This is a genomic window from Bifidobacterium psychraerophilum, assembly GCF_000741705.1.
Classification (GTDB): Bacteria; Actinomycetota; Actinomycetes; order Actinomycetales; family Bifidobacteriaceae; genus Bombiscardovia; species Bombiscardovia psychraerophila.
In genome coordinates, this window is the sequence record NZ_JGZI01000009.1 from 1 (window position 1) to 57,671 (window position 57,671).

Genomic DNA, 57,671 nt, shown 5'->3' on the forward strand with positions numbered 1-57,671 from the left:
AGCGTAGGTTCGGCCACTGACATTCGACTGCGGCCCGGAGGGCCTGTGCTCTTCGGCTGCCGCCCCACTACGCACCCAGTCGTCAACCTCGCTCGCTTGGAACTTCCAGAGGCGACCAGCCTTGCTCGTCGGCATGGCCTTCTCGGCGATCCACGTATACACGGTGTCCTTCGTGACACCCAGATGGGCGGCGATGTCGTCCGCGGACACCCAGGGTTCGGTCACGTCAATCCTTCTTCACGCAGCATGACCCAAGCATGGGCCAACACTCCGACTCTACCGGCATGAGCACCGGTTACGCCCGGTGTCTATGGGCATGTACGAACCGAGCCGGTTTGGCCAGATGTGTGGTGGTGTCAGCGTGTGCGAGTGTTGGTTTCGACCCAGTTGCGGAGGTGTTTGAGTGGGGTTGCCGCGCTGGTGCCGAGTTCGGTGAGTGCGTATTCGACGCGTACGGGGACTTCGGCGTAGACGGTGCGGGTGATGAGGTTCTCGTCTTCCAGGCGTTTGAGCGTGTGGGAGAGGACCTTGGAGCTGATGCCCTCGAGCTGGCGGCGCAGCTGGCCGAAGCGGCGCGGGCCTTGTTCGAGGGCTCCGATGGCCAGGGCGCTCCATTTGTTGGCGAGCAGGTCGAGCATGTCGCGGCATGGGCACATGGCCGCGTACACGTCGTTGCGGGCGCATTCCCCGGCCGGTGCGGTGTCGGATGCAGATGATCTAAGCATAACCAATAGTATAGCAGGTTTCCATTGGGAACTATATGCCCTTGATGGTAACTGTCTTCCGTTTGATACGGTGTGCGCATGACCTATCAAACTACAGCCATCGGCTATGAAAAGAACCTGCCCATCACCGACCCGTCGAGCCTGATCGAACGCACGATCCAGGTCCCCGCCCCCCTGGATCATGACCTGCTGGTCGAGGTCAGGGCGGTGTCCGTGAACCCGGTGGACGTGAAGCTGCGCGCGCACGCGTCGGCGAGGGGATTGCGCGTGCTCGGCTTCGACGCGGCCGGCGTCGTCCAATCGGTTGGGAGCGCCGTGACCCTGTTCAAGCCCGGGGATGAGGTGTACTACGCCGGGACGATCGACCGGCCGGGCACGAACCAGCATCTGCACCTGGTGGACGAGCGCATCGTGGGGCGCAAGCCGCGGTCCCTGTCGTTCGGCGCCGCGGCGGCGCTGCCCCTGACGTCGATCACCGCGTGGGAGACGCTCTTCGAACGGTTCGATCTCACCCTCGACAGTCACGGCACGCTGCTGGTCGTCGGTGCCACGGGCGGCGTGGGTTCCATCATGGTGCAGCTGGCCGAGGCGCTGCTGCCCGAGGTGACCGTGATCGCCACGGCGTCCGATCCCCAACGCGCCGCATGGATCAAGAGTCTGGGGGCGGAGCACACGGTGGACCATCACGGCGATCTGGCCGCCCAGGTGCTGGCCATCGCGCCACGGGGGGTGGACTGGCTGTTCACCGCACATTCGGCACGCCAGTTGTCCCTGTATGCGAGGATCGTCCGGCCGTTCGGCCAGATCACGGCCATTGATGACGGCCCGCGCAACGTGGAGCCGTTGAAGGCCAAGAGCATCGGCTGGCACTGGGAGTTCATGTTCACCCGGCCCGTCCAGCACACCCCCGACATGATCGGCCAGCACGAGCTGCTCGACCACGTCGCCGGCCTGGTCGACGAAGGACGAGTGCAGACGACCGCCACCCAAACGCTCACGCCGATGAACGCGGCCACGCTGCGCCGGGCTCACGAACTCGTCGAATCAGGCCGCACCCTCGGCAAAATCGTCGTCGAAGACCGATCATAGCCACCCCGCGACGGGAGCCCGTCATGCCCGGCCACCCAGCTGATCAACAGATCAAGCTTCTCGGCCGAGGGCGAGGCGGGGTCGGCGGCGTACGTGGAGATGAACAGACCGTCATCGCCGGCCACGCTGAGGGTCTCGTAGTTGAGTGTCAGGTCACCGACAAGATCGTGGTGGAACCGTTTGCGTCCGTACCCATGCTCAAACAGTCGGTACTCGGACCAGAAGCGGGAGAAGTCGGGTGACTTCACGGTAAGCTCGCCGACGAGTTCTTCGAGCATGGTGTCGCGTGAACCGGGATTCCAGGAACGGCGCAGTGCGGCGACCGTTCCGGCGGCCACAGATTCCCAGTCCGGGTATACGCGACGTGCCGACGGGTCAAGGAACAGCCAGCGGGCGATGTTGCGTTCTTTGACAGGCATCGCATCGAAGTCCGCGGTCAGGGCAGCCCCTATGCGGTTGATGGCGAGCACTTCCATGCGTGGGCCTTGCAGTATGGCGGGCACCGGGTCCATGAGCCGGACAAGCTCTGCCAGTGCGGGGCGTGCGATTCGCCGAAGTCGGGTTGAATGCGGGGTCGCGGTTGCCGTGGATCGCCTCGTCGCCCCAGCTGAATCGAGCAGCCGATGCAGATGATCGCGTTCGGTCCCGTCGAGATTGAGCGCCTTGGACACCGCATCGATCACCGCGTCGGAGACTTTGCCGACCCGGCCCTGCTCCAGCCTCGTGTAATAGTCGACGCTGACCCCTGCCAGCACGGCAACCTCCTCACGCCGCAGACCGGGGCGGCGACGCGGAACCGTGGAGACGGGCAGACCAGCCTCCCGCGGGTCGATCGCCCGCCGTCTGGAGGTCAGAAATTCACGGAGGCCGCCGAAATCAGGCATGTTTCACATTCTGTCACAACATGCGTATACGCGTCGCCTGCTATCTGGTCTTGGCAATCCTAGGTAACTCAAGACCAACCATCATCTTTCATGAATCGCTTTGACGGGATTGACTGAACGTGTATTGGCAAGATCGAGAAAGGAATGCCAAACCATGGTCGACAACTTACAGGGAACAGTGGCATTGATCACCGGGGCCTCCAGCGGCATCGGACAGGCAAGTGCGCGTCGCCTGGCCGCGGCGGGAGCGAGCGTGGCGATCGTCGCGCGTCGCACCGAACGGCTTGAGGAGCTTGCCGATGAACTTCGGGCTTCCGGCAGCACCGTGCTCACCGTTTCAGCGGATCTGACCGATGCCGACGCCGCGACGGACGCCGTGGAACGCACGGTATCCAAGCTCGGGCGCCTCGACACGGTGGTGAATGCAGCCGGGCTGATGCTCAACGGCCCCACCGCCGAACTCACTTTGGACGATTGGGATCGCATGATCGACATCAACCTGCGCGGACTGCTGCACGTCTCGAAGGTCGCGCTGCCGCATCTGCTCGCGGCCGCGCAACAAGAGCCCAGGAAGGTGGCTGACCTCGTCAACATCTCCTCCGTTGCAGGAAGATTCGCGGCTCCCGGAACAGCGGGATACAACGCAACGAAATTCGGCGTGACCGCGGTCTCTGAGGCATTGCGTCAGGAGTACGCCAAAGAGCATCTGCGCGTCTCGGTCGTCGAACCGGGACGGGTCGACACCGAACTGTTCGACCATCGCGAGGGGTCTGCCGAGGACTTCGAGGCCATGTTCGGGAAAATCGAACCCCTCCGAGCATCGGACATCGCCGAGGCAGTCGCCACCATCGTCACCAGCCCTCGACGCAGCGCAATCAACGAAATCGTCATCAGACCCACAGAACAATTCTGAACATCACCATCGTCACGCAACCCACGTTCATGCCTGATGACTGCAACAGAGGGAGATAATCCTATGAACCTAACAGGCAAGACAGTTCTTGTAACTGGCGGAGTCACCGGAGTCGGCGAGGCTACAGCCCGCATACTGGCCCGAGACGTTCGCCGGCTGTTCGTCCACGGCGTCCAGCCGCTCCACACAGTCTCGGATCTACTTGAAGAGCTGCGTGGGCCCGGGCAGGCCACAGTCGAATATTTCCAAGCCGATTTCACCCGCCTGTCAGAAGTATCGGATCTGGCACGGCGGGTGAGAGATGCAGGCGGAGCCGACATACTGATCAACAACGCCGTTGCCCCTGCAACCAATAAGCGCATTGTCACGTCGGACGGCATTGAAGAAACATTGCAGGTGAACTATCTTGCCATGGTCAAGCTGGTAACCGAGCTGCATGACGTGATTCGACATCGCATCGTTAATGTAGCATCGGAAACGCACCAATCGGCCGATCTCAATGTTGATGATCTCCAACTCGAACACGGTTACTCAGCTTTCGATGGCTACCGACGCTCAAAACTGGCCATCGTGACATTCAGTCAATGGGTTGCCGGGAAATTGGGCGAGACAGGATCCGGCATTGTCACTGTCTGTCCGGGACTAACCGAGACACCACTATTGCATGACATGTTCCCCGGACTCCACGGGCAATCGCCTGTGGAAGCGGCAAAAAACGTATTGGCTGGATTGGATGACGCACTTCCCAATGGCGCCTACCTTTCGAGTGGCCGCATCAAGGAACCAAATCCGATCGCTACTAATCCAGATACGCAAACCCGTTTGGTTGAAGCCACCAACGCGTTACTCGATCAGGATATTCGTGATCTGGTTGCGAAGTGGTAGTTCTGATGCCGCAGGAGGGAGGCTTTAGCTATTAGGCCCAAAGCCATACCGTCTGAACGCAATTATTTGATGTCAATATACTTATTGCGGTAAATATCAGCTCTGATGTGCAATCCATTCCCAATCATGTTTTCAGATTCTGATGGAAAGAGTTCCGGTAATCGGCATTGTTGTCAAACATTTAGGACACCAATTTATGTTGTGATTCGAGGGCTTCCATTGAGGTGTTATGGCCTCTTCGAACAGTCAACAAGGCCACATCAAATCATTCAGACTCTCAAAAATCTATGAGCTGTCAATGATAGTATCCGTGCGGAATCCGGGGGTCTTCCCGTGTCTGATGTTTTCCATATGAGATCGCAGCTCAATGCTGTCGAAGACATGGCTGGCAATATTCGAACGAGCCAGAGCATTGGATGCATGGGTCCAGTGATAGCTCGAACGGAGACAATTCGAAAAAGTCTAGAACCGGTGGCTTACGAATGCGCGAGACTGTTTGTTGTGCGAAAAGGTTCCGCAGTTCTGTCGAGTGAACTCGGGAAGCAGTCCGTACACGTTGGTGATGTGGTGCTATTAAGCACAAATACTGTATGCGGTATTGAGCCCGAAGATGGGGTCACGATAACTGAGATCTATATGGATACCAACTACGTGATTGATCAAATATTCTGGCGACACGTAAGATTTTTGAGTGATCGGTTTGATGCAAAAAAATTTATCTCAGACATATGCGTCGAGACTCCGCAGATTATCCATTTAGACTTGGATGAAAAACACGCTGAAATGTTGACGTCGTGGTTGGATGAACTTGGATTTCTCACCAAGAATGACGAGTATTTTTCGAATTTCAATCGCATACAAGCTCTGTGGTTCTTGGTTGCGGATGTGATAATGCCTTTTAAGACAGTTACACCTACACAGACGCATATTTCATATTGCCAGCAGTCAGCGCTGCCACGCCATTGTCAACTCAAGCCATTAAGAGAAGAAGCCCGGGAAGCTGCCAAGCTCTTGCGCATGCATCCGGCATGTCGATGGACATTGAGTGTCTTGGCGGCCAAGACTCATATGTCCGTCTCTCAGTTGGTTCGAATGTTTGTCCACTCTTACGGAAAGACACCATCAAAATATCTCACCATGGTCCGAGTCGAAAAATTGGCGACATTATTACGAGAAACAGATACTCCGATTAAGGCAGCAATGCGCCAGGTTGGTTGGCATAGTCGTGGTCATGCGTCTCAATTATTCAAAGAAATCTCGGGGTTAACTCCACTCGAATATCGTCGGTTGAGTTTGCAGGTACCTGGACGCTCCCAATCCGGTCATTGATGCTCCTGATTTGGGGATTCTCAGATATCACGGTTCCGTTGCTGACGTGTCTCGCGTAAACCAGTAAGGACTCGCCGGGTTCGTTGTGGATCCTGACGGTCTTGGTTGCATCCCGGGGCTTGCTCTTTGTCGTCTTCGTGACGGACCTGGCGTACCTCATAGCCGCATGACCGCCCGTGCTTTGGGTGGTCCCCGACGGAGGGAGGCCCTGATATGGCGACGGAAGAGGAGATGCGGGCCGCGCGCGAGGCGCGGCTCGAGGAACTACATGGGCGGTTGGCTGGTGCGGTCGAACGGCTTGTCACAGGCGAGGACTGGGTGCGGGCAGTGTCGTTTGCGGCCCGGTTTCGTTCGCGCAGCTTCAGCAACACGCTGCTGATTTGGACGCAGCACCAGGCGGCGTTCGGGCAGGGTCGTGTCGCCGAACCGTTTCCCACGTACGTGGCGGGCTATCGGCAGTGGCAGGGCCTGGAACGTCAGGTGGTCAAGGGCCAGGCCGGCTACATGATCTTCGCCCCTGTCACCGCCCGCTTCGCCACGGTCAACCCGTCGGACCCGACGTCGTGGCGGCGCCTGGCGCGCGGTGAGAAGTGCAAGACCAATGAGGTTGAGCGTTCGCGCATGGTGGGCGTCAAGCTCGCCTATGTGTGGGATGTGAGCCAGACCGACGGTAAACCGATCCCCGAACCGCCCGCGCCTAGGTTGCTGGAAGGCCAGGCGCCGGAGGGTTTGTGGGAGGGGCTGGCCGCGCAGGTGAAGGCGGCGGGGTTCGACCTGCTCCGAGTCCCTGATGCCTCGGTGATCCGTGAGGCGAACGGGATGACCGACTATGCGGCTAGGACGGTCGCTGTGCGTTCGGATATGTCGGATGCGGCGCGGGTGAAGACGCTGGCGCACGAATTGGCGCATGTGTTGATGCACGGGCCGGACAATCCGGAGACGCGCGCGCATCGGGGCATCGCCGAGGTGGAGGCCGAGTCGGTCGCCCTGATGGTGGGGGCGGCCCATGGCATGGACACCAGCGGCTACACGGTGCCGTACGTGTCGGGGTGGGCGTCCTCGGTGAAGGACACCAGCCCGGTCGAGGCCGTCAAGGCCACCGGTGAACGCGTGCGCAGGACCGCGCTCGGCGTGCTCGACCGGCTCGACACCCTCAAGGTGGGCGACGGCAACCCGCTCGGCCTCGACCGGGAACCCCCGAGTAACGCGGGGCCTCGGCTCGCATTCAGGGCGGCCTCTGTCGTCGAGAGCCAGCAGGTGAGGCTTGGTGAGCCGGTTCCTGCGGGACGGGGGCTGTGATGCATCCGCTTGTCTCCGTGTTCAGCGATCTCTCGCCACGTCCTGCTCTCGCCGCCGGCCGTCTGGCCGAGGCCGGTGTTCCGGTGTTTGCCTGCGTGCCGGGTGGCAAGCGTCCGTTGCCGGGCGGTCGTGGCTTCCTGGATGCCAGCACCGAGCTCGCGCGGGTCGAGTCGTGGTGGCGGCAAGTCCCCAAAGCGAACCTGGCGGTGCCCACCGGTCGAATGTCAGGGGTCGTGGCGGTGGATGTCGATGTGCATGGCACTAGCGGGTTTGACGCCTTCCGCCGTGCGCGCGACGTCGGATTGCTGCCGCGGCCCCTGGCGGTGGTGCGCACTCCGTCGGGCGGCATGCACCTCTACTATCCGGCCGACCCGGGCATGGAGCAGCGGTCGTGGCAGGCCGCACGGGCCGGAATCGACTTCCGTGGCGACGGCGGCTACATCGTCGCTCCGCCCTCCCGCGTGCGTATTGACGGCGTGCTGCGGGCGTATGAGGTCGTCGAGCTGCACGCCGACGCTGTCGAGTCGGTGGATGCGGCGCGGTTGCGGGGTTTCCTCGATCCGCAACCGGTCGCGTGGCGTAATGTGCTTCGGCCTGTGCTGTCTGATGCAGTGCGCGTGGGGCGGATTGCGTCGTGGGTGGGCACGCTGGTGGAGGGCGAGCGGAACCGGGGCCTGTTCTGGGCCGCCTGCCGCCTCGCCGAACACGGGCTCGCCCCAGCCGACGCGTTCGATGCGCTGCGCTCCCCGGCACAGGGCGTGGGCCTGTCGGAGCGGGAGGTCGCGGTGACGGTGCGCTCCGCCTACCGCACCACCCAGCCTGCACCCGCCAGCACAGCCGCGGCGTCTTCGGTTGGCTCTTTTGTGCGTCGGGACCCGCAGCACGCCTCGCCTGCAAGGAGGCTGCCATGACCAGGACCGCAAGCCGCCGGTGGGCGGCGCGAACCGCGATCGCCGGAACGTGCCTGATCGCGTTGGGCGCGTTCTGGCTGTCCTTCACCGCTCTGGCTGACCTGGCGGCGCGTTCGGGTATCGCGTCGGGTCAGGCGTGGGCGTGGCCGTTGATCGTGGATGGGATCATCGTGGTCGCCACCGTCTCGGTCGTCGCCCTAGGAGGGCAGAAGTCGGCGTGGTATCCGTGGATGCTGCTGGCCGGCGGCGCGTTGATCTCGGTGACCGCCAACGCCGTGCACGCCGTCGTCGCCGCCGACACCGATGTGCCCAGCCTCTTGGCGGCGGCGGTCGCCGCCGTCCCGCCCATCGTGCTGCTGGCCATCACGCATCTGACGGTCATCCTCACCCGCACACCCGACGCCACCCACACGAGCGAAGCATCGCCACAGACCCCGGCCATCACAGTGCGCCAGACATCCGCGCTGGATACCGGCTCGCTACTCACGTCTGCTGCGGTCGCGCCGGAACTTCTATCTGGTGAGCGGTCGCCGGAACTCGGCCAGGCATTCAGCGAGAACGGGACGACCACCGACGCGCCCCCTATTGAAGAGCCCGTCGGCAGCGATTCACCAGCCGACGAGTCGCCTGCGGACCGGCGCGAGCGGGCGCGGCAGTTGCGTGGGGCGGGTTGGTCGAACAAGCGGATCGCCCGGCATCTGGGCGTCCACCCTTCGACGGTGGGCCGCTGGTTCACGGTCGTGCACCCCACTACTGGAATCGAATCGGGTACGGCAGGAGATGAACCATGAACGAGCACACACAACCCATGAACAACCCCATCGAACCGCGGCAGATGACGGAGACTCCGCGCGACATCGACAATCAGAGATTGCACCTCGACGCGTTCGGGGTTGAGCCCCGCGCCGTCACGGCTGCCGCCGAGCAGATAGGAGGCATGGTGCAGGATGCGGTCAAGACGGATGCTTCCCGGCGGGCGTTGGAGGAGAAGCTAAGTTCGGTGCGTTCTCGTGGCGTCGAGTGGGTGCGTGCCTCTGATCTGATCGCGCGTGGCACGGGCCGGGTCGCCGGGGTGGGTATCCGCTTGCACCGGGCGGTCGGTACTCAGACGCGGCGTGGCCTGGCGTCCGGGGTCGGGGCGGTGTCGCGGCGGGTGCGGGAGTTGCCGCCGGTCTCGGCGTTCGGACGGCGTGGCACGTCGTCGATGGCGGCGGCCCGTCCTGAGGTGGGGATGCGGTGATGGCTTATGCGTACCGCCCGTTTGGCAAGCCCCCGCCGGTGCGGGGAGCGGGTGCCTACCTGCTGTGCAGGAGGTTCCCAGATGATGACCAGCACAATCCTGAATGCCGCTCCCGACGGGGGCGATGATTTCCGTACCGGCGAGGGTCTGCGCGCGATCCTGACCCGGCTGCACCGGGCCGGGCGGGGCGCGTGGCGGGCCGATCCAATCGTGGACGAGCTGATGGCGTTCACCGCCGAGAAGTACGCCGGCCTGGCGCGCAAGCACGGGTTGGACCCGTGGGAGGCGGCCGGGGCCGCGTTCGATGTGATGCGCACGCGGGCCGCCCGCAACGCCGCGGACCCGTGGGCGGTGATCACGCACGCGGTGCGGATCACCTGCATCGCCGAACAGCGCGCCCAAGGCCTGTTGTGCTCCACGCATCAGGCGCGCCGTCCCCAGGTCTCCCGATTCCATGATCCGGAGCGCTTCTCCGAACGCGAGAACCTCCTGCTCGACTACCATCCCGCGTTCCAAGTCCTCGACCCGAACGCCGACGAGCACGCCGAGCAGAAGGACACAGGATCGGTGATCGGCGTCATCGAGGACGCGGTCACCTTGTGCACGCTGCTTGGTCGGCCCCGGGGGACGGTGGAGGCGGCGGTCGGCCATGTGTGCGATGCGCTCGCCCGGCTCGGCAGCCGCGCCTCCACGTATGAGGCGTTGCGCCGGGACCGGCATGCCCGGGCGTTATTGGATGTGCCGGCCGCGTCGTGGACCGCATTGTTGCGCATCCTGCTGGGCAGCCCTGATGCCGCGTATGCGGCCACGAGCCGTGGCCAGGGCATCCTGCTGCGGCTCCTGACCGGTCAGAGCCTGGCCGATCTGCTCGCCGATGACGAACTGGTCGCGACGCTCGTGCTGGCCGCGCCCGGCGGGCTGGATGTGCGGGGTGCCTGATGGGTGCGGCGACGGGCTATATCGAATTGGACCGGGCGGTCTCCTCGATCCGGGTCGGCCAACGCCACCGCCAAGACCTGGGCGATCTGGACGCGTTGGTCGCCTCGATCGGCCGTGACGGCCTGTTGCAGCCCATCACCATCACCCCCGACGGGCTCTTGGTGTGCGGGGCCAGACGGCTCGCGGCGGTGCGCCGGTTGGGCTGGCAGACGGTGAACGTGTGGGTGCGTTCGGCGATCTCGGGCCGGCTCGCCCACCTGCTGGCCGAGCAGGACGACAACGTGCTGCACAAGGAGCTGACCCCCTTGGAGGCCGAGGCCCTGTACCGGGAGATCAAACTGCTGCTCGCCGAGGATGCCTCCCGCCGTCAGAGCGCCAGCCGGTTCAGCACCGCCCATCAGCCGGCCACCGGCGGTGCGCCAAAATTTGGCACACCGGCGCAGACGGTGGCGCGGGTCAGCAAGCAGGCGGCCGGCATGGTGCCCGGCGCCCCCTCGGACACGACCTTGGAGAAGATCGGCTACCTGAAGGACGCCGCCGACAACCCCGAGCTTTCCGACGGGCTGCGCCAACGGGCCCGCGACGGTCTTGCTCGGATCGAGGCGGGCGATCCGGTCCACCCGATCTACCAGGACGTGCGCGCAGGCGTGGACGCCGCCGACGTGGATCGTGACGCCCGCCTGCACCTGCTGGCCGACGAGGCGCTCGCCAGGGTCAAGGACGCGCCGAGCAAACCCAAGCCCGCACCTGCGGTGAAGGGGCCGGCCCGCTATGCGGTGCGCGCGTTCGTGCTGACCTGGGGCGAACTGCATGACTGGTGGGATCGCTACGACCTGGAGAGCCTGGCCCGGCAGTTGAGCGATGAGCAGGCCGAAGCGTTCTACGCCACCGCCGAGGGCACCGCCCAGGCTGCCCGGCGGCTGCGCGCCTTGCGCGACCAGCAGCCCCGCCTGCGCGCCGTCTGATCCTCGCCCGATCGGGGGCGGGGCGCATGGGTGCACCTGCCGGTCATGAAGACTTTTCCCGATTCTCGTTCGCGTGGCCGCCTCGTCGCCGCGCTTGCTGCCGCACTCGTACTGCTCGTCCTTGCCGGCGTGGGCGTGTACGGACTGCTCACCGGCCGCACGCAGCCCTCCGCCTCACCGTCCCCGGCGTCGAGCCCCTCGCAGGCCGGGCCTTCGGCCAGTGCCTCGCCGTCGGCCGCGAAGCCACCGACAGTTCAGAGGTCGACCGATCCTGACGTGTTCGCCCGCAATGTCGCCACCGCCCTGTTCGGCTGGGACACCGGCGTGGGGTTGTGGCCCGTGGACTACACATCGCCGATCCTGACGGTGGACGACCCGACGGGGGCCGAACAGGCCGGGCTGGCATCCGACGTGGCGGCATATCTTCCCTCACGCGAGCAGTGGATCCAACTGCGCAAACACGCCACCCGCCAATCCCTGACCATCACGCGCACGTACGTGCCCGCCGCCTGGGCGCAGGCCGTGCAGCAGGCCACGGCCGGCCAACTGCCGGACGGGGCGACCGCCATCACGATCGAGGGCACCCGCCACCGGGCCGGGACCTGGGACGGCCGGCCGGTACGCGAGGACTTCGCGGTCACGTTCACCGTATTCCTCGCCTGCCCGCCGAACGCGGACTCGTGCCATGTGCTGCGCCTGTCCCAACTCGACAACCCACTCAAGTAGAGGCGCTCATGTTGAGAAAGCTCGCCATCGCCGCCCTCGCCCTGATCCTGCTCGGCCCCTCCACGATGCTCATGGGCGTCGCGGTGCTGATGAACCCCGCCGCGAACGGCGCTTGCACCGCCACCGCCACCGGTCTGACGGTGGGCAGCGTGCCCGACTCCCTGAAGGCGACGGCCGGGGACGGCACCACGCTCACGCTGAACAAAGCGCAGCTCACCCACGCGGCCACCATCATCACCGTCGGCTCCCAGATCAACGGCGTCACCCGCGACGGCGTGCAGATCGCCCTCATGGCCGCCCTGACCGAATCCACACTGCGGATGCTCGCGAACACCAGCGCCTACCCGCAGTCCGCCGACTACCCCAACGACGGGGACGCGTCCGATCACGATTCGCTGGGCCTGTTCCAGATGCGCCCCCAATCCGGGTGGGGCAGCGTGAAGGACCTCATGGACCCGGCCTATCAGGTCAAGGCGTTCTTCGGCGGCCCCACCGGGCCGAACTACCCGTCCCCGCGCGGCCTCCTGGACATCCCCGGCTGGCAATCCATGGACAAGGGCCAGGCCGCCCAGGCCGTCGAGGTCAGCGCGTACCCCGACCGCTACCGCAACTACGAGCCCGTCGCCCAGACCATCATCGACACCCTCACCGCACCTACCGCAAGCAATTCAGGCGAGCCGAATGCGGCAATTCCTGAGACCTCGCGGATCGTGTTCCCCCTGCCGGAGGGCACCTGGGTGCTGACCTCGCCGTTCGGCTACCGGACTCACCCGATCACCGGGGCGCGCACCCTGCACGAGGGCACCGACTACGCCGCCCCCGACGGCAAGCCCATCTACGCAGTGGCCGACGGGATCGTCACGCTCGCCGAATACTCCGAGGCATGGGGCGGGCATCTCGTCATCGACCACACCGTCGACGGCAAGCCGGTCTCCACCGGCTACATCCACATGTGGAAGACCGGCATCCTCGTGGCCGTCGGCCAGAAGGTCACCGCCGGCCAGCACATCGGCGACGTCGGCAGCTCCGGCCAGTCCACCGGACCCCACCTGCACTTCGAGGTCAGGCCCGGCGGCGGGCAGGCCATCGACGGCGACAAGTGGCTCAAAGAGCACGGGGCCACCAGCCAGAACAACACGGTCGACATGGACACGAGCAGCGCATGCACGTCCGAACCACAAACCGAACAAACGACCCCGGCAACCGCGCCGGCGGCCGTCGACGTATCATGCGAAGCGAACTGAGGGAGGCGTGGATCATGAATGTGTTTCCTGACTTCGGCGGTCTGTCCGGGATCGACAGCCTGAAGGACGTGGTGGGCGCGCTGCTGACCATCACCCTGATCGCCGCGGTCGCCGCCCTGGTCGTCTCGGGGGTGGTGTGGGCGTTCGGCGTCTCGACCGGCAACTATCGGCTGGCCTCGCGCGGCCGGACCGCGGTGCTCGTCGCCCTCGGGGTCGCGGTCATGGCCGGTGGCGGCGTGGCGCTGTTGAACTGGCTGATCGGCGTCGGCGACCAACTCTGACCACAGTTTCTCTTGCTGTCCGTCCTCCTTCTGGGAGGGCGGGCTTTCTTCATGTTCGGGGCGTGGGCGCGCACCTGTCTGGGGACATATCGCTGTCGCCCGCACCCCCGTGGGCGGCCCTGATTCTGGGAGCACATCATGATCGACTTCGCTGTTTCGCTCGTTCCTGTCGCCGGCATCATGCTGGCGGACATCGACATCACCCCGAACACCAACGGCCTGCCCGGCATCGCCCAATTGCGCACGATCGTGGGCGCGGTCATGACCGTCGGTCTGATCCTGTCCGTGCTCGCGCTGATCGTCTCGGCGATCGTATGGGGGTTCGGGGCCAACAGTTCGAACCCGCACCTGGCGTCCCGGGGCAAGGTCGGCGTGCTCGTCTCCTGCGGGGCCGCCGTGATCTGCGGGGCCGCGGTCACGCTGATCAACTTCTTCTGGAACGTCGGGCAAGCCGTATGACCGCATCCACCAGACCGGGAGGAGGCTGCTGATGGGCGTGTGCGATGTCCCCGTCATCTCCAACGTGTGCGATGTGGCGGGCGAGGGTGCCGCCTCTCTGGTGGCGGCCCCGTTCGACTGGCTGGCTCAGGCCATGGGTGCCGCCGCGAGCTGGCTGTTCACCGCCGTCTGGTCGGTGTTCGACACGACGACATTAGTGGACGTGACCCGCCCCGAATACGTGAAGGTCTACAACCTGATCTTCGGCATCGGCGCCACCCTCATGCTCCTGTTCTTCCTCTTGCAGCTCATCACGGGCCTGCTCAAACGCGACCCCGGAGCGTTGTCGCGCGCCGCCCTAGGCTTGGCGCACAGCGTGCTGGGCAGCTTCCTGGTGATCACCCTGGTGGGCCTGGCGTTGCAGATCACCGACCAGCTGTCCACCGGCATCATCCAGGCCGCCGGGGAGACCACCCAATCCATGGGCGACAAGATCGCGGCACTGGTCGCGGGCCTGGCCGGTATCACGATGGCCTCGCCCGGCGTCGGGGCGATCCTGATCATCTTCCTGGCCGGACTCGCGATCGCCGCCGCCGCGATCGTCTGGCTGTCCCTCCTGGTGCGCAAGGCCCTGCTCCTGGTGGCGATCGTGCTCGCCCCGCTGGCGTTCTCCGGCTCCTCATGGGATGCGGCGAAGGGATGGATTAGTAAGTGGGCGATGTTCGTGCTCGCATTGATCCTGTCCAAGCTGGTGCTGGTGGTGATCTTCCTGGTCGCCATCACCCAGGTCTCCGCACCCATCTCCACGGACCTGACCTCGGTGTCGGACCCGCTGGCGGGCATCGTGCTCATGGCCCTGGCCGGCTTCTCCCCGTACATGGTCTACCGGTTCCTCTCGTTCGTGGGCGTGGACTTCTACAACCAGATGGGCGCCGAACAGGACACCAAGAGCGCGCTCAACCGGCCCCTGCCCATTCCCACCCAATCCTCGGGCGAGGGGCCAACCAAGATTCTCGACGGCAGCAGCAGCGGCAGTACCGGTGGCGGCGCGGGTGGCGGTGCGCCAAGCGGCCTGCCATCAAGCGGACCGACCTCCTCGACGGCTACCGCGGGTGCCAGTCAAGGAGCGGGGGCATCGGGCAGCGCAACGGCCACGTTCAGCGGTGCGGCCGCGGGCGGTGCCGCGGCTGCGGCACCGGTGGCCGGCGCGCTGATCGTGGCGAAAGAGGCCTCGACCGCCGGCCCCAAGGCGGCCACCAGGCTGGCCGGACAGGCCGAGCAGGCCGCCGACGCCGCGAACCAGACGACAACCAACCCATCGCCCGGCCCTCCGGCCTCGGCCACATCGTCGCCGCCGAGCGTGCCGTCGTCGGGTTCGCCGGGTGGGTCGCGTGGCAGCGAGCCGCCTCCGCCGCCCCCACCAGTGCCCAGGACCCCGTCGAGCAAGGAGTGAACCGATGAGCAGCAGTGACGACACGCCTTCGACGCAGTTGGTGCCAGTCAAGTTCTCCCGCCTCACCCGCCGCGGCATCCTGCTGGGGCTCTCTCTCGCCCAGCTCATCACCCTGGGTGTCGCGCTCGGCACCGTCGTGGTGGCAGTGTATGCGGGCGGTGGCATGCTCGTGGCCTACACCGCACCCATCTGGGCAGCCAGCATCGCGCTGACATGGATACCCATCGCGGGCCGGCCTCTGGTGGAGTGGCTGCCGGTCGGCTTCTGGTGGCTGTGGAGGAGCACCGGCGAGCAGGTCCTGTATCGCCGCCGGATCGTGCAGCCGCGCCCCGAGGGCACGCTCGCCCTGCCTGGCGACATGGCCCGGCTGCGCGAATACACCGACCCGGACACCGGGGCGTGCATGATCCACGACCCGCACGGCCAGACGTTGACGGCCATGTTGGAGGTGTCGCATCCCGCGTTCATCCTCCTGGACCCCAGCGAGCAGGAACGCCGCGTCACCAGCTGGGGCCGCGTCCTGGCCACCGCCTGCCGCTCCGGACACATCGCCACCCTCCAGATTCTGGAACGGACGTTGTCCGACTCGGGCACCGGGCTGGCCGAATGGTGGGATCGGCATGGCACGCATGATGATTCCTGGGCGTCGACCACGTACGGGGAGTTGATCGAGCGGGCCGGTCCGGCCGGGGAACGCCACGCCACCACCATCAGCCTCGCCCTGAACATGCGGACCGCTGCCCGGCAGATCAGGACCGCGGGCGGCGGCGTCAAGGGCGCCGCCAATGTGCTCCGCCAGGAAATGGGCACCCTGACCACCGCATTGCGCTCCGCCGATCTGCACCCCTCGGGCTGGCTGAAGGCCGGTGATATGGCGGTGATCCTGCGCTCCGCCTACGACCCGGCGGTCGCCGCCGCATTGGAACGCCATGGCTCCATTGGACGCGAGCTGGCCACGGCCGGCCCGGTCGCGGTCACCGAAACCTGGGGCGGCCTGCGCACCGACTCCGCCCACCACACCGTGCTGTGGATCAGCGAATGGCCCCGCTCCCTCGTCTATCCCGGGTTCCTCGCGCCCTTGGCGTTGTCCACCGGCATCCAACGCTCCCTCAGCCTGCTCTACACGCCCCTGCGCTCCGACATCGCGGCACGGGACATCAGGAAGAAGAAGGTCGAGTACATCTCCGACGCCACCCAAAGGGCCAGGATCGGCCAGATCGAGGACGCCGCCCAAGCGGCCGAATACCACGACGTGCTCCAACAGGAATCAGAGCTCACCGCCGGCCACGGCGTGCTCCGATACTCCGGCCTGATCTCGGTCAGCGCCCCATCCGAGCCGGAATTGGAGGCGGCGGTCGCGGCCATCGAGCAGGCCGCCATCCAGGCCTCCTGCGAGACCAGACGTCTGGTCGGCCAGCAGGCCCAGGCGTTCACCGCCGCCGCTTTGCCGCTCGCCCGCACCATCTAACCCACTGAGGAGACATCATGCCCATGTCCGACGAACCCACCCATGACAGGGAGCCGGGACGATGAGTGAGGAACGACTGCACACCGCCGTCCTCGTCTCGCCCGCCCACGAACGACGCCGCCTACGCCGGCAACGCCGGCAGGCCGCCGCGAAGCTTCAGCAGGAGCAGCACCGGGCCGAACGGGACGCCGCTCGGGAGCTTCGTGACGCGGAGCGGGCCGAACGGCAGGCCACCCGCTACCTGCCCAAGGCCGGGGAACCCGGGTCCGACGCCCTGCGCAGCCCGGGCCGCTTCCGCCTGCCGCGTCATCAGGACACCTCGGCCGTGCTGGCGGGCCAGTACCCGTTCCTGGCCGAAGGAGGCCTCGGGGCGAACGGCGTGTTCGTCGGCGCGGACCTCTACTCGGGCGGCAGCTTCGTGTACGACCCGTGGCAGCTGTACAAGCAGGGCGTCATCACCGCGCCCAACCTCATCGTCGCAGGCATCGTCGGCAGCGGCAAATCATCCCTCGCCAAATCCCTGTACACGCGGTCGCTGCCGTTCGGGCGCAGGGTCTACATTCCCTGCGACCCCAAAGGCGAACACACCCCAGTCGCCCAGGCCGTCGGCGGCCGGGCCATCATCCTCGGCCACGGCCTCGCCACCCGATTGAACCCGCTCGACGAGGGCCACCGGCCGGCGGGATTGTCGGACGCGGCGTGGGCGTCCACCGTCGCCTCCCGGCGCCGCGACCTGCTGGGCGCACTGGCCGAGACCGTGCTCGGCCGACCATTGACCCCCCTGGAGCACACCGCCCTCGACGCGGCGTTGACCGCCACCGTCAGGGAGAATGCGGTGCCGATCCTGCCCATGGTCGTCGACCGGCTCTTCACCCCCGACCCGGCAGGCGACGACGGCAGACTCGCCGACGACGGGCGTCTCGTCGCCCACGCGCTGCGCCGCCTCGTCGCCGGAGACCTCGCAGGACTCTTCGACGGGCCCAGCACCATCACCTTCGACCCGTCGCTACCCATGATCTCCCTGGATTTGTCGCGGGTGGCGGAGAATACCGCCCTGCTCTCCGTGCTCATGACCTGCGCGTCCGCATGGATGGAAGCCGCCCTCCTGGACCCCCAGGGTGGACAGCGCTGGATGATCTACGACGAAGCCTGGCGACTCATGAGCCACCCCGCACTGCTGCGCCGCATGGACGCCCAATGGCGGCTCGCCCGGCATTACGGGATCGCGAACATGCTCGTCTTCCACAAACTCACCGACCTGGACACCGTCGGCGATCAGGGCTCCGCCAACCGGGCCCTTGCCACCAGCCTCCTGGCCAACGCGGAGACGCGGATCATCTACCGGCAGGAATCCGACCAGCTCGGCATCACCGCCCAGACCCTGGGGCTGACCGGCACCGAACAGAAGCTCCTCCCCACCCTCTCAACAGGGCAGGGCCTGTGGCGGATCAAGGACCGCTCGTTCGTCGTCCAACACCAAATGCACCCCAACGAACTGGCCCTGTTCGACACCACCAGCCGAATGGGCTGAAGCGTCGGGAGCCGGGTGCGTACCTGACGGGCATGAAGACACCTCCTGCGTCATCCGCACCAGTCACGATTCCCCTCGTCGTCCTCACCGTCCACCGCAACGGCACGATCACCGTCACCAGGGACGGCACCGTCCTGCCGCCGCCCGCCCACACGACGTGGCGGCGCAGCTCGCTGCCCGAGATCATCGAACGGGCTTCCGAGCGGCGGACGGTGCCAGTGTGGGTGGAGGTGCACGAGACCGACGGCACCTCCTTCACCGACCTGTTCCCAGCCCAGCCCCAACCCCAGCATCACGAGGTGGAGGGGTCGAAGCCGCGGCACGCCGCACCCAGCCCCACGCTGGCCGAGATATGCGCTGACGGGTTCATTCCCGGCGAGGACATCGCCATCGCCCCGGTCATCGGGCATATTGACGCAGGCAAGGACGGGACGGCGCGGGCGTTCCTCGACCCGGCCGAGCACCCCGGCGTCTCCGAGGTGGTGCTCGTGGGCCGGGTGTCGGGCACGCTGGCGGTCAGGCGGCTTCCGTGAGCCAGCCGCAGCGTTCAGGGTCGATGGGCGACGAGCTGACCAACGCCGCCATGGTCTGTCTGCTCGCCCTGGTGGCGTTCACGCTCGTGCTGCGCGGGGCCGGCTCCGTCGCGGCGTGGCTCAGCGGGACCAATCAGCCGACGGGCGGGCCCGCGTCCGGCATCGGCGTGCTGCTCCACCCGAGTAATCCCGGCACCGCACTCGGCGCGGCGAATCTCAACCCGGTCATCTACTGGATGGTCACCGGGCTCATGCTCACGCTCATCGGCGCTGCGGCGATATTCGTGTGGCTGCGGGTGCGACGGTTTACCAGTGCGATGGAGGCCGATCCGCGGCGCATGGCCGGCACCGCCACCCGCCACGACATCGCGCAGACCGCCTCCACGAAGACCCTGCTGAAACGCGCCGCGAACCTGCGGCCGAGCCTGAAGTCTCCGAAGCCGGAGGACGTGGGCTACCTGCTGGGCAGGTCGAAGGGCGCAAGCGTCTGGGCGAGCGTGGAGGACTCGATCATGGTCATCGGCCCTCCTCGCTCCGGCAAAGGCCTGCACCTCGTGATCCCGGCGATATTGGATGCGCCGGGCACGGTCGTCTGCACGTCGACCCGGCCCGACAATCTGACCGCCACCATGCGCGCGAGAGCCAAGATCGGCCCGGTAGCGATCTTCGACCCCCAGCACTTGGCCGAGGGCCTGCCGTCGGGGCTGCGCTGGTCGCCCATCCGCGGCTGCGAGAGCCCACAGACCGCGATGATTCGCGCCACCGGGCTCGCCGCCGGCACCGGGCTCTCAGCCGGCGGCGTGGACTCCGGCGGCTTCTGGGAAGGCAAGACCCGAAGCGCCCTGCAAGCATTGCTGCACGCGGCAGCCATCGATCATAGGAGTCCTGCCGAACTGTTCCGCTGGACCCTGGACCCGGTGGCGGCCGCCGACGCCGTGGCCATACTGAACGCCGCGCCGGGCGCGGCGACGGGGTGGGCGGAGTCCTTGCAGGCCATGATCGACTCCGACCCGCGCACCCGCGACTCCATCTGGCAAGGCGTCTCCCTCGCCCTCGGCTCGCTCGCCGACCCGCGGGTCCTCGACGCCGTATCACCCGGACCGGGCGAGAGCTTCGACCCCGAGACCTTCATCCAAGAACGCGGCACCCTCTTCCTGCTGGCGACCGGCAGCGGGGCCGGAGCCTCAGCCGCCTTGGTGGCAGCGCTGGTGGAGGACCTGATCGAGACCGCGCGGCGCATGGCGGCGCGCTCGCCCGGCGCGCGGCTCGACCCGCCCCTGCTGCTCGCCCTGGACGAGATCGCCAACCTCAGCCCGCTGCCCTCCCTGCCCACATTGATGGCGGAGGGCGGCGGGTCGGGCATCACGACCATGCCCGTCCTGCAATCCCTATCCCAGGCGCGGGACCGGTGGAACGAGCACCAGGCCAGCGCGATCTGGGACGCGGCCATCGTCAATGTCATCCTGGGCGGGGCGTCCGGCTCCCGCGACCTCCAGGACATCTCGAACCTCATCGGGGAGCGCGACGAAACCACCGACTCCGTGACCCTGGGCGACCAAGGCAGCAGGTCGAACCAGCGGTCGATACGCCGGGTGCCGATCCTGCCGCCCGACCGCATCCGCCGCCTCCCGTTCGGCACCGGCATCGTGCTCCTGCGCTCCGCACCACCCATCATCACCGACCTGCGAGCCTGGCCCACACGTCCCGACGCGAAGCAACTCGCCGCCGACCGTGCCGGGATCGAAGCCCTGCTGCGATACGGCTGAGCATCCGGGTGGCATGCGCCCACCTGTCTGGCACAGCAGCCCGAACGACGGGCCGCCCCAGTCAGATCGGAGCACGGCTCATGGCCAGACAAGACGACACCACACCAGCACAAGCAACACCCCGCGTCGAACCAGGGGAAGGCCGCGCGGCGGATACGCCGGACCTTCGCGACAGCTTCTACGGGTTCGTGGCCTCCAACCCCCAGTTCACCCATCCCGAAGGCGGCACGCCCCGCCTCTACTTCAAGGCGGGACAGGAGCACTACCGGCCCGAGCCCGACGGCACGTTTACCAAGCTGGAGACCACGTTCCACGACGTGGTGGCCTTCCGAGCGGCAGCCGTGCGCGGCTTCGAGCGGCTGGCCAAACAGGACTACTTCGTCGCCCAAGGCCAGCTGGACACTTCCGTGGACAAGGACACCGGCGTCCAGCGGACCCGATTCATCGCTAGCCGGCTCGGCCACGACCTGGCGCGCACCCGCTACGAAGTCGACCGGACACCCAGACACACCAGCGTCGGTCAGGAGGCCCCGGCCCGTGACGCCGCCACCTTCCAGGCGTCCGAGCGCCCCAGCCAGGCGCGTTCCAACCCGGCCATCGGACTGTGAGCGGGCCATCATGAGCGACGACGACTACACGCCCGACACCGGACCCTCCGACGGGCAGGACTATGCGGACAATCCCGGACCCTCCACGTTCGACTCCCGGCCTGATCTGCCCGAGCCGCCGCACCCGATCAACTGGAACCTGCTGACGGCCACCGACCTGGAGGCCGAGCTGCTGGAGCTGAACCGGTGGGTGGACTGGCTGCGCCACACCTATGGGCTTCCGGCCAGCGTGATCCCGCCGATGTGGCACCGGCACCCCGAACTGCTCTGGGAGCTCTCCGCCCTGCACTTGAGCTGGCTGGCCGCCTACGACCCCGAACAGAACGCCGCCGCCCCCTTGGGCTGGCACCGCGACTTCGCCGACACGCGAACCCGTCTGCGCGAATGGGTCACCACTTCGGGTACCAGGTTGGACCGTGACCGGCCCACACGGCAGACCAGCTGGCCTGGCGAACGGCCCGCCCCACCCGTCGAGGAGACCCCCGTCACTAATCGAGACGAGGACTTCGTCAACTTCGTCATCGACGAGGTCAACAAGCGCCGGAAGGCCGAAGACGCCTTCTACGCCGGTGTGGACCCGAAGACGGGAGAAGCGCGATGACCCGGAAACGCAAGGAGCGGAAGGCTCCGCCACAGCGGTTGCGTGGCTACAGGATCGAGGCGCAGCAGCGCTCGGACCCGGACCTGCACAAGCTGGCTCAGGTGTTCATCGGCCTGGCCATGCAGCGGGCCCGAGCCGAGCGCGACACCCAGAAACCGGACCAGCCCGACGCTGGGCAGAGTCCGGATGATCCGGTAGAATAATGAATCATACAAGCCAGCAGCCGGGCCTTCGGGTGTGACTGTGGTGCTCAGTCCTTTTTGGCCTTCGAGGCTTACCTGGGGACGTTGCAACGCCAAGCGTTCCGGGTCGTGTTGATTTCTTACTGGCACCGTGCGAACGGCATCCGCCGTGCGCATTGGCCCCGCACCCGTCGGGGAAGGAACCACGACCATGACCACCACACAGAACGCAACTTCCGACGCACCCGCACGGGAGACCACCGCACTGGCCGTCTCCTATCTGCGTGTCTCGACCAAGGAACAAGCCGAGAAGGGCGGAACCGACGAGGGCTTCTCGATCCCCGCGCAGCGTGAAGCCAACCTGCGTAAGGCCCGAGAACTGGACGCGATCATCGTCGAGGAGTTCGTGGACGCCGGCGAGTCCGCGCGCAAGGCCGACCGGCCCGAACTGCTGCGCATGATCGAATACGTCAAGGCCAACGAGATCACGTACTGCATCGTGCACAAGATCGACCGGCTGGCCCGCAACCGGGCCGACGACGTGACCATCCACCTCGCCCTCAAACAGGCCGGGGTCACGCTCGTGTCCGTGACCGAGAACATCGACGAGACCCCATCGGGCATGCTCGTGCACGGCATCATGTCCTCCATCGCCGAGTTCTACAGCCGCAACCTCGCCACCGAGGTGTCCAAGGGCATGACCCAGAAGGCGATCACCGGCGGCACCCTCGGCAAGGCGCCCATCGGCTACCTCAATGCGCGTAAACGCGACGAGCTGGGGCGTGAGATACGCACGGTCGAACTCGACCCTCGGCGTGCCCCGCTGATCAAGTGGGCGTTCGAGGCGTACGCGACCGGACGCTACTCGACCATCACCCTGCGCGAGGAGCTCATCGACCGAGGCCTGACCACCGCGCCCACGCCCAAGCACCCGGCCCGGACGCCCGCCCTGTCATCGGTGCACCGCTTCCTGACCAACCCCTATTACAAAGGGCAGATCACCTTCCGGGGCGCGGCCTACGACGGCCTGCACGAGCCGTTGGTGTCCAAAGAAATCTGGTACCGGGTCCAAGCCGTGCTCAACGCGCACCAGGCGTCCGGGGAGAAGACCCAGGCCCACGACCACTATCTGAAGGGCAGCATCTACTGCGGGGAATGCGGCTCCCGGCTCATCCTGTCGAACGCGCGCGGCAGCCAGAACGTCATCTACCCCTACTTCCTGTGCTCCGGCCGGCACTCCAAGCGCACCGACTGCGAACGGCGCGCCATGTACGTGCCCGACATCGAGGCCGCAGTCGAGGAGTACTACCGAACCATCGAGATCCCCGAACACACCATCGCCTCCCTGCGCGGGCTGGTCATGGCCGAGTTCGACCAGCTGCGCGACATCGCCCGCAGGGAACAACACGCCTACCAGGCCGAACGAAGCGACCTGCTCGACGAGCGCGGCAAATTGCTCCAGGCCCACTACTCGGGAGCCATCCCCATCGACCTGCTCAAAACCGAACAGGAGCGCATCAGCAGGCGGCTCGCGTTCCTTGACGTGCAGATCGAGGCCGGTGACATGGAGTACGAGCGGGCCAAAGCCCATCTGGACGACTGCCTGACGCTGGCCGGCAACTGCCACCAGCTGTACATGAGCCTGGACGACTCGATGCGCCGCATCGCCAACCAGGCGTTCTTCGGCAAGCTCTGCGTCCAGGAGCACAACCGGATCGAGGGCCGGCCCGGTGAGCCCTTCGATATCCTCATGGACCCCGACATACAAAAACTCGCCCTCCGCTACAAATCGGAGAACGAAACGGGAAATCAAACTCAGTTCGTCGCAAGTTTGAACAACGAACAGCTGGTGCCCCCCCTCGGATTCGAACCGAGAACCCACGACTTAAAAGGACGCTGCTCTAACCATTGAGCCAGAGGGGCAACAGCATTTCATAATACAACTGAAATCGAGAAGACGCCACCTGCAGGGGTTACGGTGTGCCTTCGTGCATCCGGGCGTCTATCGGATCGCAGGTATACGGCCTTCGCCAATCCGAGAGCATCACCGCCCGAACAGCGTGACGGGGCGGCTATGCAACACCCTACGGCTCATGGGAGGGCCGAATCAGTCGAGACCCAGCTCGTAGGCGGCGTTGATGTCCTTGTCGGAGTAGGTTTTGAACGCCATCAAGGTTTGTGTGCTGAGCACGCCATCAACCTTCGCGATACCTCCGGGAATGACCGTCGTCAGATCGTCGAAGGCCTTGGTGGAGATAACGGCGACCAGGTCAATGTCGCCGGCGACCGAGTAGACGTCTTTGACGCCTTCGATTTCAACGATTGATTGTGCCGCTTCATTGATGCTGTTCGGCTCGGCGTTGATCAGCACTATCGCATCTACCATGAGTGTTCCTTTCGTGTGTGGGGCATCTGGGCGCACGCCATGCATAGGTGCGGCGTGCGGAATCACTGCCTGCTGACCAGTATAGATTCTTCGCCGCTGCCTGCTTCACCGCGGTTTACCGGACTGCGCCGCTTCGAAGCAGGCTTCCGGACCGTGGTGGGCAGACGGGAGCGCGCACCGTCGCACCCAATTAAAAGTCATGTCGACTATAAGTGGGGTACAATAACAGTCAGGCGAATGGAGAAACCCTGCGATTTCGCTTGAATCGGTCACATTATGCGGCATCGGCCAGGGGTGTGCAAAACAGTATACGAGGTGGATGAAGTGCCTTTCGGGAATGTCAGTGAGCGTTTGCAGCAGCCGCCCGACGTGGGGGTGTCTGTGGTGATACTCGCATTGGGAGCGCCCGAGAACGAAGAGTCCCGGGATGCTTCAGGCGACTCCAAGGATCGCACCGGTCGGCTATGGCTGCCATTGGTCAGGCGCGTCAGGCAACCCTTCCTCGGTGACTGGGCGCTTCCTGGTGGCGGTCTGCAATGTGGCATCTCCTTGGAGCAGGCAGCCTTCGCGGCCTTGGAGTCCACAACCGACATGCACCCCAGGTATCTTGAGCAGCTCTATACCTTTGGCGATCCGAAGCGTTCCAGCGGTGGTCTGCCGATGGTATCCATCGTGTACTGGGCTCTTGTGGGATCGGCCGAAATCAGGACCTGCACCGAGGGCGGGAACGTCCAGTGGTTCCCGGCCGACGAGTTGCCCGCCTTGGCCTTCGATCATCGCGGCATCATCGAGTACGCGCTCTGGCGGTTGCGCAACAAAATCGAATACTCCACCATAGCCGCCCGTTTCGTCGGGGAACGCTTCACTCTGGCCCAGTTGCGCAGCGTTCATGAAGCGGTTCTCGGGCGTTCCCTGGATCCGGCGAACTTCCGACGTCACATCCTGGGATCGGGTGAGCTGGAGGACACCGGGACCACGGTCATTCAAGGCCGGAGTCGTCCGGCATCGGTGTACCGCTACCGGCGTGCGGAAACGACATCATCGCTGTTCTCGCCCTCCGTGGATCTGGCGCATGCTCGCGCCGACGGCAGCAGAGTATCGCAATCCGCGATGACAAACGCTCATAACAAAGGAGTTTCATGATGACGGCAGTTGACGAAATCATAGCCCGCTTGGATGCGAAGGAAAGCTGCGATACCGGTCTGTCCTTGGACCCTTGGGTGTTCGACGATCCCCAGGTGGGCAACTCCTATGGCCCGGGTGCTTCGATCAACGATCGCATCCCGCGATTCGCCCCCCGACAGATGCCCCTTCCCGAGTCATACCGGCAGGCTTCCGAGGAGGAACTGCGCGATCGCATCGTGGATGCCAAAGCGAAACTCGGCAGCCGTGTGCTCATCCTTGGACATTTCTACCAGCGGGACGAAATCGTCGCGCATGCGGATTTCGTCGGTGACTCCTTTCAGTTGGCGAAGAATGCCACGGAGCGACCGGATGCCGAGCATATCGTTTTCTGCGGTGTGCACTTCATGGCGGAGACCGCGGATATCCTCTCCACACCGGAGCAGAGCGTCACGCTGCCGAATCTTTCCGCAGGGTGCTCGATGGCCGATATGGCCGACATCGGGCAGGTGGAGGAGTGCTGGGAACAGCTCAGCGAAATCTGCGCTTCGTCACAGGACGGCAGGGGATTGGCGCCCATCATCCCTGTCACCTATATGAACTCCTCAGCTGCGTTGAAGGCTTTCTGCGGTCGTCACGGCGGCATTGTGTGCACATCGTCCAACGCGAGGGCCGTGCTGGAATGGTCATTCGCGAGAGGCAAACGTGTCCTCTTTTTCCCGGACCAGCATCTTGGCCGTAATACCGCAGCCGCCATGGGCATGGACCTTCGTCGCATGCCGGTATGGAACCCCTTCCGTCCCCTGGGTGATAACAGTGCGGAGGATTACCGAGATGCACAGATGATCCTGTGGAAGGGATTCTGCTCCGTCCATCAGCGCTTCACGGTCGAGCAGATCGAGCGGGCTCGCGCAGCCTATCCCGGGGTCAAGGTCATCGTGCACCCCGAATGCTCCTTCGAAGTGGTCAATGCGGCCGATGGAACCGGTTCTACCGCATACATCGTCAACGAGATCGAAAACGCGCCTGCGGGATCCGCTGTCGCCGTAGGCACCGAGATCAATCTGGTCAATCGGCTCGCCGCCGACCATCCGGATAAAACCGTGTTCTGCCTCGATCCGGTGGTGTGCCCCTGCTCCACGATGTATCGCATTCACCCTGCGTATCTCGCCTGGTCTCTGGAACATCTGCTCGCAGGGGATGTGGTCAACCGCATCACAGTAGATGCCGACACCGCAGGTGAGGCCAAAATAGCCCTTGAGCGGATGCTGAGGGTGCATCCATGATCGTGATCGTCGGCTCAGGCATTGCCGGGCTTTCGGCCGCGCTAGCAGCGACGGGCGGTCTCGGACCCGAAGCGGATGCCGTTGGACATGATGCCGAAGTGCTGTTGGTGAGCAAAGGCTCCTTCCTTGAATCCAACACGCTGCATGCCCAGGGCGGTGTTGCGGCAGCACTATTCCATGACGACGACCCTTCGCTGCATGCACAGGACACACTTGCGGCAGGGGACGGCCTATGCGATCCCACCGCGGTGGATGTGCTGACCACGGCTGGGGTGCAACGTATGAATGAGCTGCTGGCTGAGGGCGTCCACTTCGACCGGGCCGATGACGGGAGCCTGCTGCGTGGCCTCGAAGCCGCACATTCCAAACCGAGGGTGGTGCATGCCGGCGGCGACGCCACGGGCAGGGTGTTGGAGCACGATGTGGCCGCTCTGGTGCTTGCGAATCCCCGAATCCATCTGCTGGAATACGCCTTTCTCACTGACCTTCGTATCAGTGACGGCAGGGTCTGCGGCATCACGGTGCTGCTTGATGTGGGAGCCGGGCATGACGGCGGTAAGGGAAACGATTCGTATACCGCAGGATTGATCGACCGTGCACGTCGAAGCCCTTCGCACCGTATCGATATTGATGCTGGAAGCGTCATCCTTGCGACAGGTGGTTCAGGTCAGCTCTATCCGTACACGACCAACCCCGAAATCGCCACCGGGGATGGGGTGGCGGCTGCTTGGCGCGCGGGGGCGCAGATCGCGGATTTGGAGTTCTACCAATTCCATCCCACGGCCTTGGCTGTCGGCGAGCATTTTCTGATTTCCGAGGCGGTGCGTGGGGAAGGCGCCCAGCTGCTTGATGAGCAGGGCGTAAGATTCATGCCCGGAGTGGACCGACGCGCGGAATTGGCTCCGCGCGACGTGGTGGCCCGCGCGAACTTCGCCGTGATGCAACGGCAATCAGGACGCCCTGTGCGCCTGGACCTGTCAACGGTGAAGGTTCCGGACGGCAAAGACGACACACTTGAGAGCTTCCTCCGCAGGCGGTTCCCGACGATTGATGCGTATACGCATTCCCTCGGTTTCCATTGGGAATCACAGACCATTCCGGTGACTCCTGCAGCGCACTATTCAATGGGGGGTATCTGCACGGATGTCTATGGGCGGAGCAGCATTCCCGGATTGTATGCGGCCGGCGAGTGCGCGCGAAGCGGGGTGCATGGGGCGAACAGGCTGGCCTCGAACTCGCTGCTCGAAGCCATGGTCTTTGGTCACCGTGCGGGCATCTCCGCACTGAGGGACGGCGAGGCGCTTGAGGGTAAGCATGCTCCTCTCGATCACACTTCGGATGAGGCGGCAGACGGTTATGCTCAGCGGCGGCCCCATGATCATTGGCAGGTAGCCTCACCACATGCGGTCAAGCAGCGTCTGACCGCAATCGAGATACCCGATTACGGAAACACGCGGAGCGATGACGGCGGTCAATCCGCGATCTGGGAACGGGATCGCATCCAACATGAGATGTGGACGCATGTCGGGGTGCTGCGGGAGCAATCGGGGCTGCAACAGGCGGTGTCCTCGCTCGGGGTGGCGCTTACCTGTGCTGACGGCTGCTGTCGGAAGCAGTCCACGCAGGAGCAGGCAATCAGCGATCGGGAAGCGGAGCATTCGTATGACGAGAATGTTCGTGCCTTGGAGAACCGCAATCTGCTGACGATAGGGTATCTGAGCGCCCGGGCGGCCTTGGAGCGCCGTGAATCGCGCGGGGCCCACGCCCGTACCGATTTCCCCGACACCGATGCTGAAGCCGTATCACGTCGATACGTGCTTGCTTCGGCGACAGCGGCAGCATCGACGACCGACCGAACCCTGCCTATTCCGGTTTTCTCCTCGACTACGTATACGGAAGCGTCATATGCGCAGTCGTCGCATGCGCAGTCGTCGTATATCCAGTCGACTCAGCGTCATGATCGGCCCGGAAGAGTTCAGGGAGCCGAAAACGAAGGGAATGGGAAGACATGCTGACCTCGCAGCTTATCCGCCAGGCGGTCTCGGCCGCTCTTATCGAGGATGCCCCGACAGGGGACATCAGTTGCGCCTATGCGATGGAGCCCACCGCGCTCGCAACGGTACGGCTGACGGCGCGCGAAGCGGGTGTGATGAGCGGCATGGAGGTATTCACGGCCGCCTTCACCTTGCAGGGGAGCGGGAATACGGTAACCCCGGCCATTGCCGATGGCGAGTCCTTCGGCGCTGGAGCCGTGCTGGCAGGTGTGACAGGCACCCTTCGCGACGTCCTGGGGGCCGAAAGAGTGGCTTTGAACTTCATCCAGCGTATGTGCGGCATAGCCACGATGACGGCAGACTTCGTCGCGGCCGTAGGCGACCGTCCCACACGTATCGTCGATACGCGCAAAACGACGCCCGGCCTGCGCGCTTTCGAGAAGTATGCGGTGACATGTGGCGGCGGAAGCAACCATCGGCAGGGTCTTTCCGACGCCGTCATGCTGAAGGACAACCATCTCGCGGCCTTTGAGAGCCAGGGCATCCCGATCGTGCGGGCCATCAGGGAGATCCGGGCCCATATAAGCCACACGACCCATATCGAGGTCGAAATAGATCGTCTTGATCAGCTTGACGCGGTGTTGGAGGGGCGACCGGACACTATTATGCTCGACAACTTCAAGCTCTCCGACCTGAACAGCGCCGTGCGCATCATCGACGGACGGACGCTTGTGGAGGCGAGTGGGAACATGACGCTTGACCGTATCGCGTCAGTGGCTGACAGCGGTGTCGATCTGATTTCCGTCGGGGCGTTGACTCACAGCGTCAGGAGTATCGATCTGGGCTTGGATTGGCTGGGATAGCGTGAGTGGCGCGGTCGCGGACGGCGGGGCAGCTGAGGAATTCGTGTATCTGGATGCTGCCGCGACGGAGGCCGCCGACCCTGAAGTCGTCAAAGCGATGTTGCCGTATATGATTCAGGAATTCGGCAATCCCTCAAGCGTGCACACCCAAGGCAAGGCCGCCGCCTCGGTCCTCCGCCGGGCGCGGGAGGAGGTGGCCTCTCGTCTGGGAGCCAGGGCGGGGGATGTGATCTTTACCTCCGGCGGCACTGAATCAGACAATCTGGCCATCAAGGGCATCGCCTTGGGCATAAGGGCCAGGCAAGCGGAACAACAGGGCATGCGTGATCGGCGCTTATCGCTTCCGGTCCCTGATGCCGCTCGCTCGGATGACGCACGGAGGCCAATCGGGGTGGCTGCGGACGATGGTCCCGCCCTACGCAGAGAGATCGTGATATCGGCGGTGGAGCATTCGGCCGTGAGGGAATCGGCGAGATGGCTTGAACGGAATGCGGGTTTCAGGGTTATCGAGATTCCCGTCGATGGACAGGGACATGTCGATGTCGGGTGTCTGAAGGATTGCGTCGGTCCTGAAACCGCTCTGGTCTCGGTCATGCTCGCCAGCAATGAGGTCGGAACGATTCAGCCGATATCCCGAATCGCTGAGATCGCCCATGCCCAGGGGGCCTTCATCCATACGGATGCCGTGCAGGCAGCCGGCCTGATTCCTGTGAGCATGCGCGATCTGGGCGTGGATGCGATCAGCCTTTCCGGTCATAAATTCGGCACGCCCAAAGGGATCGGGGCACTCATCATGCGCTCGACTGTGCCGTATGAGGATCTGATATCAGGCGGGGGGCAGGAGCATGGAATCCGTTCCGGAACCGAGAATGTGGCCGGTGCCGTGGCTTTGGCGGTGGCTTTGAACAAGGCCTTGGAGCACCTTCCGGATCGTTCGGCTGCTCTGAGCGCGACGGCGCGACGGCTGACCATGGCATTGTGCGATGCCGTTCCTGAAGTGATGGTGACGGGCGATCCCGTGCACCGGCTTCCAGGGCATGTCTCCTTGATTCTTCCCGGGGTTTCGGGTGAGGCGCTGCTGGTGGAATTGGACGCGCACGGAATCAGCTGCTCGAGCGGATCCGCATGCGCGGTCGGAAGGACGGAAGCCTCACCGACACTGCTGGCCATGGGATTTGATGCCGCTGCGGCCAAGGCTTCGCTGCGTATGACCTTCCGCTCTCCGATCAGTGACGCCACAATAGACAGGGTCGCCGTAATAGTGAAGGATGCCGCGTCGCGGCTGAATCCTCATGTGGAACACGTCGGCAGGAATTCGTGATCCCTCATCGGCGTCGGGCATTGTGGAGCATTGCCGGGAGTAGATCAGCGGAAGGGTGATCGGCGGAAGGACGATCGTTCGGTGGCTGGATCCATGCCCGGTGACTCAGCCCTCGCCGATGCCATCCTTCTCGGTGCTGTGTTCCGCAGAGGCGGCTTTGTCGTCTGTGCCCGCCGTCGTGCCGTCCTCGATATGCCCGTCTTCAACAGGGTCGACGGCATCGGATCGTTGCGCATCGGTGTCCGGTGCGGCCCGGTGTTCCGGCTTCCGCTGCTCCTTCGCCTTGTTCCGCTTGCCTTCGAAACGCAGCACCGGTTTCGATTCGAGACGCGAAAGGCCATTCCACGCGAGATTCACGATATACGCGGCGAGCTGCTCCTTGCTCGCTTTGCGCCGATCGGCCCAATACTGGCCGGTGAACACGGTCAGTCCCACCAGCATCTGGGCGTAATAGGGAACGGCTCGAGTGGAAAGCTTCTGGCGTTTGAATGACTCATCAAGTATCTCTTCGACCTTGAGACTCACATCGCCAAGCAGTGAGCTGAAGGAACTCGAGGGGTCGGTGCTGGGGGAATCCCGGACCAGGATCTGAAAGCCCTCGGTATGCTCCTCGATGAAGGTCAGCAGGGCGAGCGCCGTTCGTTCCACAATTCTCCGTGGATGATCGCTGCTCTCCTCCAAAGAGGCGTTGAGGGCAACGGTGAGGGACTGCATCGCACGGTCGACCACAACCGCATACAGGCCTTCCTTGCCGCCAAAGTGCTCGTACACGATGGGTTTGCTGACCTTGGCGCTCGAAGCGATCTCCTCCACGCTCACCGCTTCGAAGCCTTTGGTCGCGAATAGCGAGCGTCCAACCTCGATCAGCTGTTCGCGGCGCTGAAATGATGTCATTCGTGAAGATCCGCTCATGCTATACAGTTTCCCACAGTTTTCACCGCGGATGAGGTGGGCCGGGCATCGCCCTGCAGGGAAAGGAATCGCGCGCCTGCAAGGCGCAAAGCGGCCAAGGGTGTGGAGAACGCGCGGGGGTTCGGCTTTGCTGCGAGAGAATGCCGCCATAGCTGGCACAATGAGTGTCATGGTTTGGGCGATTTTCATATGGTTGGCCGTGGTCATTGCATTGGTCGTGGTTGTGCTGCGCCTCGCGCGAGGCGAGTCGCATCAGGGTGCCTCGTATGAGCCGGTCGACGACCTGTTGGATGCCGAGCAGCAATCACAGCAGGCGCGTAGCCCGCGCGTGGCAGGTACGGCACCTTCATTTCAGCCCACCGGACATCCCCGTCCCGAATACCGTGGTGATGACACACTCGACTCGACGATGGAGAATCCCGTGTATGTCAATAACGCTTCGGTCGTAGAGGTCAGGGCGCTGTTCAAATCGGGAGAGCGGCGTGATGACAAGCAAAGCGCGACGGAGCTCAAGGCCCCGTCTTCCGCAAACGACTCAGACGCCATCCATCCTCTGAAGCCTCTTGGCTGATTCTCCGATCCCAAAGCGGCGTAGGGCATGCCGCTCCTGTGCGTAACGCTGTCCCTCTCCGTTTTTAGTGTTGTGGTATGGATACAAAGCTGATTGTGGGCATTATCGTTGCCGCAGTAGTCATTTTGGCGATTATCGTTGCAGTCGTCAGCATCAGGCGTTATCACGAACAACGTTCCTCAGGCGAATCACCGCGCCCGACGGTGGATGCGCAGGCGAATCCGGATGCCCCGGGTGGGCGATCCGTGCAGGATGGTGTCACCAATCCGCGTCTGGAACCTGTGTCGGCACAGGTACTCGACCCGATCGTCGCCGCGGAGCCCGCCCCGCAAATCGACGGGACCGGAGAGATTGCCACTCGAATGGCGGATGCCGAGCGCAAACCCGAATCCTCGACATCGCGCCTGCTGCGCCTGCGCTCGCGTTTGGCAAAAAGCGCCAATCCCTTCGGCAAGGCCCTGTTCAACATACTGACCAAGGACGCCCTGACCGAAGCGGATTGGGAAGAGGTCGAAGACATCCTACTGATGGCGGATGTCGGCGCCGAGGCGAGCGCCCAGTTGATCGAGGAATTGCGTTCGGATGCACGCGTGACAGGGCAGAGGGATCCCTCCGCCATTCGTGAGCTGCTGCGCAGCAAACTGCTCGTGTTGCTGGACATCGACAAGGACCGTGCATTGAGGGCGAGCCGCGCTGATGCGCCGAAACCCTCGGTCATCATGATGGTCGGTGTGAACGGCACGGGTAAGACCACCACGGCCGGCAAACTCGCGCGTCTTTTCGTCGCGGAATCCAAAACGGTGGTCATGGGGGCGGCGGACACCTTCCGTGCGGCTGCCGCCGATCAGCTCGAAACCTGGGGCAACAAGGTCTCGGTTCCGGTGGTGCGCAGCGATCGCGATGGCGCCGACCCCGCCTCGGTGGCCTTCGAAGCGGCGAACCGGGCCGTTGAGGATCACGCCGACGTTCTGATCATCGATACGGCCGGACGGCTGCAGAACAAGGCGAACCTGATGGACGAACTCGGCAAGATCCGACGGGTGACCGAGAAAACCGTGACGGTGGACGAGGTGCTGCTGGTGCTCGATGCCACAACAGGACAGAACGGCATGGCACAGGCAAAGGTGTTCGCCCAGGCGATCGGCATCACCGGAATCGTGCTGAGCAAGATGGATGGCTCGGCCAAAGGTGGCATCGTGATCTCCGTGCAGAAGGAGCTCGGGGTCCCGGTGAAATTGGTCGGTCTGGGGGAAGGGCCGGATGATCTGGCACCCTTCGACGCCGAAGCCTTCGTGGATGGCATTCTGGCCCAGGGATAAGGTGATTGTCCCTGTATCACGGAGCGGTCGAATAGGCGCCGATACACCTCGTATAAACTGTTCAGCCACAATATGGTTGGCTAAGATGTCTTGTAGGAGTAGGGGATTTACATTCTCGTAACATACTGGAATGGTCACGGTAACCCTGCGGACGTTGTATTGCAGCTGTTGGTTTCCTAAAAGGAACACCAGTAGAGAAGTCTGCCGGATCCCCGCCGGTGGTATTGAGAAAGACCCGCGATGCCGACATGGATTGACGGGTCCATTTATGAACAGAGAGGGAGGTAGACATGGACACTGGCAATGCAGCATGGATGTTAACATCCGCGTCCTTTGTGTTCCTCATGACGCCTGGAGTGGCGTTTTTCTATGGAGGCATGGTCCGCGCTAAAGCAGTGCTGAACATGTTGATGTTGTCGGCAGCCGCGCTGGCCGTCACAGGTGTCGTCTGGACGCTCTGGGGTTGGTCCATCGCCTATGCGGGCACGGACATCGGTGGAATCTTTGGCGATCCCGCCACAGGCTTCCTGCTCAAAGACACGATGGTCGCCACTGATGGCGTATTCGGGTCGGTCGATGTCAAGGACGCGGCATACCCACACAGCATTGATGTGGCCTTCCAGGTCACTTTCGCCATGATTACCGTCGCTCTGATCTCGGGTGCGCTCGCGGAACGTATCAAGTTCAGCACCTGGATGATTTTCGTCGCCTTGTGGATCACCTTCGACTATGCGCCTATGGCTCACATGGTCTGGAATGGTGGCCTGCTTTCGGCCGATGGCGCCATCTCCCAGGCGGTCGGTGCAGCGGCCCACGACTTCGCAGGTGGCACGGTGGTCCATATCAACGCCGCAGTAGCCGCCCTGATCATCGTGCTCATCATTGGCAAGCGCAAAGGCTTCGGCAAAGAGCCTTTCCGCCCTCACAATGTTCCTTTCGTGATGCTCGGCGCATTCCTGCTCTGGTTCGGATGGTTCGGTTTCAACGCCGGTTCCGCATTCGGCGCCAACGGCACCGCCGGTTACGCTTGGGTCTCCACCACGGCTGCGACCTCCGCCGCGGTGCTTGGCTGGCTGTTCACTGAGAAGATCCGTTCCGGTCGTTACACGGCAATGGGCGCCGCATCGGGTATGGTCGCCGGACTCGTTGCGATCACCCCTGCGGCCGATGTGGTGTCCCCGTTCTGGGCAATGGTTCTCGGTCTTATCGCGGGTATCCTCTGCTGCCTCGCATGCGGTCTGAAGTTCAAGCTGGACTATGACGATTCGCTTGATGTCGTCGGCGTTCACGGCGTCGGTGGTCTCATCGGCACTGTGCTCATCGGCTTCTTCGGCGAGGGAACCGGTTTGTTCGCCGGTGGCGATGGCAAGCAGCTGCTGGTGCAGGTGCTTATCGCACTTGTCGCGATTGCCTTCTCCGCCGTGATCACCTTCATCATCGCCTTCGCACTTGAGAAGACGATTGGTTGGAGAGTGACCGAGGCCCAGGAGATCACCGGTATCGATCTCACCGACCAGGGCGAACGCGCATACGATTTCGCTGGTACGGCCAGCTCAATCATCAAGGAGGTGAAGTGAGATGAAGCTTATAACAGCAATCATTCAGCCACACAAGCTCGATGATGTCAAGGAGGCTTTGTCCGCCGCAGGAGTGCACGGTCTGACGGTTTCCGAGGCCAATGGCTATGGTCGTCAGCGCGGTCACACCGAGGTGTATCGCGGTGCCGAGTACACAGTCGATCTGATTCCGAAGATCCGTATCGAAGTCCTGGCGGATGACGCCGATGCCGCGACCCTGGTCGATGTCATCGTCAAGTCCTCCGCTACCGGAACGATCGGCGACGGCAAGGTTTGGGTGGCGCCTCTGGACACCGTTACGCGTGTCCGTACGGGTGAGACCGGTTCGGCGGCCATCTGATCCCGGGCGGTACACGGATCTGATGCCCATTCCAGGCATCACGCATTGAATCAGGAAGGCCCCGCACCACAGGTGTGCGGGGCCTTCCCATACCACAACAAGGGTGGGGGCATTCAGTTATGGGCCATGCAGTCGAGAAGCTGCACGATCGTTTGATGGAAATCAGCCGTGTCGATGATGATGGTGTCTACCGCTACGGTGCCGAGAAGAGGTCACAGAGGAGTGAACTCGTGAAGACATCCCTGAAGGCCTTGTGGCAGGAGGCTTCTGCGGAGGTGGACTTCGACCTTCCTGAATCAGGGGTAGGTCTTGCGGCGGTTGGCTCTCTCGCGAGAGGCCAGATGGGACCGAACTCCGACCTGGATCTGGTGTTGATGGTCGAGGATCGTGCCTTGAAGCAGGAGCAGCTCGCCCGCTTCGCGGACAGATTGTGGTATCCACTCTGGGATTCGGGGCTCGATCTCGATCATTCCGTCAGAACGCGCTCCCAGTGCGAATCGGTGACCGATCATGACCTGCCGGCGGCAATGGGTTGGCTCGATGTCACCGCGATTGCGGGGGACACCGCATTGATCGAGGGAACGGCATCTTCGATTCTGGAACGCTGGCGGAAAGCGGCCAGAAAACGCCTGCCCGAGCTTACCGAATCCGCGACGGCCAGACTCAGGCAGTTCGGCAGACTGCCCTATATCAACCAGCCCGACATCAAAGAGGCTCGGGGCGGGCTCCGCGATTCAACACTTATCGCCTCGCTCGCAGCCTCGTGGCTTTCCGATCGCCCGCACGGACAGTATGACGCGGCCTTGGAACGACTGTTGGATGTGCGCGACTGCATACATCTGGCCAGTAAGAAGGACACGAATCTGCTGCTGCCGCAGTACCAGCCACAGGTCGCCGGGATGCTCGGTCTGGCCGATCCTACCTTGCCGAAGGATGAGCGAGAGGCGTTGTCGATCGACGATTTGCAGACCCTGCTGGCCAGTCTGGGCAGACGCATCGCATTCGCCCTGGACTCCACCACGTCACGTGCGCAGCATTCTCTGACGCATGAACGTCCTCGTTTCGCATTCTTCCAAGGCAAGAGGGAGGCTCCGAGATTCGATGTGATAGCGCCGGGCATCGCCAAGCATGAACAGACGGTGGTGCTGGCTCCCGGCGTGAGCCCGGTGAGCGACCAGTACCTGCCTTTACGGGTTGCGGTGGCCGCGGCTGAATTCGGATTGCCGATCGCCAACTCGACGCTGATCAATCTCAGCAAATCGCCTATTCGTGATTCGGTCTGGGATGATTCGTCGAGACGCCTGTTCATCCGCTTGCTGGCGTGCAGCGAGGAGCTGACCCGTGTGTGGGAGGAGATCGACTATGTGGACATCCCAGGCAGATGGATACCCGAATGGCTGGGTGTCCGCAATCGTCCCAGCGCCTCCGCGGCGCATCGTTATACCATCGACCGCCATATGGTTGAGGTCACGTCACGTTTGGGGGAGCGTTCGCCGGGCGGGGTCCTGTATGACGAGGAGCATTACCAGGCTTTGCTGCTGGCAGGGATCCTCCATGACATCGGCAAACGCCCAGGCGTTGCTGACCATGCCGAGGAGGGCGCCCGCCATGTGCCGGTGATTCTGCGACGGATGGGATACGCCGATGCGGTGGTTGAAATGGCCACGGTCCTGGTCCGTGAGCATTTGACCTTGTCGGACTATGCTTCGGGAAAGGATCCTCATGATCCCGATGTCCTCGCTTCGCTCGCCGCCCATGTGCGTGGTGATACGACGCTGCTGGATATGCTTTTCGATCTGACGAAGGCTGACGGATCATCCTTGGGTGCCACCTCGACGGAAGCCATCACGAAACGCTATGGCTGGTCCAAGTGGCGAGAGAACCTGGTGTCGACGATGTATTCGGCGGCCAAGGCCTACATGCTCGATCGCTAGAGAATGCCATCCTGTGGATCGTACGCCGCGGGACTCAGACCTTGGCGATGGCCTGGTCGATCCAGGTGTCGCCACGTACGCGCAGACCGTTGCATAGCGCCCTGACGCCGATGAACACCACGCTTATCAGGCTCCAGAGCACGGTAATCCGCCAGAAGTCGTCCGGCCACTGCATCCTGGCCGCGCCCCACAGCGTGAGCATGTACACCAGAGCGGTGAGTGTGCAGGAATATGCGAGGAAGCGGTAATCCTCCGCGCCGATCAATATGCCGTCGAGGGCCCACATCCAGCCGGAAAGAGGCAGGAAGATCGCCTGTACGATCATCCCTGTGGTAATCAGCATCTGTATCGCAGGGGTCGGGCTGAACAGCGGTGCTGCCACCAGGCCAAGCAGGATCATGCCGATGCCGATGGCGATACCCGCGAGGAATCCGGCGCGCGATACCTCTTTCACCATTCGTCTGGCCTCGTCGCGTTTGCGCGCACCGATCGAGGTAGCCACCAGCGCCTGCCCGGCGATGCCGATCGCGTCAAGCATATTGAGCGCGAAGTTCCATGTTGAGTTGACGGCCTGGTAGGAGGCGAGCACCCGCTCGCCCATGTTGGCGGCCAGGACCACGGTCATCACCATCGAAGCGCGCAAAGCCAGGGTGCGGATAAAGAGTGGGAAGCCGTCGCCGGCACTGGAGACGATGCCCTCGACACGGGGTTTCCAGCTGGCCCCGTACTTCCTGGCCCAGATCAGTGCCGGCACGGTGAGCATGATTCCCATGAACCACTGGGCGATGAGTGTCGCCGTTCCTGAGCCGATGATGCCCCAGCGGAAGACCACCACGAAGAGTATCTCGAGCACGGTGTTCACCACTGCGCCCGTGACGGCGGCGATGAGTGTGATGCGGACCTTCTGAAGCCCCCTGAATATGCCGTTCGCCGCATAGACCAGCAGCATGCCCGGCAGTCCGAATACGATCGCCTGGAGATAGAGCTCGGCCTGCACCAGTACCTGTCCCCGTGCACCCATCAGGGCGCAAAGCTCACCGCCGAAGAAAAAGAGCAGCAATGACACCACCACTCCGATGATGAGCGCAAGCCACATGCCGTCAACGCCGGCTTCGATGCCTTCGCGTTTCTTTCCTGCGCCGATCAGCCCGGCAACCTGGGAGGTGGTGTTGTATGCGAGGAACACGCATAGCCCCACCGTGGTGAGAATGATGGTCGAGCCGATGGAAAGGCCGGCGAGCGAGGCGTCGCTGACATGCCCCACCACTGCGGTGTCGATCAGGATGAATGCTGGTTCCGCTATGAGCTGGCCGAATGTGGGAATCGCCAGGGAGATTATTGAACGTCTGATCGTTGCACTCTTGGTCATTACCCATCCCCCTCGTGATTCCGGCTTGCTCAGGCTATCAACAAGGGGCTGTGGAAGCTTTCGCCCGTTCGTGCTGCGGAAGGAATCACCATGTGCTGTGAGCGATGTCACGCTTGCGGCGCTGGTATGCGGCATGGTGGGGAGATGATGGGGATCGCGCTAGCACAGGAATCGCTTTTTGGAAAACGGAAGAGAAGAAAGGGAACTCTGTCCCCAAATTATGCACAGAGTTATACCCATCGTGTGGATAACTATGGGGATTATCCCCCAAAACACGCCTGCGATGTGGATAACTTATTTTTTCATCCACATAAGCACACCGCCATCAGCGTACCCAACTGACAAGGGGCGAACGTAGAATCAAAACCATGAATTCCGAGGATTTCCCTGATTTCTCGCGCTCCGACCGAGCAGGAGGCCGACAACAAGGTTCACGGCAAGGCCGATCACAGGATCGGAGCCAGGACCTGTCGCGCGATGCCCTATTCGACCGTGTTCCGCCGCATGACGATGAAGCCGAGATGGCTGTGCTCGGCGGCATGCTGATGAGCAAGGATGCGATTGGTGAGGTCAGCCAGCTGATCGATGTTTCCGATTTCTACCAACCGAAGCATCAGACCATCTACGAAGCGGTGATCACCCTGTTCTCCGCCTCCCAGCCCGTTGACGCCGTGCTGGTGGCGAATGTGCTGCTCAAAGACGGCGACCTGGATAAGGTCGGGGGCACTGATTACCTCCATTCGCTCGTGGCCTCAGTGCCGACCGCCGCCAACGCGACCTACTATGCCGATATCGTCCATCAGCGCGCGATTCTGCGCAACGTCATAGCCGCCGGGACGAAAATCGCCCAACTCGGCTATTCCGCGGAAGGCTCGCAGGCCGAGGATGTGGTCAACCTCGCCCAGGCGGAGGTTTATGAGGTCAGTGCGGGCAAGGTGAGACAGGATTATCAGGCCATCGGTCCCGTCGTGCATGATGCGCTCGACCAGCTTGACAAGCTTCAGAACGGTGATCTGGAGCGCGGTGTCCCAACCGGGTTCAAGGACATCGATGACGTGACCCAGGGTCTGCAACCGGGACAGATGATCGTGGTGGCGGGACGTCCGGCCATGGGCAAGTCCACGCTGGGTATTGATTTCGCGCGCTCCGCGGCCCTGCACCATCACCATTCGGCCGTCGTCTTCTCGTTGGAGATGAGCAAAACCGAGCTGGCACAGCGCATCATCTCGGCTGAGACGAATATTCCGCTGGTGGCGCTGCGCCGCGCCGATGACATCACGCCGGAGCGTTGGAACACCCTGAATAATTTCTGGAACAAACTGGACGACGCCCCCCTCTTCATCGATGATTCGCCGAATATGAGCCTGATGGAGATCAGGGCCAAATGCCGCAGGCTCAAGCAGACCGACGATCTGAAACTTGTGGTCATCGACTATCTGCAGCTGATGAGTTCGGGCAAGCAGGTTGAGTCCAGACAGCAGGAGGTCTCCGAATTCTCCCGCGCCCTCAAACTGCTGGCGAAAGAGCTGGAATTACCGGTGGTCGCCCTCAGTCAGCTGAACCGAGGGCCGGAGATGCGCAACGACCGCAAGCCGATGCTCTCCGATCTGCGAGAATCGGGATCGATCGAGCAGGACGCCGACGTGGTGTTCCTCGTCCATCGCCCGGATTTCTACGATAAGGAGGATCGCCCAGGCGAGGCGGACATCATCATGGCCAAGCACCGCAACGGTCCGACCGATACCTTCCATCTGGCATTCTTGGGAGCGACATCGAAGTTCAAAGACATGCCACAGGACTACCAGCAGGCGGGGGTGTGAGATGACGGGCGAACAGAGTGGAACGGCCGAGGTTCCCAGACCTTGGTACGCGTTTTCGATACCGCTGCTCGGCAAAGGCATACGCGCACTGTCCCGTCTCGCCAAGCATGGTGGGAGCGCCTTCCCGGGCAAGGTCATCGAGTCGCTCGATCCTGGATTCCTGGCACGGTCCCTGTCCCAACTGCCGCTTGGCGTGGTGCTGGTCTCCGGGACGAATGGCAAGACCACCACGACGCGTATGGTCTCCTCGATGCTTGGTGATCTTGGATTCCGCGTGTTCACCAACCCGACCGGATCGAATTTCACCCGGGGTGTGGTGTCCTCGCTGCTCGGATCGGTGAGTGCGGGCGGACGGTTGGATGCCGACATCGCCGTCCTCGAACTCGATGAGGCCTATGCCGTGCACTTCGTGAAACAGGTGAAGCCACGCTTCTCACTGCTGCTGAATGTGATGCGCGACCAACTCGACCGTTTTGGCGAGATCGACAACACCGCACGTCTGCTCAGCCATGTGGCGCAGGCCACAACCGGCACGGTGGTGCTCAACCGCGAGGATCGGCGTATCGCGAATCTTGCCGAATGCGTTCCCGAAGGCGCTTCGGTCAGATACTTTGGTCTGAGTGACGAGCTGAGAAGCGCCTTCCCCTCGGATGACGACATGCACTCCGATGCCGATGCCGATGCCGGAGACGGAGACAGAGACGAGACGGCGACGCATGATGGCGAAGCGTCCAGGCAGGGTGAAGGGTCTCCTGCCGCCGAGAGCCAGAGCGCGCCGCGCCCTGCCGGCGATGACGAGCAGGTGCAGGACGATCTGCTGCTTTCGCGCAGCAGGCCCATAGCCGATGTGACGCTGTCCTCGGTGGGCAAACAGTACGCCGAGTTCGAGATGGATGGCGTGGTGAGCGGAACCTCGGTCAAACTCGAAGGACTCTACAATCTCTTCAATGCCGCTGCCGCACTTACCGTCGTGCGGGCGGTGCAGCGTGTCTCCGGGACGCAGGGTGCCGCCGACGATGACAGCCTGCTGAAGTCGCTGTCAACCGTGACTCCGGCATTCGGTCGCGGCGAGGTCATCGACTACCACGGCATGCCGGTCGAACTGGTGCTGGTCAAGAACCCCATGGGCTTCAGGCTCTCACTGCAATCCTTCGACCCCAGCGGTTACGACACGATGATCGTCATCAACGACGACTTCGCCGATGGCAGGGATATGAGCTGGCTGTGGGATGTGGATTTCAGATCCCTGTCCCCGGAAGGTGTGGCTATGGTTTCCGGCGTGCGGGCCTGGGATATGGCCTTGCGTCTGGAATATGATCAGGTTCCCGTGACGGCGGTCGATACCGAGATCGCCCAGTCGCTTGATGCCTTGCTTGGGCGTCACGGTGAGGAGAACGGGCGTCCCAAGCGCATCTATTGCACATATACGGCGATGCTCAGGATCCGGTCCTGCATGTCGCATCTCACCAAGGTCGCCGATGCAGGGGTATGAGACACTGCCGCAGAATGTGGCGCTGATTGGACGGAACAGACATGACTGAGGAGGATGTGATGGACAGAAGCATCGACGTGCTGTCCCTGTATCCGAAGGATATGAATATCTACGGGGATTCGGGCAATGTGCTGTCTATTCGTCGTCGTCTCGAGCTCTACGGGTATGACGTGCATGTGCATGAATACAACCAGGGTGATGATTGGCCCGATCAGGTCGATCTCATTCTGGGCGGAGGAGGTCAGGACCAGGGGCAGCGCAAAATCATCCGAGATCTCTTCAAACGTGCCGAGCGCATCCGTGCGCTGGCCCATGACGGGACGCCGATGCTGATGATCTGCGGGATGTACCAGCTCTTCGGTGACTTCTTCGAAACCATCGAGGGGGACCGCCTGCCGGGAATCGGAGTGCTGGGACTGCACACCATCGGTCAGGAGGAACGTCTGATCGGGAACCTGGTGGAGCATTCCGAGCAGTTCGGGGACATCATCGGCTATGAGAACCACTCGGGCAAGACCTTCCTGCACGACGGCACCCACCCCTTGGGAAGGGTCGATGCACCGGGGACCGGCAACAACGGTTCCGACGGTACCGAGGGCGCGCGCATCCACAACGTGATCGGTACATACATGCATGGTTCCCTGCTGCCGAAGAACCCTACGGTCACTGACTTCCTGATCCGTACAGCATGCGAGCACCGATACGGGGCATTCGAGGCGAGGGTCGATCCCGCCTGCGAGCGGGAGCTTGCACGGATCAACGAGACAGCCCGACAGGCAAGAACCGTGGCGATGCAGCGTCCGCGCTGAATCCGGCACACCTCCCGATTTCCGCTGGGGTAGAGTTGAAGCATATGTGGGATGAAGCATTCCACAGCCATTGCGATACGAGGAGGCAGTCATGGCAGATTTCGACTTTGGCGAGGGACTGCGCAAGGTGTTTCTCGCTGGTGTGGGCGCTCTCGCGACAGGTGTTGAGAAGAGCCAGGAGATCGTGGATGATCTGGTCAAAAAGGGCGAGATCACGGTTGAACAGGGCAAGCAGCTCAATACCGAGTTGAAGCATAAGGCCGCACAAAGCAAGTCCGAGGCACAGGCCGCCAAGGACTCCAAGGATGATACAGACAACGATCAGTGATGATCCCTGCTGGCGGTTACCAGGCATGCCCGGGGTTGGCATGCGGACGCATGACGGCCCAAGTGACGGGCAGGGGATCGATGCGCATCGCCACGACCATGGAATCCTGATTCCATAAACCAGACGGGGAGAGTTCGGTCCGCATGACATCCGGCCAAGAGCATACATGGCGTGGACGCGGCGACGAGGCAACGACGGCGCCGCGCCCAGGTGCCGGTGCGCCGTCTGCGCGTCCCTCCGTATCCGCCCCGGCGGAGGATATGGCCCGACACACGCAGACGATCGGGTTGTTCGGCAGTAAGACACAGCCGTCATACCCGGGTTCATACCATCTCACCTCTCGCGGCAAACTCAGGCGGTTGTGGCAGATAGCCCGGATCGCCACCCGCTTCGATGTGGTCCGAGGTCTGACCCCGGTGACCATGAGATTGATGCTGGAAGCCCTCGGACCGACATTCGTGAAGGTCGGTCAGATACTCTCGATGCGTTCGGAGATACTGCCTGACGCCTTCTGCAAAGAACTCTCCCGGTTGAGGGCCGATGCCGATCCGATGCCATACCAGACGGTGGTCAACACCCTGGCCCGTGAATACGGACGCCCGGTTGGTGAGGTGTTCGAGGAGATCGATCCGACGCCCTTGGGCTCGGCCTCCCTGGCCCAGGTCCATCGCGCCAGATTGATCACGGGCGAGGATGTCGCGATCAAGGTGCAGCGGCCGGGTGTGCGCGAAATCATGGCGCAGGACATCGACATCATGCGCACCTTCGCCAAGATGGCGACCCGTTTCGCGCGTAGCGCCCAGATCCTTGATCTCAAAGGCGTTGTGGAAGAGCTCTGGGACACATTCCAGACCGAAACGGATTTCATGATGGAGGCCAGAAATCTTGATGACTTCCGGGTCTTCTGCAAGGACTATGCCTACATAGACTGCCCCCGACCGTATATGCGCCTGTGCACGCAGCATGTGGTGGTGATGGACTATGTCGACGGCATCTCGGTCTCCCATCCCAAGGAGTTGCTGGACGCAGGATACGATCTTGAAGAGATCGGCATGAAACTCGTGGACAACTACGCCACGCAGGTCTTGGATGCCGGGTTCTTCCACGCGGATCCCCACCCCGGAAACATCATCATCGACGAGGGGCGAATCGTACTCATCGACCTTGGGATGACCGGCAGGTTGGATTCAGGCACGCGTTCGGTGCTTCGCGACATGCTGTATGCCGTTGCCCGCCAGGATTCACCCGCCTTGGCGAACGCCCTGCTCAGATTCGCCGGATCCGATGAGAAGCGCGCCGATGATTATCCGGCGTTGCTGAATGATCTGGATGCGGTAATCGAACAGTTCGGTACCGTGGCATTGGCTGAACTCAACATCGGCGATTTCTTCAACGCCCTGATGCAGCTTGCCCGCAGGCATTCCATAGAGATGCCCAGTTCGGTGACCACGGTTGCCCGCGGGCTCATCACCCTGGAAGGCACCTTGGATGAGTTCCTGCCATCGACGAATATGATCGAGATCATCTCGCATCATATCCTCGCCTCCAAAAGCGCCGGCACGAGGGTGAAGGAGGAGGGCCGCTCCCTGGTGGACCAAGGCAATCGGGCGCTTCATGGTCTGCTTGGTGCCCTGGTGGAGACGAAAACGGTCTCTAAGATGCTGACCAGAGGTCAGATGAAGGTCAACATCGAGTTGGTGGGTTCCGAACAGCCTCTGCAGCAACTCTCCGACATGGTGAACCGCATCACGATGGCATTGATCGTGGTCGGTCTGTATGTGGGGTCGTCAATCGTCTATTTTGCAGGGATCAAGCCTGTGATTTTCGGTATTCCGGTCATCGGTCTTATGGGCTACGTCGTGGCATTCATACTGTCGGTCTGGATCGTGATCGATATCATGATCAAGAACCGCGCGATCAAACGCCACTGACCCGTTCTTTGCGCCCATGCGCATACCGGCTTCGGCGCGGCGCATCTCGGTGCGAACACCGCATGCATGGCGCTATGAACCACGCGGGGGCCACGTATATCCGCCTTCGTTAGCCCGTTCAAGATTATTGCAATAGCCTGAAGATGATAACGCTACAGGTGAAGAGTGCCGCTCTTCGTTACAGTGGTGGAGCAATCGTCGATTACATTGATAGGTTGTCACTGCTTGTTGTAGGGGAAATGGGATTGCCTTCCATGGCGTTTGGGCATGGAAGGATTAGGAGAGGATAGATATCTATGTTTGCTTTGGGTACCAGATTGTCCAAGAAGGCGGCAACGACAGCCGCCGCCATTATGATCGTCACCGGCCTGGTCGCGGTCGCGGGCTGCGGGGAGGCCCCGGCGCCTTCGGCCTCGGGTTCAAGCAGCTCCTCGGTCAACCCTGATCTTGACGCTGCCGCATACACGAAGATCATCGATGGTGGCGAGACCGCCGACGCATCCACGGTGGATGCGAACACCTGGGCCAAGGCCGTGAAAGCGGCCGGTGTGTTGAAGGTCGGTGGCACGAAGACCTCCACGCTGTTCTCGCTGCAATCCACGAGTGACAACAAGGTTCGAGGATTCGATGCCGGACTGTCACAGTTGCTGGCGAAATACATCATCGGCAAATCGGATACCGAGCTGACGGTTGTGGATTCATCCACCCGTGAGAGCGTGCTTCAAAACGGTACGGTCGATTCGGTGTTCGCCACGTACTCGATCACCAGCGAACGCAAGCAGAAAATCGACTTCGCAGGACCGTACTACGTCTCGCAGCAGGCGATTCTGGTCAAGAAGACGAATAACGACATCTCGAGCGTCAAGGATCTTGACGGCAAGAAGGTCGGAGTCCAGGCGGGCTCCACGGGTCCTGATGTGGTCAAGGAGAATGCTTCAGGCGCAACGGTCCAGGAGTTCCAGACCGATGACGAGATCACCCAGGCGCTGCGTCAGGGTCGTATCGATGCCTACGTGGTCGATCAGACGCTGCTGCTTGGTGATGTGGTGAAGAACCCCAACGATTTCAAGATCGTCGGTGAGCCTTTCGGTGATAAGGACCCATACGGCATCGGTCTGCCGAAGGGTTCCGACGCTGCCGAATTCGTCAACGCCTGGCTCAAGAAGATCGAGGCCGACGGCACGTGGGCGAAACTTTGGAAGGTTACGATAGGGGACCGTACAGGGGTCACCGAGGTTCCGACACCCCCGACAATCGAGTAGTTTGGGGACTGTCGCTCTGTCAGATATTCGGTCGTTTCGCCGCCCGTGGGCGGTGACGGCCGAATTCTGTTGATGATGCATACACAGTAAGGAGGTGTTATGGGAGCTGATCTTATACACCTACTGAATACATATGGCACGCAGTTCCTCAGCAGCTACTGGGTTTCCCTGCGTATCGCGCTGATTGCCTTCGCCGGGGGTTTTCTCCTGGGGACGCTGCTCACTGTGGCCCGGGTCAGCCCGATTCCGCCCCTGCGTGGCGCCGTCAATGTTTTCGTCGAGACCTTCCGCAATGCACCGGTGCTTTGCGTACTCATCTTCATCGTCTATGCCTTGCCTGATCTGGGCATCGTCATCGACTACGAGCCCAGCGTGATCATAGCCTTGGTTCTGGTCTCATCCGCCTTCGCCTGCGACAATCTTCGCACCGGAATCAATACGATAGATGCCGGTCAGATCGAGGCCGCACGTGCCTTGGGCATGGGCTTTTCTTCAATCGTCGGATCGATCGTGCTTCCTCAGGCCTTTCGCAGTGTGATCCAGCCGATGGTCACCCTGTTCATCTCGGTGGTCATCAGCTCCTCGGCCGGTTCGCTGGTGCCGCTGGCGCATAAGGAGCTCACCGGTCTGGTGGCCGATATCAACAATCATGAGGCGATGGGCATGGTCACCTTCCTGATCGCTTCGCTGTTGTATGTATTCACCGGTCTGATCATTGCGTTCTTCGGACGCAAGGTCGAAAGGAGGCTGGCGATATGGCGATGACGCGCACGGAACGGGCTCTGTTCGAAGTCGGAGGGCCCAAGGCACGCAGACGGATCGTGATCGGTACCGTGATCAGCGCCATCCTTCTGGCTCTTCTGCTGGCTTGGGTCATATACCGCTTCTACGAAAAAGGGCAGCTCGACTACCGGTACTGGTATTTCTTCACGCAAGGCAATGTGATCGCCTTCCTGGGGGCCGGACTCATCGGCACGATGCGGGCCGCACTCGGTGCCGGCGCAATCGCACTCGTGATGGGCATGCTGCTGATGCTATGCCGCACGTCAAGCATCCGGCCGCTCTCATGGCTGGCGGCGACCATCACTGAATTCCTTCGTGGAACACCGACCCTGCTCTTCATCTACTTCCTGTTTTTGGTGCCTGCGCAATTCGGCATCCATATGAGCACGTACTGGATGGTGGTCATCCCGACTTCAGCCTATGCCTCGGCCGTACTGGCAGAAGTCTATCGGGCGGGTGTCGCGGCCGTGCCGAGCGGGCAGAAGGAGGCGGGCATATCGTTGGGGCTGACATCCTCCCAGAACTTCCGTTATATCGTGATGCCGCAGATGCTGCGCATCGTCACGCCGACCCTTGTCGCGCAGTTGGTGGTTGTGGTGAAGGACACCACATTCGGCTATGTGGTGACCTACCCGGAGCTGATGGTCAACGCCAAGGTGGTTATCGCCAACTTCAGCAGTCTGGTTCCGGTCTATCTGGTTGTGGCCATCATCTATGTGCTGATCAACTATGCGATCTCCCGTTTCGCCAACTGGCTCTCGCACCGGAACAGCATAGATATCCTGGTGTGATCGCGGCGGTGCGAGTTAAGATACAGAGCAGTGGTGAACTGGTAGGGCGGTTGGTTTTACCAGCGTCTCAGAAGCGCACAACGAAGGGATATCTACGATGAGTTTCGGAAAGAACGTTCGCAGACTTGCATTGTTCGGAGCCGCAGCCGCAGGACTCGGCACCTGGGCCCTCGCGCCAAGAGGCCCTCGCGGCAGAAGCAATGCCCTCGTCACCGCCACTCCGGGAGGTGTCCCGGGGCAGGAGATCTATGAGAACGGCCCCATCCCCAGTGTGTATTATGCCCATCGCGGTCTGCATGACTCAGGTTCGGGCCTGACCGCCGGCTATCTGTCGGAGAGCGTGGATTACGTGACCCTGGCCAGGGAGATGGCCGCAAAGGCCGGGTACGGGGATGTGAACTCCAAGGGAGCCATCGCCCCCGAGAACTCCCTGGCGGCATTCGCCGCGGCATGCGAGGCGGGCTTCGGCATTGAGCTGGATCTGCAACTCAGCAAAGACGGGCATGTCGTGGTCGTCCATGACGACGATCTGGCGAGGGTCGCCGGTGTGAACCGCAGGATATCCGATCTCACGTATGCGCAGCTGTGCAGGATACCGTTGTTCCCGAGCCCCGCGAAGGCAGGGGATTCGCATGTGGAGCAGGTGACCGATGTCATCCCTGAAGCAGCGGAGGATTCAGGCTATGCGCAGTATGTTCCTCTGCTCACCGAGGTGCTGGACGTGGTTGACGGTCGAGTCCCACTCATCATCGAATACAAGATGGGCGATGACTTCGATGAGGAGTTGATGAAGCGCGCTGATGCCATTCTTCAGGGGTATCAGGGTCCGTATGTGATCGAGTCCTTCAATCCTCTGGCGGTGAACTGGTATCGGCTCCATCGCCCGGAAGTGTGCAGAGGACAGCTCTCGGCCCCTGAACAGGCGTCCTTCAAAGGCGTTGCGGATGTGCAGCACTGGCTGGCGGGCAAGCTGATGTTCAACTGGCTCGGACGTCCTGATTTCATCGCCTACGACTGGCATGGAGGGGACAGCCTCCCGGTTACGACGGCCCGTTCCCTCGGCGCGATCACGGTCTCTTGGACCGTCCGCAGCAGTGCCGAACAGGAGGCCTCCGACCCCTACTTCGATTACATGATCTTCGAGTCCTTCGTCCCGCTGGGCTAGGACAGCCCGGATTCGGAGGGCCGCTTGGCGGGGCGCGGAGGCGTCTGGGCCGTGCCCGCAGCCGGTCCCGGACGAGGTACTGTGCGAATATGAGTGTGAGCTTCGGTGCATGCACCGAAGCTCACACTGTTTATGGCCATAAGAGGCCCGAAGGACTAGTCGATCACGCCGTACAGGCGGTCTCCGGCGTCGCCCAATCCGGGAACGATATAGGATTTCTCATTGAGTTTCTCGTCGACCGCGCACACCACCACTTTGAAATCGATGCTCGGATCGATTTCCTCGCGAAGACGGTCGAGACCTTCGGGCGCGGCGATGATATTGATGGCTGTGACGTCTTTGGCGCCTCTTTCGGCGAGGTAGTGCGTCGCCGCGATAAGCGTGCCGCCGGTGGCAAGCATCGGATCCAGCAGGAAGCACTGACGGCCGGACAGATCCTCGGGAAGACGGTTCGCATAGGTGACGATATCCAGTGTGTTCTCATCACGTTTCATGCCGAGGAATCCTACCTCGGCCGTCGGGACGAGACGGGTCATGCCATCGAGCATTCCCAGACCGGCGCGCAGAACAGGGACGACCATCGGTCGCGGTGTGCTCAGCTTCTTGCCGACCATTGAGGCCACTGGGGTTTCGATGGGGTAGTCGGAGATGGCGAGATTGCGGGTGGCCTCGTAGGCCTCCAGCATCACGAGTTCGCTCACCAGCTCACGGAAGGTGTTGGACGGGGTGTTTTTATTACGCAGTACGGTGAGTTTGTGCTCTACCAGAGGATGCTGCAATACATGAAGTTCCATATCTACAAGGGTAAACCCCACGCTTGGGTGATGAGAGGGTTTGGCGCGCCGTTGCCCAAATAGACAAGAAGGAAGTGCGCCGAATCGTGAAAGCGCCTGTCGGCGCAAACGCCGCTCGCAGCGGCAACAAATGGAGCCCGGGGCTTAAACACGACCCGACGCGGTAATCATTGTACGGCACAGGCCGATCGCCGAGGCGGGGTGTTGTGCTCTTCGAGGAATATGCGGGGTGGATTTCCCGAAGTCCGCTCCGGTGGGCACCGCGGTGCAATACGAACATCATGCCGAGCGATGACGGCGCCCCATCAGATCCGGGTCGGTGGACAACAGGGTAGCCGGCGGGGAACATCGCCGCTATTCGAGTTTCCCCCTACGCCATAGGGAGGCGCCATGCTTGAAATCATTCGCCGTGCCAGCCAGCTTTCGGGAGGTCCTCAGCAAGGAGGTGACTCTCGGATCGCCGCTTTCCGCACCGAGTGCCTCCTGGCCGATGCTCTCCCTGCCCCGGCGTTCGGCCTCGGCGGACAGACCCGTCGCAATCACTTCGCAGAACACGCAGGCACGTTCGAGTGCCACCGCGAAATCCCCTGTGAATGCTCCTGAAAGAATCGAATCCGCGGTTTTGGCGATATCCGACGCGCTTGGCGTCTGGTCGATGCCGACGATCGCCGAGGCGGCTGTGCCGAAGGGCTCACCCGAGCGCCACAACAGGCTGATCGATTCGCGGTTGCGGTGCATCCAGGTCCGCAGCGTGTACAGACGCCAAAGGATGCCGGGTAGGGAGTCGGCCTCCGATTTGCTCCAGAGCTCGGCGACCAGATCAATGCCTTCATGATCGATGAGCGAGAGTACACGCTTCACGATCTGGGGATCCTGCGTATGGTGCACACGGTCAAGCAATGAGGCTGCCGAACTATGGCTCAATTCGCTGATCTGCTGGGGATCCAATCCGCCTGCCAAGTGATCGGCCACGGCCTGGTCAAGCTGAGCCGGTCGGGCCGGTCGGTTCGAGCCGAGGCGAGCCGTTGAAAAGGAGTTGGAGGAGGAGCGTACCGATCCTGAATATGAAGAGTCAATAGACAATAGGTGCCACTTTCTGGATGTCGATGATAATCGGTCCATCCGCAGAATCTACTACATTCAGCACAAGCGCGTGCGCCGTCGGCATGAAGGGGGACACACGGGGCAGTTTCTTCGCCAAGGCCGTATTGATGCACAATCCGCGCAATTGCTCGAATACGCCCTCGAAGAGCGGGCGGTGAGCGCAGATAACGGTATTCTGGCCTTCACGTAGAGCTGATTCGATCTGCTCTTGGAAGCAATCCAGAACGGTCTGCTCGCTGCTGGCGTAGGTGTCTTCGGTGAGGTCATCGCTGCGTTCCAGCGGTATGCCGGATTGCAGGGCATAGGGGAGCACGGTGTCGGCGCAGCGCGTCCAAGACGAGCTGATGATGCGGCTTGGCGCAAAGCAGGCCAGCTCGCGGGTCAGCGCATAGGAGGCCGCGGCGCCTTGCGGGGTGAGCGGCCGCACCCCATCCTCTCCCAGCCATGATTTGCGCGATTCCGCCTTGCCGTGCCGCACGATCAGTACGCTGCGTGATGGCAGTGCACCTTCACGCAGACGAGAGACGAAGGCATCGAGAACCGTGCGGTCAGTGGAGTGTGAAAGCAGCCGTCGTGCCTCCTGGACCGAAGTCCAACGACACTCATCGATCTCGGAGACGTCCGGTTCGTGAACCGGGCCGAAGGCGACCTGGCGCTGCTGCGCCTGCATGGAATCGAGCGCCGTGGCCATCCAGTACGACACATGTTTGACTCCCGAGCGCGAGCCTCCCTTGTTCTTCTTTCCGCCCTCCTCGTTCAGAGGGTATTCCAGGGAGGTGAGAAAAGGACCCAGACAGACAGGGACACCGGTTTCCTCGCCCACCTCGCGCACGGCGGTATGGAACAGCGACTCGTTCTGTTCCTGCTTGCCTTTGGGCCAGCTCCAATCGTCATACTTGGGCCTGTGCACAAGGCAGACTTCCAGGTCCTCAAGGATGTTGTGGAGCTGATCGTCGTTGAGCGTCGCCGACCTGCCCGCCAGAGAGGGCGCGACGGCACGGCCGTTGATCGGCCTTACCAGAATCGCGCCGGCCGCCTCGATGATTCTAGACATGTTTGGCCAGTCCCCGATGCCGGATCAGCGCGCGACCTGCGGACCGCGGGTGTGCTTTTTGATCAGGTATTCCTGGCAGTCGATCAGCGGTTGCCCCTGCTCATCGCGGGAATGCCGGATATAGGAGCCGTCCCCCTGCATATGCCAAGAACTGGTCGTATCCGCCATCTGCAGGTCCACGTATTTGATCAGCTCATCGACCTCGTCGGGCGCGGTGATGCGGACCAGTGCCTCAACGCGGCGGTCGAGGTTACGGTGCATCAGATCCGCCGAGCCGATCCATACCTCCGGTCCTGAAATCGGCCCTTCGCCGATCTGAGGGCCCTCTGAATTCGCGAATGCGAAGATGCGGCTGTGCTCCAGGAATCGTCCGAGGACCGAACGAACACGGATGTTCTCGCTCAATCCGGCCACTCCTGGTTTCAACGCGCAGATGCCGCGTTCGACGATGTCGATCTTGACCCCGGCCTGACTGGCCCGGTACAGGGCATCGATCGTCTTCTCATCGACGAGGGAGTTCACCTTGATCTTGATCCAGGAATCCTTGCCCTGACGGGCTGCATCCTCTTCGCGCTGAATGCGCTGAATCAAGCCCGTACGTACCGTTCGGGGAGCGACGAGCAGTCTGTGGAAGCTGGACTTCGGAGCATAGCCCGAGAGCTGGTTGAACAGCCTGGTGAGGTCCTGGCCGACCACAGGATCGCAGGTCAGCAATCCCAGATCGGTGTAGATCCTTGCCGTCTTGGGATTGTAGTTTCCTGTTCCGACGTGGCAATAGCGTCTCAGACCCTCCTGCTCCTGACGGATGACCAGTGAGAGCTTGCAATGCGTCTTCAGCCCGACGATGCCGTACACCACGTGCACTCCGGCCCGTTCGAGTTTGCGGGCCCAGGCGATGTTGGCCTCCTCATCGAATCTGGCCTTGATCTCCACCAATGCGAGCACCTGTTTGCCTGCGTGCGCCGCGTCGACCAGGGCGTCGATGATCGGGGAGTTGCCCGAAGTCCGGTACAGGGTCTGCTTGATGGCCAGCACCTTGGGATCCGCGGCGGCCTGGGCGAGGAAGGCCTGAACCGAGGTGGAGAAGGAGTCATAGGGATGGTGCAGCAGCACATCGTGTTCACGGATCGCCGCGAAGATGTCCTGTGCGCGGCTGGACTCGACCTCTGCGATCTGGCGGTTGGTCGCGGGGATGAAGGGTTGGTACTTCAGATCCGCGCGATCGATCGACTGGAGTTCGAAGAGGACGGTGAAGTCGAGCGGTGAGGGCAGACGATACACCTCGTCCTCGTTCACACCGAGCTTGTCGGCCAGGAGCTGCGAAAGGAAGGGGGAGGTCGTATCCGAAATCTCCAGACGGATCGGCGGGCCGAAGCGTCTGCGCAGCAGCTCCTTTTCCATCGCGTTCAGCAGATTCTCCGCATCATCCTCTTCGACGTCGATATCCTCGTTGCGTGTGACGCGGAAGGAACGGGCCTCCTTGATGATCATGCCGGGGAACAGCGCCTCCAGATGGGCGATCAGCAGGTTCTCCATGGTGATGAAGCCATAGCGCTCCTCGTCGCCCTCCTCATCCGTGAGGTCTTCGACGGCGACGAGTCGTGGCATGTTGTCGGGGATCTTTATTCGGGCGAAGTGAGATTTGCCCGAGGCGGGGTTCTCGACGATGACGGCGAGGTTCAGGGAGTTGCCGGAGATGTAGGGGAAGGGGTGTGCCGGATCCACTGCCAGAGGGGTGAGCACCGGGAACACCTGGCGACGGAAGATGCGCGAGAGGCGTTCCTGCTCGCCGGCGCTGAGCTGGTTCCAACGAAGTAGCACAATGTGCTCATTGGCCAGTTCAGGCAGAATATGCTCATTGACATAATGCGCATGCTCGTTTTGCAGACGGTGTGCATGATCGGATATGGCGCGCAGCTGTTGCCGCGGGCTCATGCCGCTCGCGGCTGTCACGGCGATCCCGCTGTCTATGCGGCGCTTGAGGCCGGCGACCCGTACCATGAAGAACTCGTCCAGATTGCTGGCGAAGATGGCCGCGAAATTGGCGCGCTCAAGCATCGGCTGTGTCTCGTCCTCCGCAAGTTCCAGCACGCGCTTGTTGAACTTCAGCCAGCTGATCTCCCTGTCGAAGAAACGATCCTCCGGCAAGGGGTTGGAATCGGCGGCGGATGCGTCACCACGACGCTCGGCTTTGTCGGTCTCCGCGATGTGTTCGGCGATCTGGCTTCGCAGCACGGCTTTCGAGGGAGCATCAAAAATCTGAACCATATCCCTATCGTAGATGCAGGGGTATAACGCAGAAGTGTCGAGCCTGTAAGAATTCAATATGAATTCACATAGGCGGTGGCGATCGTGGCGTTTCGGGCGTTGCGCCGTCTCCGTCAGGACGGCAAAGAAGTGTCTCGACCGGAAGCGGGGGAGAGTGGGAGAGGATGGGATCAACAGGGGGTGTAAGGGGCTTTTGCGTGGCTCAGCTCTTATGAGGCCGGTGGTCATGAAAAAAGGAGGCCTCCCAACCGGGAGGCCTCCTACAAGTCCAACAAGCAGAATCTCTGCACAACATCCTCGTTGCAACGGTAAGTCTTTCCATTGCCCGTCCAACGTAACGGTCCTCGTGACCATGTACCTTTGTGGGCTTCTGCTCTGTTCTGTTGTCCTTGTACTCACTATTATGCCCGGTTTGCGACGGGATGCAAGCCGGGGAGGGGCAATGTCAGCAACTTATCGAAACTGGTAAATCTTGGTGCATGAGAAGGTCCGAAAGTGCCGTTCATGTGCTCTCAACCGCCCTATATGTGCGTTTCTGTGAATGCTCGCCACACGGACCCTGCCAACCCGGCGTGGCGAGCATCAACCGAGCCGGGATCAGGCATTATCCATCCACCATGCCGGTGGGTGACAGTGACATCCGACCACAGCATCGCCATGCATTGTCACGGCCCGGGCGCCTGTGTTGAATCATGGCATGAAAGAAGCACGCAGACCAGCCAGACGCTCGCCGTCGAGATCACCCAGACGCGCGGCGCGTGTGACGAGGGGGCCAATCGGCCGCCCCCCGGTGAAGGGGCATACGGCAAGCGAGGTGCGGACGCAGTGCAGGATCGTCGTGTTCGTAGGGGTCAGTGGCGGACTGGGACTGAGTACCTTGGCGGCGATGACGGCCTGGACCTTCACCGACATGCGGATGCGCTGCACCATCATCGACGCGGATTTCTCAGGCGGCGGGATCGATGTGTTGCTTGGTATCGAGGCGGAAAGCGGTATGCGTTTCACCGATATCAAGGCGCCTCTGGGCAGGCTGGATGGCGAGGCACTCGAACACGAGCTGCTTCATTGGGAGGGAAACGGCGTACTGAGTGTGGATCCACGGAAGGTGCGGCATCCAGACTGGTGGGAGCAGCAGGCGGCTCTGCATGCATTGCAGGAGGTCAACGACATAGTGGTCGTGGATGCGGGACGAGGTGAGCGCATCGAGGAGATCGCGTTGCCGCAGAGCGCGCAGATCGTTGTATTGGCGGAACTGTCCGTGCTTGGACTGGCCAGGGCCGGAGTCGCGCTCTCCCGTGGGCAGCTGACGGCATCCTCCGGCACGGCTCTGGTCATCGGTGTGCACCCCCGTGCGTTACGTGCGAGATCGGAGAGGATATCGGTCCAGGATGCACAGGAGTACCTGGGTGTCCCGCTGATCGGCGAATTCTCGCCGATCCGGAGACTGGGCTTATCCATAACGCAGGGCTTCGGGATAGCTCGCATCCCGAAACAATACAGGTATCTGCTCAGGTCCCTGACGGACGCCCTCCTCGCCGGAGAAGGCGCATCCGGCGATGGGCCGGCGGCACCGCTGCGCCAGGGGACAAAAGCTTTCGACGACCGGATGAGAGCCGATCCGTCCCCGGTGGACAGACAGAACTCGCATCCCTCTGATGCCGCACCAGGAGCGGGCGCTGTGGGCGCTGCGGAGGATATCCATGGATAGTCTGCTCCCCATCTCTGCCCCGGTCACAGGATTGGTCTTTGGCCCTTTGGATGAGTTCGTCCGGGATCCCGACGTGAGCGACATCGCCGTTACCGGGGACGGAACCGTGTGGGTGGACGCTGGTCACGGGATGCGGGAGCGTCAGACCAGATTGAGGTTTCGCTCCCCACGGATACTCCGTGAATTCGCAGTGCAGCTATGCTCGCAATTCGGTCAGCGTCTTGACGATTCCCGTCCGATAGCCGACGTCTCCACACCCGAGGGAATCCGCATCAATGCGGTAATCGAGCCACTGGTGGCCCAAGGCGCCTCCATCTCCATACGCTTCCCCAATCGTCAGCAGCCTGACCTTGAGCAGTTGGCTCGTATGGGGATGATGCCGGCTGTCTGGCTGCGGACCATGAAGGCATTGGTGCGACGCAAGGCATCCATACTGGTCACCGGGGCGACGGCCACGGGTAAAACCACCCTGCTCAGAGCGCTGCTGGCGCAGTGCCAGCCTGATGAGCGCATCATCACGGTGGAGGAGACGCGCGAATTGGGGGTGCTGGGCAGGGCGAACCACGTCTCCCTGGTCACCAGGTCCGCCAACCTCGAAGGTGCCGGTGAGATCGACTTGGAGTCACTGATACGAGCCACCTTGAGGATGCGCCCGGACCGGGTGGTTCTCGGAGAGTGCAGAGGCGCGGAGATCGTGCATCTGCTCAGGGCCCTGAATTCCGGGCATCGCGGTGGGATGGCCACCATGCACGCCGATGGTGTGGCCAGGGTTCCGGCACGGCTGCTGTCCCTTGGCCTCCTCGCCGGTATCGATGCACAGGCATTGGGCCTGCTTGCCGATGGGGCCTTCGACGTACTCGTGCATCTGCGTACGGTCGATGGTGTGCGGCGAATCAGCCATATGGGATGTCTGCGGAGGCACCGGGATGGTGCCTTGCTCGGAGAGGTGCTGTCGGTGTGGAAGGGCGGGGAAAGCGTCATCGGCGGTGCCCCCTGGTGCCGTTTCCTTGAACGGTGGGACCCTGAATCGGCATATGGCACGGGCAAGGGTGGGCGGCCGTGATGTCCGATGGTGCCGATGCCCTGATGCTTGCCGTGTGCGTTGGGGCGCTGGTCCTTCTGCGCTCAGGGGGACCATGCCGCGCATCGGATCGGCTCTACGCGCGCGGGAGTGTCCGTGCTGCGGAGCGTTCCGGAGCCGGGACGATCGCCGCTTTGTCGTCATTGAGCTCGCTGTTGCGTAGCGGCAGCGGCCTCACCGAAGGTGTCGAGGAGCTGGCGGGCAAGCCCTTCGCGACGCGGGAATTGACGGCGGAGCGATGTTACGAGGCCCTCTGGCGGTGTCGTTCACCACAGGA

General features: G+C 62.6%; 53 protein-coding genes, 1 tRNA gene and 2 pseudogenes (1 of these 56 running past the window's edge). 45 read left to right on the plus strand and 11 right to left on the minus strand.

The genetic code is table 11. The features are described 5' to 3' along the window. Window positions 1-225: helix-turn-helix domain-containing protein (locus BPSY_RS03855; protein ID WP_051921678.1), on the minus strand; the 225-nt coding region annotated here is incomplete at its 3' end. Between the two features lie 131 nt (window positions 226-356). Then, window positions 357-725 (minus strand): winged helix-turn-helix transcriptional regulator, encoded by a 369-nt coding sequence (locus tag BPSY_RS03860; RefSeq protein WP_033498261.1) that lies wholly within the window; start codon window positions 723-725, stop codon window positions 357-359. A gap of 78 nt (window positions 726-803) precedes the next feature. On the opposite strand from BPSY_RS03860, the gene BPSY_RS03865 reads away from it, so the two are divergent. After that, window positions 804-1,814, plus strand: coding sequence for a zinc-binding alcohol dehydrogenase family protein (locus tag BPSY_RS03865; protein WP_033498263.1), 1,011 nt, complete (start codon window positions 804-806; stop codon window positions 1,812-1,814). Here BPSY_RS03865 and BPSY_RS03870 read toward each other — a convergent pair. Beyond that, window positions 1,754-2,698: a helix-turn-helix transcriptional regulator gene (locus tag BPSY_RS03870; RefSeq protein WP_051921680.1), complete on the minus strand. Its 945-nt coding sequence runs from the start codon at window positions 2,696-2,698 to the stop codon at window positions 1,754-1,756. The two genes, BPSY_RS03865 and BPSY_RS03870, sit on opposite strands and share 61 nt — an antisense overlap. Before the next feature lie 154 nt (window positions 2,699-2,852). Here BPSY_RS03870 and BPSY_RS03875 point away from each other — a divergent pair, with 154 nt between their 5' ends. The 22 genes and pseudogenes from BPSY_RS03875 to BPSY_RS12075 form a co-directional block, all read left to right on the plus strand. Then, entirely contained in the window at window positions 2,853-3,611 is a 759-nt protein-coding gene (locus tag BPSY_RS03875) for an SDR family NAD(P)-dependent oxidoreductase (protein WP_033498265.1), read from the plus strand. 63 nt (window positions 3,612-3,674) lie between these two features. Continuing rightward, entirely contained in the window at window positions 3,675-4,496 is an 822-nt protein-coding gene (locus BPSY_RS03880; protein WP_051921681.1) for an SDR family NAD(P)-dependent oxidoreductase, read from the plus strand. Between the two features lie 636 nt (window positions 4,497-5,132). Beyond that, complete coding sequence (locus tag BPSY_RS11360; RefSeq protein ID WP_202961773.1) at window positions 5,133-5,825, plus strand: helix-turn-helix transcriptional regulator; 693 nt, start codon at window positions 5,133-5,135, stop codon at window positions 5,823-5,825. A gap of 213 nt (window positions 5,826-6,038) precedes the next feature. Next, window positions 6,039-7,124 (plus strand): ArdC-like ssDNA-binding domain-containing protein, encoded by a 1,086-nt coding sequence (locus BPSY_RS03890; RefSeq protein ID WP_033498267.1) that lies wholly within the window; start codon window positions 6,039-6,041, stop codon window positions 7,122-7,124. Further along, window positions 7,124-8,035 (plus strand): bifunctional DNA primase/polymerase, encoded by a 912-nt coding sequence (locus tag BPSY_RS03895; protein ID WP_033498268.1) that lies wholly within the window; start codon window positions 7,124-7,126, stop codon window positions 8,033-8,035. The genes BPSY_RS03890 and BPSY_RS03895 overlap by 1 nt, the downstream gene beginning before the upstream one ends. Beyond that, a complete protein-coding gene (locus BPSY_RS03900) occupies window positions 8,032-8,826 on the plus strand; it encodes a DUF2637 domain-containing protein (RefSeq protein ID WP_051921683.1) in 795 nt (264 codons plus the stop codon). Before BPSY_RS03895 ends, BPSY_RS03900 begins: the two co-directional genes overlap by 4 nt. After that, window positions 8,823-9,275, plus strand: a complete 453-nt coding sequence (locus BPSY_RS10985; protein ID WP_051921685.1) for a hypothetical protein — start codon at window positions 8,823-8,825, stop codon at window positions 9,273-9,275. Before BPSY_RS03900 ends, BPSY_RS10985 begins: the two co-directional genes overlap by 4 nt. Before the next feature lie 81 nt (window positions 9,276-9,356). After that, a complete protein-coding gene (locus BPSY_RS03910; RefSeq protein WP_033498269.1) occupies window positions 9,357-10,214 on the plus strand; it encodes a hypothetical protein in 858 nt (285 codons plus the stop codon). Then, window positions 10,214-11,179: a ParB N-terminal domain-containing protein gene (locus BPSY_RS03915; protein WP_033498270.1), complete on the plus strand. Its 966-nt coding sequence runs from the start codon at window positions 10,214-10,216 to the stop codon at window positions 11,177-11,179. The genes BPSY_RS03910 and BPSY_RS03915 overlap by 1 nt, the downstream gene beginning before the upstream one ends. A 45-nt stretch (window positions 11,180-11,224) precedes the next feature. Then, the gene (locus BPSY_RS03920; protein WP_033498271.1) at window positions 11,225-11,905 is read left to right on the plus strand and encodes a hypothetical protein; all 681 of its coding nucleotides are present in this window, start codon (window positions 11,225-11,227) and stop codon (window positions 11,903-11,905) included. A gap of 8 nt (window positions 11,906-11,913) precedes the next feature. Next, window positions 11,914-13,149, plus strand: a complete 1,236-nt coding sequence (locus tag BPSY_RS03925) for a M23 family metallopeptidase (RefSeq protein WP_051921687.1) — start codon at window positions 11,914-11,916, stop codon at window positions 13,147-13,149. A 14-nt stretch (window positions 13,150-13,163) separates the two neighbouring features. Then, window positions 13,164-13,430, plus strand: coding sequence for a DUF6112 family protein (locus tag BPSY_RS03930; protein WP_033498279.1), 267 nt, complete (start codon window positions 13,164-13,166; stop codon window positions 13,428-13,430). A gap of 138 nt (window positions 13,431-13,568) precedes the next feature. Then, window positions 13,569-13,889 carry a DUF6112 family protein gene (locus BPSY_RS03935; RefSeq protein ID WP_033498272.1) on the plus strand — a complete coding sequence of 107 codons (321 nt, stop codon included), beginning with the start codon at window positions 13,569-13,571 and terminating at the stop codon, window positions 13,887-13,889. Window positions 13,890-13,920: 31 nt separating this feature from the next. After that, window positions 13,921-15,321 carry a hypothetical protein gene (locus BPSY_RS03940; protein WP_034886633.1) on the plus strand — a complete coding sequence of 467 codons (1,401 nt, stop codon included), beginning with the start codon at window positions 13,921-13,923 and terminating at the stop codon, window positions 15,319-15,321. Between the two features lie 4 nt (window positions 15,322-15,325). Continuing rightward, the gene (locus tag BPSY_RS03945; RefSeq protein ID WP_033498419.1) at window positions 15,326-16,789 is read left to right on the plus strand and encodes an SCO6880 family protein; all 1,464 of its coding nucleotides are present in this window, start codon (window positions 15,326-15,328) and stop codon (window positions 16,787-16,789) included. 61 nt (window positions 16,790-16,850) lie between these two features. Beyond that, window positions 16,851-18,320, plus strand: coding sequence for a VirB4 family type IV secretion system protein (locus tag BPSY_RS03950; protein WP_033498416.1), 1,470 nt, complete (start codon window positions 16,851-16,853; stop codon window positions 18,318-18,320). A 32-nt stretch (window positions 18,321-18,352) separates the two neighbouring features. Beyond that, window positions 18,353-18,853 carry a hypothetical protein gene (locus tag BPSY_RS03955; protein WP_033498414.1) on the plus strand — a complete coding sequence of 167 codons (501 nt, stop codon included), beginning with the start codon at window positions 18,353-18,355 and terminating at the stop codon, window positions 18,851-18,853. Window positions 18,854-18,876: 23 nt separating this feature from the next. Then, complete coding sequence (locus BPSY_RS03960; protein WP_034886638.1) at window positions 18,877-20,619, plus strand: type IV secretory system conjugative DNA transfer family protein; 1,743 nt, start codon at window positions 18,877-18,879, stop codon at window positions 20,617-20,619. Between the two features lie 80 nt (window positions 20,620-20,699). Beyond that, complete coding sequence (locus tag BPSY_RS03965; protein ID WP_202961774.1) at window positions 20,700-21,227, plus strand: single-stranded DNA-binding protein; 528 nt, start codon at window positions 20,700-20,702, stop codon at window positions 21,225-21,227. A gap of 10 nt (window positions 21,228-21,237) precedes the next feature. Further along, window positions 21,238-21,828 (plus strand): hypothetical protein, encoded by a 591-nt coding sequence (locus tag BPSY_RS03970; protein WP_034886641.1) that lies wholly within the window; start codon window positions 21,238-21,240, stop codon window positions 21,826-21,828. Next, entirely contained in the window at window positions 21,825-22,031 is a 207-nt protein-coding gene (locus BPSY_RS03975) for a hypothetical protein (RefSeq protein ID WP_033498125.1), read from the plus strand. Before BPSY_RS03970 ends, BPSY_RS03975 begins: the two co-directional genes overlap by 4 nt. 190 nt (window positions 22,032-22,221) lie before the next feature. Then, a pseudogene (locus BPSY_RS12075) lies at window positions 22,222-23,262 on the plus strand (recombinase family protein); the annotation flags it as partial. 595 nt (window positions 23,263-23,857) lie between these two features. Here the strand turns inward: BPSY_RS12075 and BPSY_RS03990 are convergent. After that, window positions 23,858-23,933, minus strand: a tRNA-Lys gene (locus BPSY_RS03990). 184 nt (window positions 23,934-24,117) lie between these two features. Continuing rightward, a complete protein-coding gene (locus tag BPSY_RS03995) occupies window positions 24,118-24,396 on the minus strand; it encodes an Lrp/AsnC ligand binding domain-containing protein (RefSeq protein WP_033498131.1) in 279 nt (92 codons plus the stop codon). A 324-nt stretch (window positions 24,397-24,720) separates the two neighbouring features. Here BPSY_RS03995 and BPSY_RS04000 point away from each other — a divergent pair, with 324 nt between their 5' ends. From BPSY_RS04000 to BPSY_RS04020, 5 genes and pseudogenes are all read left to right on the plus strand, one after another. Next, window positions 24,721-25,539, plus strand: a complete 819-nt coding sequence (locus BPSY_RS04000) for an NUDIX hydrolase (protein WP_033498151.1) — start codon at window positions 24,721-24,723, stop codon at window positions 25,537-25,539. Next, entirely contained in the window at window positions 25,539-26,804 is a 1,266-nt protein-coding gene (gene nadA, locus BPSY_RS04005; protein WP_033498153.1) for a quinolinate synthase NadA, read from the plus strand. Before BPSY_RS04000 ends, nadA begins: the two co-directional genes overlap by 1 nt. Further along, window positions 26,801-28,627 (plus strand): annotated as a pseudogene (locus BPSY_RS04010) (L-aspartate oxidase); the annotation flags it as partial. The gene nadA and the pseudogene BPSY_RS04010, both read left to right, overlap by 4 nt. Window positions 28,628-28,812: 185 nt before the next feature. Continuing rightward, a complete protein-coding gene (gene nadC / locus BPSY_RS04015) occupies window positions 28,813-29,661 on the plus strand; it encodes a carboxylating nicotinate-nucleotide diphosphorylase (RefSeq protein WP_033498132.1) in 849 nt (282 codons plus the stop codon). A gap of 1 nt (window position 29,662) precedes the next feature. Next, window positions 29,663-30,982, plus strand: coding sequence for a cysteine desulfurase family protein (locus BPSY_RS04020; RefSeq protein WP_051921690.1), 1,320 nt, complete (start codon window positions 29,663-29,665; stop codon window positions 30,980-30,982). Window positions 30,983-31,087: 105 nt separating this feature from the next. Here BPSY_RS04020 and BPSY_RS04025 read toward each other — a convergent pair whose 3' ends face one another. Next, complete coding sequence (locus BPSY_RS04025) at window positions 31,088-31,876, minus strand: TetR/AcrR family transcriptional regulator (protein WP_238556798.1); 789 nt, start codon at window positions 31,874-31,876, stop codon at window positions 31,088-31,090. Between the two features lie 178 nt (window positions 31,877-32,054). Between BPSY_RS04025 and BPSY_RS04030 the strand changes: the two genes are divergently transcribed. From BPSY_RS04030 to BPSY_RS04050, 5 genes are all read left to right on the plus strand, one after another. Next, on the plus strand, window positions 32,055-32,465 hold the full coding sequence (locus BPSY_RS04030; RefSeq protein WP_162178437.1) for a hypothetical protein: 411 nt from the start codon (window positions 32,055-32,057) through the stop codon (window positions 32,463-32,465). Between the two features lie 77 nt (window positions 32,466-32,542). After that, entirely contained in the window at window positions 32,543-33,784 is a 1,242-nt protein-coding gene (gene ftsY / locus BPSY_RS04035; protein WP_033498134.1) for a signal recognition particle-docking protein FtsY, read from the plus strand. Between the two features lie 290 nt (window positions 33,785-34,074). Beyond that, a complete protein-coding gene (locus tag BPSY_RS04040; protein WP_033498135.1) occupies window positions 34,075-35,361 on the plus strand; it encodes an ammonium transporter in 1,287 nt (428 codons plus the stop codon). A gap of 1 nt (window position 35,362) precedes the next feature. Further along, window positions 35,363-35,701 (plus strand): P-II family nitrogen regulator, encoded by a 339-nt coding sequence (locus BPSY_RS04045; protein ID WP_033498136.1) that lies wholly within the window; start codon window positions 35,363-35,365, stop codon window positions 35,699-35,701. Between the two features lie 119 nt (window positions 35,702-35,820). Then, complete coding sequence (locus BPSY_RS04050) at window positions 35,821-37,635, plus strand: [protein-PII] uridylyltransferase family protein (protein WP_033498137.1); 1,815 nt, start codon at window positions 35,821-35,823, stop codon at window positions 37,633-37,635. Between the two features lie 34 nt (window positions 37,636-37,669). Here BPSY_RS04050 and BPSY_RS04055 read toward each other — a convergent pair whose 3' ends face one another. Beyond that, window positions 37,670-39,004, minus strand: a complete 1,335-nt coding sequence (locus tag BPSY_RS04055; protein ID WP_051921799.1) for an MATE family efflux transporter — start codon at window positions 39,002-39,004, stop codon at window positions 37,670-37,672. A 368-nt stretch (window positions 39,005-39,372) separates the two neighbouring features. Here BPSY_RS04055 and dnaB point away from each other — a divergent pair, with 368 nt between their 5' ends. From dnaB to BPSY_RS04100, 9 genes are all read left to right on the plus strand, one after another. After that, window positions 39,373-40,824: a replicative DNA helicase gene (dnaB, locus tag BPSY_RS04060; RefSeq protein ID WP_238556799.1), complete on the plus strand. Its 1,452-nt coding sequence runs from the start codon at window positions 39,373-39,375 to the stop codon at window positions 40,822-40,824. A gap of 1 nt (window position 40,825) precedes the next feature. Beyond that, complete coding sequence (locus BPSY_RS04065) at window positions 40,826-42,316, plus strand: Mur ligase family protein (RefSeq protein WP_033498139.1); 1,491 nt, start codon at window positions 40,826-40,828, stop codon at window positions 42,314-42,316. 59 nt (window positions 42,317-42,375) lie between these two features. Next, window positions 42,376-43,125, plus strand: a complete 750-nt coding sequence (locus BPSY_RS04070; RefSeq protein WP_033498166.1) for a type 1 glutamine amidotransferase — start codon at window positions 42,376-42,378, stop codon at window positions 43,123-43,125. A gap of 91 nt (window positions 43,126-43,216) precedes the next feature. Then, a complete protein-coding gene (locus BPSY_RS04075; RefSeq protein ID WP_033498141.1) occupies window positions 43,217-43,453 on the plus strand; it encodes a phasin family protein in 237 nt (78 codons plus the stop codon). Window positions 43,454-43,713: 260 nt separating this feature from the next. Continuing rightward, window positions 43,714-45,384 carry an ABC1 kinase family protein gene (locus BPSY_RS04080; protein WP_033498143.1) on the plus strand — a complete coding sequence of 557 codons (1,671 nt, stop codon included), beginning with the start codon at window positions 43,714-43,716 and terminating at the stop codon, window positions 45,382-45,384. Window positions 45,385-45,680: 296 nt separating this feature from the next. Then, window positions 45,681-46,646, plus strand: a complete 966-nt coding sequence (locus BPSY_RS04085) for a glutamate ABC transporter substrate-binding protein (RefSeq protein ID WP_033498145.1) — start codon at window positions 45,681-45,683, stop codon at window positions 46,644-46,646. A gap of 99 nt (window positions 46,647-46,745) precedes the next feature. Further along, a complete protein-coding gene (locus tag BPSY_RS04090; protein WP_033498147.1) occupies window positions 46,746-47,411 on the plus strand; it encodes an amino acid ABC transporter permease in 666 nt (221 codons plus the stop codon). Continuing rightward, complete coding sequence (locus BPSY_RS04095) at window positions 47,402-48,220, plus strand: amino acid ABC transporter permease (RefSeq protein WP_238556800.1); 819 nt, start codon at window positions 47,402-47,404, stop codon at window positions 48,218-48,220. The genes BPSY_RS04090 and BPSY_RS04095 overlap by 10 nt, the downstream gene beginning before the upstream one ends. A 97-nt stretch (window positions 48,221-48,317) precedes the next feature. Next, window positions 48,318-49,385 carry a glycerophosphodiester phosphodiesterase family protein gene (locus tag BPSY_RS04100; RefSeq protein ID WP_033498149.1) on the plus strand — a complete coding sequence of 356 codons (1,068 nt, stop codon included), beginning with the start codon at window positions 48,318-48,320 and terminating at the stop codon, window positions 49,383-49,385. A gap of 155 nt (window positions 49,386-49,540) precedes the next feature. Here BPSY_RS04100 and upp read toward each other — a convergent pair whose 3' ends face one another. From upp to BPSY_RS04120, 4 genes are all read right to left on the minus strand, one after another. Continuing rightward, window positions 49,541-50,179: a uracil phosphoribosyltransferase gene (gene upp, locus BPSY_RS04105; protein WP_033494554.1), complete on the minus strand. Its 639-nt coding sequence runs from the start codon at window positions 50,177-50,179 to the stop codon at window positions 49,541-49,543. 354 nt (window positions 50,180-50,533) lie between these two features. Further along, window positions 50,534-51,301, minus strand: coding sequence for a hypothetical protein (locus BPSY_RS04110; RefSeq protein WP_051921692.1), 768 nt, complete (start codon window positions 51,299-51,301; stop codon window positions 50,534-50,536). Further along, a complete protein-coding gene (locus tag BPSY_RS04115) occupies window positions 51,252-52,337 on the minus strand; it encodes an NUDIX hydrolase (protein ID WP_033494556.1) in 1,086 nt (361 codons plus the stop codon). Before BPSY_RS04115 ends, BPSY_RS04110 begins: the two co-directional genes overlap by 50 nt. A gap of 24 nt (window positions 52,338-52,361) precedes the next feature. Next, entirely contained in the window at window positions 52,362-54,605 is a 2,244-nt protein-coding gene (locus BPSY_RS04120) for an RNA degradosome polyphosphate kinase (protein ID WP_033494558.1), read from the minus strand. Window positions 54,606-55,395: 790 nt separating this feature from the next. Between BPSY_RS04120 and BPSY_RS04125 the strand changes: the two genes are divergently transcribed. The 3 genes in view from BPSY_RS04125 to BPSY_RS04135 are tightly spaced (each overlapping or abutting the next) and all read left to right on the plus strand, a layout consistent with a single transcriptional unit that may run on beyond the window. Then, a complete protein-coding gene (locus tag BPSY_RS04125) occupies window positions 55,396-56,313 on the plus strand; it encodes a CpaE-like family protein (RefSeq protein ID WP_051921693.1) in 918 nt (305 codons plus the stop codon). Next, window positions 56,306-57,376, plus strand: coding sequence for a TadA family conjugal transfer-associated ATPase (locus BPSY_RS04130; protein WP_051921694.1), 1,071 nt, complete (start codon window positions 56,306-56,308; stop codon window positions 57,374-57,376). Before BPSY_RS04125 ends, BPSY_RS04130 begins: the two co-directional genes overlap by 8 nt. Beyond that, window positions 57,373-57,671: the 5' portion of a pilus assembly protein gene (locus BPSY_RS04135; RefSeq protein WP_152596764.1), read on the plus strand. 400 nt of this gene lie beyond the right edge of the window; 299 of the gene's 699 nt are visible here — the first part of the coding sequence; it begins with the start codon at window positions 57,373-57,375; the stop codon falls past the right edge of the window. Before BPSY_RS04130 ends, BPSY_RS04135 begins: the two co-directional genes overlap by 4 nt.

Excerpts from the sequence above, each read along its gene's own strand:
- BPSY_RS03995 (WP_033498131.1), bottom strand. The coding sequence starts at position 24,396 with ATGGTAGATGCGATAGTGCTGATCAACGCCGAGCCGAACAGCATCAAT.
- BPSY_RS03875 (WP_033498265.1), top strand. The coding sequence starts at position 2,853 with ATGGTCGACAACTTACAGGGAACAGTGGCATTGATCACCGGGGCCTCC.
- BPSY_RS04065 (WP_033498139.1), top strand. The coding sequence starts at position 40,826 with ATGACGGGCGAACAGAGTGGAACGGCCGAGGTTCCCAGACCTTGGTAC.
- BPSY_RS11360 (WP_202961773.1), top strand. The coding sequence starts at position 5,133 with ATGGATACCAACTACGTGATTGATCAAATATTCTGGCGACACGTAAGA.
- BPSY_RS04080 (WP_033498143.1), top strand. The coding sequence starts at position 43,714 with ATGGCCCGACACACGCAGACGATCGGGTTGTTCGGCAGTAAGACACAG.
- BPSY_RS04045 (WP_033498136.1), top strand. The coding sequence starts at position 35,363 with ATGAAGCTTATAACAGCAATCATTCAGCCACACAAGCTCGATGATGTC.
- BPSY_RS04090 (WP_033498147.1), top strand. The coding sequence starts at position 46,746 with ATGGGAGCTGATCTTATACACCTACTGAATACATATGGCACGCAGTTC.
- BPSY_RS03870 (WP_051921680.1), bottom strand. The coding sequence starts at position 2,698 with ATGCCTGATTTCGGCGGCCTCCGTGAATTTCTGACCTCCAGACGGCGG.
- BPSY_RS04025 (WP_238556798.1), bottom strand. The coding sequence starts at position 31,876 with ATGACATCATTTCAGCGCCGCGAACAGCTGATCGAGGTTGGACGCTCG.
- BPSY_RS04075 (WP_033498141.1), top strand. The coding sequence starts at position 43,217 with ATGGCAGATTTCGACTTTGGCGAGGGACTGCGCAAGGTGTTTCTCGCT.
- nadC (WP_033498132.1), top strand. The coding sequence starts at position 28,813 with ATGCTGACCTCGCAGCTTATCCGCCAGGCGGTCTCGGCCGCTCTTATC.
- BPSY_RS10985 (WP_051921685.1), top strand. The coding sequence starts at position 8,823 with ATGAACGAGCACACACAACCCATGAACAACCCCATCGAACCGCGGCAG.
- BPSY_RS04110 (WP_051921692.1), bottom strand. The coding sequence starts at position 51,301 with ATGGACCGATTATCATCGACATCCAGAAAGTGGCACCTATTGTCTATT.
- BPSY_RS03955 (WP_033498414.1), top strand. The coding sequence starts at position 18,353 with ATGAAGACACCTCCTGCGTCATCCGCACCAGTCACGATTCCCCTCGTC.
- BPSY_RS03975 (WP_033498125.1), top strand. The coding sequence starts at position 21,825 with ATGACCCGGAAACGCAAGGAGCGGAAGGCTCCGCCACAGCGGTTGCGT.
- BPSY_RS03880 (WP_051921681.1), top strand. The coding sequence starts at position 3,675 with ATGAACCTAACAGGCAAGACAGTTCTTGTAACTGGCGGAGTCACCGGA.
- BPSY_RS03925 (WP_051921687.1), top strand. The coding sequence starts at position 11,914 with ATGTTGAGAAAGCTCGCCATCGCCGCCCTCGCCCTGATCCTGCTCGGC.
- BPSY_RS03950 (WP_033498416.1), top strand. The coding sequence starts at position 16,851 with ATGAGTGAGGAACGACTGCACACCGCCGTCCTCGTCTCGCCCGCCCAC.
- BPSY_RS03935 (WP_033498272.1), top strand. The coding sequence starts at position 13,569 with ATGATCGACTTCGCTGTTTCGCTCGTTCCTGTCGCCGGCATCATGCTG.
- BPSY_RS04070 (WP_033498166.1), top strand. The coding sequence starts at position 42,376 with ATGGACAGAAGCATCGACGTGCTGTCCCTGTATCCGAAGGATATGAAT.
- nadA (WP_033498153.1), top strand. The coding sequence starts at position 25,539 with ATGACGGCAGTTGACGAAATCATAGCCCGCTTGGATGCGAAGGAAAGC.
- BPSY_RS03910 (WP_033498269.1), top strand. The coding sequence starts at position 9,357 with ATGATGACCAGCACAATCCTGAATGCCGCTCCCGACGGGGGCGATGAT.
- ftsY (WP_033498134.1), top strand. The coding sequence starts at position 32,543 with ATGGATACAAAGCTGATTGTGGGCATTATCGTTGCCGCAGTAGTCATT.
- upp (WP_033494554.1), bottom strand. The coding sequence starts at position 50,179 with ATGGAACTTCATGTATTGCAGCATCCTCTGGTAGAGCACAAACTCACC.
- BPSY_RS03960 (WP_034886638.1), top strand. The coding sequence starts at position 18,877 with ATGGGCGACGAGCTGACCAACGCCGCCATGGTCTGTCTGCTCGCCCTG.
- BPSY_RS04115 (WP_033494556.1), bottom strand. The coding sequence starts at position 52,337 with ATGTCTAGAATCATCGAGGCGGCCGGCGCGATTCTGGTAAGGCCGATC.
- BPSY_RS03860 (WP_033498261.1), bottom strand. The coding sequence starts at position 725 with ATGCTTAGATCATCTGCATCCGACACCGCACCGGCCGGGGAATGCGCC.
- BPSY_RS04120 (WP_033494558.1), bottom strand. The coding sequence starts at position 54,605 with ATGGTTCAGATTTTTGATGCTCCCTCGAAAGCCGTGCTGCGAAGCCAG.
- BPSY_RS03945 (WP_033498419.1), top strand. The coding sequence starts at position 15,326 with ATGAGCAGCAGTGACGACACGCCTTCGACGCAGTTGGTGCCAGTCAAG.
- BPSY_RS04040 (WP_033498135.1), top strand. The coding sequence starts at position 34,075 with ATGGACACTGGCAATGCAGCATGGATGTTAACATCCGCGTCCTTTGTG.
- BPSY_RS03930 (WP_033498279.1), top strand. The coding sequence starts at position 13,164 with ATGAATGTGTTTCCTGACTTCGGCGGTCTGTCCGGGATCGACAGCCTG.
- BPSY_RS03915 (WP_033498270.1), top strand. The coding sequence starts at position 10,214 with ATGGGTGCGGCGACGGGCTATATCGAATTGGACCGGGCGGTCTCCTCG.
- BPSY_RS04095 (WP_238556800.1), top strand. The coding sequence starts at position 47,402 with ATGGCGATGACGCGCACGGAACGGGCTCTGTTCGAAGTCGGAGGGCCC.
- BPSY_RS04085 (WP_033498145.1), top strand. The coding sequence starts at position 45,681 with ATGTTTGCTTTGGGTACCAGATTGTCCAAGAAGGCGGCAACGACAGCC.
- BPSY_RS03865 (WP_033498263.1), top strand. The coding sequence starts at position 804 with ATGACCTATCAAACTACAGCCATCGGCTATGAAAAGAACCTGCCCATC.
- dnaB (WP_238556799.1), top strand. The coding sequence starts at position 39,373 with ATGAATTCCGAGGATTTCCCTGATTTCTCGCGCTCCGACCGAGCAGGA.
- BPSY_RS03970 (WP_034886641.1), top strand. The coding sequence starts at position 21,238 with ATGAGCGACGACGACTACACGCCCGACACCGGACCCTCCGACGGGCAG.
- BPSY_RS04130 (WP_051921694.1), top strand. The coding sequence starts at position 56,306 with ATGGATAGTCTGCTCCCCATCTCTGCCCCGGTCACAGGATTGGTCTTT.
- BPSY_RS03900 (WP_051921683.1), top strand. The coding sequence starts at position 8,032 with ATGACCAGGACCGCAAGCCGCCGGTGGGCGGCGCGAACCGCGATCGCC.
- BPSY_RS03920 (WP_033498271.1), top strand. The coding sequence starts at position 11,225 with ATGAAGACTTTTCCCGATTCTCGTTCGCGTGGCCGCCTCGTCGCCGCG.
- BPSY_RS03890 (WP_033498267.1), top strand. The coding sequence starts at position 6,039 with ATGGCGACGGAAGAGGAGATGCGGGCCGCGCGCGAGGCGCGGCTCGAG.
- BPSY_RS04050 (WP_033498137.1), top strand. The coding sequence starts at position 35,821 with ATGGGCCATGCAGTCGAGAAGCTGCACGATCGTTTGATGGAAATCAGC.
- BPSY_RS04055 (WP_051921799.1), bottom strand. The coding sequence starts at position 39,004 with ATGACCAAGAGTGCAACGATCAGACGTTCAATAATCTCCCTGGCGATT.
- BPSY_RS03895 (WP_033498268.1), top strand. The coding sequence starts at position 7,124 with ATGCATCCGCTTGTCTCCGTGTTCAGCGATCTCTCGCCACGTCCTGCT.
- BPSY_RS03940 (WP_034886633.1), top strand. The coding sequence starts at position 13,921 with ATGGGCGTGTGCGATGTCCCCGTCATCTCCAACGTGTGCGATGTGGCG.
- BPSY_RS04030 (WP_162178437.1), top strand. The coding sequence starts at position 32,055 with ATGAGTGTCATGGTTTGGGCGATTTTCATATGGTTGGCCGTGGTCATT.
- BPSY_RS03965 (WP_202961774.1), top strand. The coding sequence starts at position 20,700 with ATGGCCAGACAAGACGACACCACACCAGCACAAGCAACACCCCGCGTC.
- BPSY_RS04100 (WP_033498149.1), top strand. The coding sequence starts at position 48,318 with ATGAGTTTCGGAAAGAACGTTCGCAGACTTGCATTGTTCGGAGCCGCA.